The 56,599-nt window shown below is 72.7% G+C and carries 53 protein-coding genes and 1 pseudogene (2 of these 54 cut by a window edge); 29 read left to right on the forward strand and 25 right to left on the reverse strand.

The features are described from left to right. Both ligA and EIY87_RS23805 read left to right on the forward strand, forming a co-directional pair. Positions 1-1,556, forward strand: the 3' portion of a protein-coding gene (ligA, locus tag EIY87_RS23800) for an NAD-dependent DNA ligase LigA (protein ID WP_125311921.1). The gene continues 436 nt to the left of window position 1, outside the view; 1,556 of the gene's 1,992 nt are visible here — the last part of the coding sequence; its start codon lies off the left edge, out of view; its stop codon occupies positions 1,554-1,556. An 83-nt stretch (positions 1,557-1,639) separates the two neighbouring features. After that, positions 1,640-2,077 (forward strand): hypothetical protein, encoded by a 438-nt coding sequence (locus tag EIY87_RS23805; protein ID WP_125311923.1) that lies wholly within the window; start codon positions 1,640-1,642, stop codon positions 2,075-2,077. Between the two features lie 4 nt (positions 2,078-2,081). On the opposite strand, the gene EIY87_RS47720 is transcribed toward EIY87_RS23805, so the two are convergent. Next, positions 2,082-2,252, reverse strand: coding sequence for a hypothetical protein (locus tag EIY87_RS47720; RefSeq protein WP_158641345.1), 171 nt, complete (start codon positions 2,250-2,252; stop codon positions 2,082-2,084). A gap of 146 nt (positions 2,253-2,398) precedes the next feature. Here EIY87_RS47720 and EIY87_RS23810 point away from each other — a divergent pair, with 146 nt between their 5' ends. Both EIY87_RS23810 and EIY87_RS48425 read left to right on the forward strand, forming a co-directional pair. Next, positions 2,399-2,815 (forward strand): helix-turn-helix domain-containing protein, encoded by a 417-nt coding sequence (locus EIY87_RS23810; protein ID WP_125311925.1) that lies wholly within the window; start codon positions 2,399-2,401, stop codon positions 2,813-2,815. Next, positions 2,808-4,388, forward strand: a complete 1,581-nt coding sequence (locus EIY87_RS48425; RefSeq protein WP_225440006.1) for a response regulator transcription factor — start codon at positions 2,808-2,810, stop codon at positions 4,386-4,388. Before EIY87_RS23810 ends, EIY87_RS48425 begins: the two co-directional genes overlap by 8 nt. Positions 4,389-4,796: 408 nt before the next feature. Here EIY87_RS48425 and EIY87_RS23820 read toward each other — a convergent pair whose 3' ends face one another. Next, on the reverse strand, positions 4,797-5,384 hold the full coding sequence (locus EIY87_RS23820) for a TetR/AcrR family transcriptional regulator (protein ID WP_125312242.1): 588 nt from the start codon (positions 5,382-5,384) through the stop codon (positions 4,797-4,799). Between the two features lie 90 nt (positions 5,385-5,474). Here EIY87_RS23820 and EIY87_RS23825 point away from each other — a divergent pair, with 90 nt between their 5' ends. From EIY87_RS23825 to EIY87_RS23860, 8 genes are all read left to right on the forward strand, one after another. Next, positions 5,475-6,437 carry an NADP-dependent oxidoreductase gene (locus tag EIY87_RS23825; protein ID WP_125311927.1) on the forward strand — a complete coding sequence of 321 codons (963 nt, stop codon included), beginning with the start codon at positions 5,475-5,477 and terminating at the stop codon, positions 6,435-6,437. Between the two features lie 112 nt (positions 6,438-6,549). Then, positions 6,550-7,311 (forward strand): 3-oxoacyl-ACP reductase FabG, encoded by a 762-nt coding sequence (gene fabG / locus EIY87_RS23830; protein ID WP_125311930.1) that lies wholly within the window; start codon positions 6,550-6,552, stop codon positions 7,309-7,311. 5 nt (positions 7,312-7,316) lie between these two features. Continuing rightward, positions 7,317-7,769, forward strand: a complete 453-nt coding sequence (locus EIY87_RS23835) for a MaoC family dehydratase (RefSeq protein ID WP_125311933.1) — start codon at positions 7,317-7,319, stop codon at positions 7,767-7,769. A 132-nt stretch (positions 7,770-7,901) separates the two neighbouring features. Further along, positions 7,902-8,927: a phosphotransferase family protein gene (locus EIY87_RS23840; RefSeq protein WP_125311935.1), complete on the forward strand. Its 1,026-nt coding sequence runs from the start codon at positions 7,902-7,904 to the stop codon at positions 8,925-8,927. After that, complete coding sequence (locus tag EIY87_RS23845; protein WP_125311937.1) at positions 8,928-10,151, forward strand: acyl-CoA dehydrogenase family protein; 1,224 nt, start codon at positions 8,928-8,930, stop codon at positions 10,149-10,151. Further along, positions 10,148-11,332 carry an acyl-CoA dehydrogenase family protein gene (locus EIY87_RS23850; RefSeq protein ID WP_125311939.1) on the forward strand — a complete coding sequence of 395 codons (1,185 nt, stop codon included), beginning with the start codon at positions 10,148-10,150 and terminating at the stop codon, positions 11,330-11,332. The genes EIY87_RS23845 and EIY87_RS23850 overlap by 4 nt, the downstream gene beginning before the upstream one ends. Then, positions 11,329-12,423, forward strand: a complete 1,095-nt coding sequence (locus EIY87_RS23855) for an acyl-CoA dehydrogenase family protein (protein ID WP_125311941.1) — start codon at positions 11,329-11,331, stop codon at positions 12,421-12,423. The genes EIY87_RS23850 and EIY87_RS23855 overlap by 4 nt, the downstream gene beginning before the upstream one ends. Before the next feature lie 108 nt (positions 12,424-12,531). Continuing rightward, positions 12,532-13,638, forward strand: a complete 1,107-nt coding sequence (locus EIY87_RS23860; protein ID WP_125311943.1) for a sensor histidine kinase — start codon at positions 12,532-12,534, stop codon at positions 13,636-13,638. Between the two features lie 51 nt (positions 13,639-13,689). Here EIY87_RS23860 and EIY87_RS47725 read toward each other — a convergent pair whose 3' ends face one another. Continuing rightward, positions 13,690-13,827: a hypothetical protein gene (locus tag EIY87_RS47725; protein ID WP_158641346.1), complete on the reverse strand. Its 138-nt coding sequence runs from the start codon at positions 13,825-13,827 to the stop codon at positions 13,690-13,692. Positions 13,828-14,164: 337 nt separating this feature from the next. Here EIY87_RS47725 and EIY87_RS23870 point away from each other — a divergent pair, with 337 nt between their 5' ends. From EIY87_RS23870 to EIY87_RS23885, 4 genes are all read left to right on the forward strand, one after another. Beyond that, a complete protein-coding gene (locus EIY87_RS23870) occupies positions 14,165-15,205 on the forward strand; it encodes a hypothetical protein (RefSeq protein ID WP_125311948.1) in 1,041 nt (346 codons plus the stop codon). Continuing rightward, positions 15,190-15,840 carry a response regulator transcription factor gene (locus tag EIY87_RS23875; RefSeq protein ID WP_191984243.1) on the forward strand — a complete coding sequence of 217 codons (651 nt, stop codon included), beginning with the start codon at positions 15,190-15,192 and terminating at the stop codon, positions 15,838-15,840. Before EIY87_RS23870 ends, EIY87_RS23875 begins: the two co-directional genes overlap by 16 nt. A 173-nt stretch (positions 15,841-16,013) precedes the next feature. Continuing rightward, the gene (locus EIY87_RS23880; protein WP_125311951.1) at positions 16,014-16,634 is read left to right on the forward strand and encodes a hypothetical protein; all 621 of its coding nucleotides are present in this window, start codon (positions 16,014-16,016) and stop codon (positions 16,632-16,634) included. A gap of 136 nt (positions 16,635-16,770) precedes the next feature. Continuing rightward, positions 16,771-17,658, forward strand: coding sequence for an alpha/beta fold hydrolase (locus EIY87_RS23885; RefSeq protein WP_125311953.1), 888 nt, complete (start codon positions 16,771-16,773; stop codon positions 17,656-17,658). On the opposite strand, the gene EIY87_RS23890 is transcribed toward EIY87_RS23885, so the two are convergent. Further along, complete coding sequence (locus EIY87_RS23890; protein WP_125311956.1) at positions 17,621-18,100, reverse strand: SRPBCC family protein; 480 nt, start codon at positions 18,098-18,100, stop codon at positions 17,621-17,623. The two genes, EIY87_RS23885 and EIY87_RS23890, sit on opposite strands and share 38 nt — an antisense overlap. A gap of 73 nt (positions 18,101-18,173) precedes the next feature. Between EIY87_RS23890 and EIY87_RS23895 the strand changes: the two genes are divergently transcribed. Beyond that, positions 18,174-18,830: a TetR family transcriptional regulator gene (locus EIY87_RS23895; protein ID WP_318531898.1), complete on the forward strand. Its 657-nt coding sequence runs from the start codon at positions 18,174-18,176 to the stop codon at positions 18,828-18,830. Between the two features lie 277 nt (positions 18,831-19,107). Here the strand turns inward: EIY87_RS23895 and EIY87_RS23900 are convergent, their stop codons facing one another. From EIY87_RS23900 to EIY87_RS23915, 4 genes are read right to left on the reverse strand one after another with little or no spacing between them, the layout of a single operon-like run. Further along, positions 19,108-21,570, reverse strand: a complete 2,463-nt coding sequence (locus EIY87_RS23900; RefSeq protein ID WP_125311958.1) for a translocation/assembly module TamB domain-containing protein — start codon at positions 21,568-21,570, stop codon at positions 19,108-19,110. After that, on the reverse strand, positions 21,567-22,190 hold the full coding sequence (locus EIY87_RS23905; protein WP_125311960.1) for a TetR/AcrR family transcriptional regulator: 624 nt from the start codon (positions 22,188-22,190) through the stop codon (positions 21,567-21,569). The genes EIY87_RS23900 and EIY87_RS23905 overlap by 4 nt, the downstream gene beginning before the upstream one ends. Before the next feature lie 42 nt (positions 22,191-22,232). Beyond that, positions 22,233-23,201 carry a phosphotriesterase family protein gene (locus EIY87_RS23910; protein WP_125311962.1) on the reverse strand — a complete coding sequence of 323 codons (969 nt, stop codon included), beginning with the start codon at positions 23,199-23,201 and terminating at the stop codon, positions 22,233-22,235. Then, the gene (locus tag EIY87_RS23915) at positions 23,201-24,853 is read right to left on the reverse strand and encodes an AMP-binding protein (RefSeq protein ID WP_125311964.1); all 1,653 of its coding nucleotides are present in this window, start codon (positions 24,851-24,853) and stop codon (positions 23,201-23,203) included. Before EIY87_RS23915 ends, EIY87_RS23910 begins: the two co-directional genes overlap by 1 nt. 287 nt (positions 24,854-25,140) lie before the next feature. On the opposite strand from EIY87_RS23915, the gene EIY87_RS23920 reads away from it, so the two are divergent. Further along, positions 25,141-25,929 (forward strand): hypothetical protein, encoded by a 789-nt coding sequence (locus EIY87_RS23920; protein ID WP_125311966.1) that lies wholly within the window; start codon positions 25,141-25,143, stop codon positions 25,927-25,929. Here the strand turns inward: EIY87_RS23920 and EIY87_RS23925 are convergent. From EIY87_RS23925 to EIY87_RS23935, 3 genes are all read right to left on the reverse strand, one after another. Next, positions 25,926-28,964, reverse strand: coding sequence for a glycoside hydrolase family 2 TIM barrel-domain containing protein (locus EIY87_RS23925; RefSeq protein WP_225440007.1), 3,039 nt, complete (start codon positions 28,962-28,964; stop codon positions 25,926-25,928). The two genes, EIY87_RS23920 and EIY87_RS23925, sit on opposite strands and share 4 nt — an antisense overlap. Positions 28,965-29,087: 123 nt before the next feature. Then, positions 29,088-29,861 carry an endo alpha-1,4 polygalactosaminidase gene (locus EIY87_RS23930; RefSeq protein ID WP_225440008.1) on the reverse strand — a complete coding sequence of 258 codons (774 nt, stop codon included), beginning with the start codon at positions 29,859-29,861 and terminating at the stop codon, positions 29,088-29,090. 44 nt (positions 29,862-29,905) lie between these two features. Continuing rightward, positions 29,906-30,346: a MarR family winged helix-turn-helix transcriptional regulator gene (locus EIY87_RS23935; RefSeq protein ID WP_125311968.1), complete on the reverse strand. Its 441-nt coding sequence runs from the start codon at positions 30,344-30,346 to the stop codon at positions 29,906-29,908. Positions 30,347-30,436: 90 nt separating this feature from the next. Here EIY87_RS23935 and EIY87_RS23940 point away from each other — a divergent pair, with 90 nt between their 5' ends. Beyond that, complete coding sequence (locus tag EIY87_RS23940; RefSeq protein WP_125311970.1) at positions 30,437-31,651, forward strand: amidohydrolase family protein; 1,215 nt, start codon at positions 30,437-30,439, stop codon at positions 31,649-31,651. Here EIY87_RS23940 and EIY87_RS23945 read toward each other — a convergent pair. Continuing rightward, entirely contained in the window at positions 31,641-32,204 is a 564-nt protein-coding gene (locus EIY87_RS23945; RefSeq protein WP_125311972.1) for a CGNR zinc finger domain-containing protein, read from the reverse strand. The genes EIY87_RS23940 and EIY87_RS23945 overlap by 11 nt on opposite strands. 83 nt (positions 32,205-32,287) lie before the next feature. On the opposite strand from EIY87_RS23945, the pseudogene EIY87_RS23950 reads away from it, so the two are divergent. Beyond that, positions 32,288-33,471: pseudogene (locus EIY87_RS23950) on the forward strand (epoxide hydrolase family protein). Here the strand turns inward: EIY87_RS23950 and EIY87_RS23955 are convergent. Together EIY87_RS23955 and EIY87_RS23960 are read right to left on the reverse strand one after the other, a co-directional pair. Continuing rightward, positions 33,416-34,342, reverse strand: coding sequence for a hypothetical protein (locus tag EIY87_RS23955; protein ID WP_125311974.1), 927 nt, complete (start codon positions 34,340-34,342; stop codon positions 33,416-33,418). The pseudogene EIY87_RS23950 and the gene EIY87_RS23955 sit on opposite strands and share 56 nt — an antisense overlap. Before the next feature lie 104 nt (positions 34,343-34,446). Beyond that, complete coding sequence (locus EIY87_RS23960; RefSeq protein ID WP_125312247.1) at positions 34,447-35,610, reverse strand: TetR/AcrR family transcriptional regulator; 1,164 nt, start codon at positions 35,608-35,610, stop codon at positions 34,447-34,449. 224 nt (positions 35,611-35,834) lie between these two features. On the opposite strand from EIY87_RS23960, the gene EIY87_RS23965 reads away from it, so the two are divergent. The 3 genes from EIY87_RS23965 to EIY87_RS23975 all read left to right on the forward strand — a co-directional run bounded on the left by EIY87_RS23965 (position 35,835) and on the right by EIY87_RS23975 (position 38,734). Continuing rightward, positions 35,835-37,028, forward strand: a complete 1,194-nt coding sequence (locus EIY87_RS23965) for an oxygenase MpaB family protein (RefSeq protein WP_125311977.1) — start codon at positions 35,835-35,837, stop codon at positions 37,026-37,028. A 319-nt stretch (positions 37,029-37,347) separates the two neighbouring features. After that, positions 37,348-38,163 carry an enoyl-CoA hydratase-related protein gene (locus tag EIY87_RS23970; protein WP_191984244.1) on the forward strand — a complete coding sequence of 272 codons (816 nt, stop codon included), beginning with the start codon at positions 37,348-37,350 and terminating at the stop codon, positions 38,161-38,163. Positions 38,164-38,221: 58 nt separating this feature from the next. Further along, positions 38,222-38,734, forward strand: coding sequence for a dihydrofolate reductase family protein (locus tag EIY87_RS23975; protein ID WP_125311982.1), 513 nt, complete (start codon positions 38,222-38,224; stop codon positions 38,732-38,734). Here the strand turns inward: EIY87_RS23975 and EIY87_RS23980 are convergent. The 3 genes from EIY87_RS23980 to EIY87_RS23990 are packed head-to-tail and all read right to left on the reverse strand — an operon-like array spanning position 38,731 to position 41,794. After that, positions 38,731-40,278: an acyl-CoA carboxylase subunit beta gene (locus tag EIY87_RS23980; protein WP_125311985.1), complete on the reverse strand. Its 1,548-nt coding sequence runs from the start codon at positions 40,276-40,278 to the stop codon at positions 38,731-38,733. The genes EIY87_RS23975 and EIY87_RS23980 overlap by 4 nt on opposite strands. Further along, a complete protein-coding gene (locus tag EIY87_RS23985) occupies positions 40,275-41,045 on the reverse strand; it encodes an SDR family oxidoreductase (RefSeq protein WP_125311987.1) in 771 nt (256 codons plus the stop codon). The genes EIY87_RS23980 and EIY87_RS23985 overlap by 4 nt, the downstream gene beginning before the upstream one ends. Next, complete coding sequence (locus EIY87_RS23990) at positions 41,042-41,794, reverse strand: SDR family oxidoreductase (RefSeq protein ID WP_125311989.1); 753 nt, start codon at positions 41,792-41,794, stop codon at positions 41,042-41,044. The genes EIY87_RS23985 and EIY87_RS23990 overlap by 4 nt, the downstream gene beginning before the upstream one ends. 150 nt (positions 41,795-41,944) lie before the next feature. Between EIY87_RS23990 and EIY87_RS23995 the strand changes: the two genes are divergently transcribed. After that, the gene (locus tag EIY87_RS23995) at positions 41,945-42,715 is read left to right on the forward strand and encodes a hypothetical protein (RefSeq protein ID WP_225440009.1); all 771 of its coding nucleotides are present in this window, start codon (positions 41,945-41,947) and stop codon (positions 42,713-42,715) included. Between the two features lie 4 nt (positions 42,716-42,719). Here EIY87_RS23995 and EIY87_RS24000 read toward each other — a convergent pair whose 3' ends face one another. Continuing rightward, positions 42,720-43,676, reverse strand: coding sequence for a quinone oxidoreductase family protein (locus tag EIY87_RS24000; RefSeq protein WP_125311992.1), 957 nt, complete (start codon positions 43,674-43,676; stop codon positions 42,720-42,722). Positions 43,677-43,743: 67 nt separating this feature from the next. Then, on the reverse strand, positions 43,744-44,547 hold the full coding sequence (locus EIY87_RS24005; protein WP_225440010.1) for an alpha/beta hydrolase: 804 nt from the start codon (positions 44,545-44,547) through the stop codon (positions 43,744-43,746). A 70-nt stretch (positions 44,548-44,617) separates the two neighbouring features. On the opposite strand from EIY87_RS24005, the gene EIY87_RS24010 reads away from it, so the two are divergent. Beyond that, positions 44,618-45,646, forward strand: coding sequence for a GNAT family N-acetyltransferase (locus EIY87_RS24010; protein ID WP_125311997.1), 1,029 nt, complete (start codon positions 44,618-44,620; stop codon positions 45,644-45,646). Here EIY87_RS24010 and EIY87_RS24015 read toward each other — a convergent pair. Genes EIY87_RS24015 through EIY87_RS24025 form a run of 3 tightly spaced genes read right to left on the reverse strand, consistent with a single transcriptional unit; the run spans position 45,543 to position 47,479 of the window. Beyond that, positions 45,543-46,274: a metallophosphoesterase family protein gene (locus EIY87_RS24015; protein WP_125312000.1), complete on the reverse strand. Its 732-nt coding sequence runs from the start codon at positions 46,272-46,274 to the stop codon at positions 45,543-45,545. The two genes, EIY87_RS24010 and EIY87_RS24015, sit on opposite strands and share 104 nt — an antisense overlap. Next, on the reverse strand, positions 46,271-47,080 hold the full coding sequence (locus EIY87_RS24020) for a nucleotidyltransferase (protein WP_125312002.1): 810 nt from the start codon (positions 47,078-47,080) through the stop codon (positions 46,271-46,273). Before EIY87_RS24020 ends, EIY87_RS24015 begins: the two co-directional genes overlap by 4 nt. Before the next feature lie 30 nt (positions 47,081-47,110). Then, positions 47,111-47,479: an STAS domain-containing protein gene (locus EIY87_RS24025; protein ID WP_125312005.1), complete on the reverse strand. Its 369-nt coding sequence runs from the start codon at positions 47,477-47,479 to the stop codon at positions 47,111-47,113. Between the two features lie 39 nt (positions 47,480-47,518). Here EIY87_RS24025 and EIY87_RS24030 point away from each other — a divergent pair, with 39 nt between their 5' ends. Next, positions 47,519-47,716 (forward strand): hypothetical protein, encoded by a 198-nt coding sequence (locus EIY87_RS24030; protein ID WP_125312008.1) that lies wholly within the window; start codon positions 47,519-47,521, stop codon positions 47,714-47,716. Between the two features lie 57 nt (positions 47,717-47,773). Here EIY87_RS24030 and EIY87_RS24035 read toward each other — a convergent pair whose 3' ends face one another. Next, positions 47,774-48,499, reverse strand: a complete 726-nt coding sequence (locus EIY87_RS24035; RefSeq protein WP_125312010.1) for a hypothetical protein — start codon at positions 48,497-48,499, stop codon at positions 47,774-47,776. Positions 48,500-48,736: 237 nt separating this feature from the next. On the opposite strand from EIY87_RS24035, the gene EIY87_RS24040 reads away from it, so the two are divergent. After that, positions 48,737-50,668 (forward strand): hypothetical protein, encoded by a 1,932-nt coding sequence (locus tag EIY87_RS24040; protein ID WP_225440011.1) that lies wholly within the window; start codon positions 48,737-48,739, stop codon positions 50,666-50,668. A 31-nt stretch (positions 50,669-50,699) separates the two neighbouring features. Here the strand turns inward: EIY87_RS24040 and EIY87_RS24045 are convergent, their stop codons facing one another. Beyond that, on the reverse strand, positions 50,700-51,803 hold the full coding sequence (locus EIY87_RS24045; protein WP_191984245.1) for a serine hydrolase domain-containing protein: 1,104 nt from the start codon (positions 51,801-51,803) through the stop codon (positions 50,700-50,702). 92 nt (positions 51,804-51,895) lie between these two features. Between EIY87_RS24045 and EIY87_RS24050 the strand changes: the two genes are divergently transcribed. After that, complete coding sequence (locus EIY87_RS24050) at positions 51,896-52,549, forward strand: TetR/AcrR family transcriptional regulator (RefSeq protein ID WP_125312014.1); 654 nt, start codon at positions 51,896-51,898, stop codon at positions 52,547-52,549. 56 nt (positions 52,550-52,605) lie between these two features. Continuing rightward, positions 52,606-54,447, forward strand: a complete 1,842-nt coding sequence (locus EIY87_RS24055) for a glycoside hydrolase family 5 protein (RefSeq protein WP_125312017.1) — start codon at positions 52,606-52,608, stop codon at positions 54,445-54,447. Here the strand turns inward: EIY87_RS24055 and EIY87_RS24060 are convergent. After that, positions 54,444-56,599, reverse strand: partial view of a glycoside hydrolase family 3 N-terminal domain-containing protein gene (locus EIY87_RS24060; protein WP_191984246.1) — the 3' portion only. It continues 100 nt past the right edge of the window; only the last 2,156 of its 2,256 coding nucleotides appear in the window; its start codon lies beyond the right edge, outside the window — the gene reads right to left on this strand; its stop codon occupies positions 54,444-54,446. The two genes, EIY87_RS24055 and EIY87_RS24060, sit on opposite strands and share 4 nt — an antisense overlap.

Consider the following 56,599-nt stretch of genomic DNA (forward strand, 5'->3'; position numbering starts at 1 on the left):
TCCCCGATCGGGTGGATGCGCCCGGCCGGGTCGAGGTCCGCGGCGAGGCCGTCATGCTGCGGTCGACGTTCGCCGCGTACAACACCGCGCACCCGGACAAGCCGCTGATCAACCCGCGCAACGCGGCCGCCGGCACGCTGCGCGCCAAGGATCCCGCGACGGTCGCCGAGCGGCGGCTGCGGTTCTTCGCCTTCGACCTGCACACCGACCCCGACAGCGCGGCCACCGACCTCGAGCGCGCGCTGGTGGCGCTCGGGTTCACCGCGGCCGACATGCGCCACTGCGCGGACGCGGAAGCCGCGCAGGCCGCCATCACCACCATCGAGCAGCAGCGCAACGAGCTGGACTACGACCTCGACGGCGCCGTGCTGCGGCTGGCGGATCGGGACGCGTACGCCGCGGCCGGCACCCGGTCGAGCTCGCCGCGCGGCGCCCTGGCGTTCAAGTTCGCCGCCGAGGAGAAGACCACCGTGCTGGCCGATGTGGTCTGGGACGTCGGCAAGACCGGCAAGATCGCGCCGGTGGCCTGGCTGGAGCCGGTGTTCGTGGGCGGCACCACGGTCACCCGCGCGACACTGGCCAACCAGGAGGTGATCCGCGCCCGCGGCATCAAAATCGGCGACACCGTGCTGGTGCGCCGCGCCGGGGACGTCATCCCGTTCGTCGCCGGCGTGCTCGACGCGTCGAAGCGCACGGGCGCCGAGCGGGAGATCGTCCCGCCGGACGCCTGCCCGTCGTGCGGGCAGCCGCTGACCGAGCAGGGCAACAGCCGCGAACTGTTCTGCACCAACGTTTCCTGCCCCGCGCAGACCGTGCGCCGGCTGATCCACTGGGCGTCGCGGGCGGCGGCGGACATCGACGCCATCGGCGGGGTGTGGATCGAACGCCTGGCGGAGGCGGGAATCCTGGAGCACCCGTCGGACTTCTACGCGCTGACCAAGGAAAAGCTGCTGGAGTTCGACCGCGTCGGCGAGGTCTCGGCCACGCGGATGATCGAGTCGATCGACCGGAGCCGCGCGGTCGGCCTCCGCCGCGCGCTGATCGGGCTGGCGATCCCGATGGCGTCCGAAGGCACCGCGGCCCGCCTGTGCCGCGCGGGTTTCGGCTCGCTGGAAGACGTCGCGGACGCGGGCGAGGAAGGGCTCGTGGCGGTCGAGGACATCGGCCCGAAGGTGGCGGCGTCCCTGATCGAGCACCTCACCCGGCTGCGTCCCGAACTCGAACGGCTGAGGAAAGCGGGCGTCTCGCTGGACGTCCGCGAAGAGGACCTGCCGCCGGTGGTCGCGGCCGGCGCGCCCTTGGCGGGCAAGACGGTCGTGGTGACGGGCGCGATCAGCGACCCGCGTTCGGGCGAGAAGGTGCCCCGGCCGACGTTCCAGCGGCACTGCGAAAAGGCGGGCGCCACAACGGCTTCGTCGGTTTCGGCGAGCACGGACTTCCTCATCACCGGCGCCGACGTCGGGGCCAGCAAGCTGACGAAGGCGGAGAAACTCGGCGTCGAGGTCGTCGACCAGAGCGTCATCTGGGAGCAGCTGATCGGGGCGGGGATCGTGTAGCCGGGGGGTGGTCACCCGTCCGTGGCGGGCCGGGTGGGACGACACTGGGTGGGTCCATCGCCGCGTTCGGGAGGGAACCACCGATGACGACCGACCCGCTGTTCGCCCGCCAGCTCGCCGTGCACGAGTTCCTCCTCGCGCGCGGCTGGCACCTCGCGGGCGGGCGCGACCCGGGCCGCGACCGCTTCGCCGACGACCCCACCGCCGGCTGGCACTACCCCGCCAGCTTCGGCGGGCAGCACATCAACGAGGTCGCGACGACGACCCCGGTCCGCCTCCAGAGCTACTTCACGTTCGACGACAGCGGCACCGAGGTTTTCGCCGTGGTCGCGGCGGGCAACCTGCACGCCAACGGCTGCCCCGTCCACGACACGGCCGAGCGGTTCGTCCCCTTGACGCCGGACGGCGAGGCCGACCTCGACCGCATCGCGAGCCAGCTCGACGAACTCGAACCCGAGGCGGCCGCCCTCGACCCCCGCGCGGTGATCGAGTGCCTGTACTTCGGCCCCTGCCCGCGCTGACCGGTCATCGCCGCCACCTGCGCCGCTCGGCGCCGGTGTACGCGCGCAGCAAGGCCGGCCGCTCCCGCGGTTCGCTGCCGCGCAGCGTCAGCGCCAGGCCGATGAGCCACGTCAGTGCCGAAACCGCGGGCACGGCGGCCGCGGCCAGCCCGACGTAGAGCACGTTGTGCGGCATGGGCGTTCTCCCCTCGTCCGGTGATCCACCCCGACCATGGCCCGGGCCGCCGTCGCCCGGGAAGGGGACTTGCCACAAGAGGGACACGTCCTGACGAACCCGGTACAGTGCGTGCCAGGATTTGCCGGAGACGGGGAGGAAACCGGGTGCCGGACCCGTCGGCCGGGCCGCTCGAGCGGCTGTGCACCGAGCTGCGGGTGCTGCGCCGGAGCTCCGGCGATCCGAGCCTGCGGACCATCGCGAAAGCGACCGGCGCGTCCCACACCACGATCGGGAACCTGCTGAACGGCACGAGCTGCCCGTCGTGGGAGGTGGTGTCCCGGATCGTCGGGCACCTCGGCGGCGACCCGGTCCGGTTCAAGAAGCTCTGGGTGGCGGTCCGCGACCTGAGCGACCCCCTGCCCGAGGCGGACGGCACCGGCGAAGAGCCCGTGCCGCGGCCGCTGATGAAACTGGACCGCTCGGTCGGCCCGCGCTCGGAGGTGCTGTGGATCTACGACCCGAACCTCGCCCGGCAGGTGCTCGAATCCTTCTTCCCCGCCTCGGAGGGCACCGATGACTGAGCCGGCCGACGCGGCCGCCCTGGTGGACGCGGCCCTGCGCCGGGCCGGGGCGGGCGAGCGCGACGAGGCGCTGCGGCTGGCCGCCGAAGGCGCGCGCGCCTGCCTCGACGCGGCCGAACGGCTCGGCGGCGCGGGCCGCGTCGAGCCCGGCCTGCTGGTCACCCTGGGCATCGCGCTGCGGCTCGAACACGCCTACGGCGGCGAGCTCGCGAACCTCGAAGACGCCGTCGAGGCGCTCCGGGCGGGCGCCGCGGTCGTCACCGACCGGCCGCGGCGCGCGGCACTGCGGTCCGAACTCGGCGGCGCCCTGCTCATGTGGTTCCGCCTGCACGACGACCCGGCAGCGCTCGCCGAGGCGGTCGAGACCCTGCGCGACGCCCTCGGCGACCTGCCCGCGGAGTCCCCGCAGCGCCCGCAGGTGCTGTCCCAGCTCGCCGCCGCCCTGGTGGCGACGTACGAGCGTTCGGCCGAGCCGGCCGGTCTCGAAGAGGCGCTGGCCGTCCTGCGCCAGGCGATCGACGCCGCGCCCCCGGCCGCCCCGAACGACGAGGCGCTGGCCAACCTGGGCGCGCTCCTGCTGACCTGGGCGGGCTACCGCGACGACGTCACCAGCGCCACCGAAGCGATCGACGTCCTCCGCCGGGCCGCGGCCCGCATCCCCGCCGACCGGCCGCAGCGCGCCCGGGTCCTGGCGAACCTCTCGGCCGCCCACCGGCTGCGCCACGAACGGGGCGGCGACCCGGCCGACCTCGACCAGGCGGTGTCCTTCGCCGGGGAAGCCCTCGCGGGAACACCGGAAGGCACACCGGAACACGCGGCCGTCGCCGCCGGCTACGACGCGGTCCTGCGCGCCCGGCACGAACTGTCCGGCGAGGCACCCGGCCGCCCGGCACCGCGGGCCCGCCCGGAGATCGTCGACGTCCTGCTCGCGACGGCCGACGACGACCTCGCCACCGCGATGACCGCCGCCCTCACCCGCTCCGGTTTCACAGTCCGGCGAGCGTCGTCCGGCGAAGACCTGTGCAACTCGCTCGACGACGCACGCGTGGTGGTGCTCGACAACCCGTACCTCTCCCCCGACGAGGCCGTCACGCTGCGGCAGCGCCGGACCGCCACCCCCCTCATCTTCCTCGTCGCCGACACAGTCGACGACCGCGTCCGCGCGCTGGCGCAAGGCGCGGACGACTACCTTGTCAAGCCCTTCGACGTGGCGGAACTACTGGCCCGCGTCCACGCCGTCGGCCGCCGAGCGGACCGAACAGCGACCCGGGGGACAATCGGCGTCCTGCGATTCGGCGAGGTCGAACTCGACCTCGACCGCCACGAGGCCCGCGTCGCCGGCCAGCCGGTTCCCCTGTCCCGCAAGGAGTTCGCCATCCTCGCCCTCCTGGCCCGCAAGCCGGGCCAGACGCTGTCCCGCGCGGAAATCCTCGCCGACGTCTGGGGCACCGCCGAGATGGCCACATCCCGCTCGCTCGACGTCCGCATGGCGACGCTGCGCGCGAAGCTGGGACGCCCCCAGCTCATCCAGTCGGTCCGCGGGATCGGATACCGGCTGTCACCCGACTACTGATGGCTAGCCAACAACCGCAATCCCGGCAGCCGGCAACGCAAGCCGACCACGACGTCACCAGACCTCCCCCGCCCTCCTCCCCAGCCTTCCTTTCAGCCGACGGCCGGGTTTGTCAAGGCACGCTTTCCCGCCTTGACAAACCCGGGCGGCGGCTGAAAATCCAACCGGAGGGCGGGGGAGGTCGGACCCGCTTCCTTGCGCGGGGCAGAAAAGAATGTCCTCACCGGACGGGCAGGCTCCGGGATGACCACGGGTTTCGCGGCCATCTCCCGTCTGAGACGTGGGCCGCTGGGTGGTCATCCCGCCGCCTGATCGAGGCCTATCACTTTGAGCCGGGCCCGCAAGCTTGCGTAGTTCTCTCACGTTGGTATGCCGGTTGCGGGCCCGGCTCAAAGTGATTTGACGGCCTCAGGCGACGGGATGACCACCCGGCTCCTTGGTGTTCGACCGGTGCGCGTTGCGTAGGCCGTCCATCAAGAGGTTCAGCAGGCGGGCCGCTTTGGCTTCGTGCTCGGGGCGGGGGGCTACCGTGAAGATTCCGATCAGGGACGCTGCGATGTCCTCCGCGCTGACGTCGGCGCGGAGGTCGCCTGCCTCGTTTCCGGCTTCCAGGAGTTCGGTGATGGCCGCCAGTAGCTCCGTGCGGGTTTGGGCGTGGGCGATCTCGCCGGACTCGATCATGGCCAGCAGCGTGTCGAGCATGCCGTTCTTGGTCGCGATCCAGTCGCCGAACAGGTCCATCCAGCGGCGCATCGCCGCAGCCGGCGGCAGCCGGCCGAGGAGCTCGCGGGCGCCTGTTGTCAGCCGCTCGACCTGGTCGCGGTAGACCGCGTCGACCAGGGACTCGCGGGTCGGGAAGTGGCGGTAGAGCGTGGCGATGCCGACGCCGGCCTCGCGGGCGATCGCTCGCATCGAGGGCTCGGTGTCCGCTGCCGCGAACATGCGGGTGGCCACTGCGAGCAGCTGGTCGCGGTTGCGGGTCGCGTCCGCGCGCATCGGCGCCTCGGTCAAAACGGATCACGCTCCGGTTGTGTTAGGGTCAGATAAACGGAGCATAGTCCGTTTCGAGTCCGGAGGAGACAGGTGATGCAGGAGCACAGGAGCAGGGCCGTCCGGCTCGACGCGTTCGGCGGGCCCGAAGTCCTGGACGTCCGGGAAGTGCCCGCGCCGCAAGCCGGCCCGGGGCAGGTTCGGGTGCGGGTGACCGCGGCCGGGCTCAACCCGATGGACTGGATCATGACCGCCGACGCCGACACTGCCGCCCGGTTCGGGCTGAGCCTGCCGGCGGGGTTCGGGACCGACTACGCGGGCGTCGTCGACCAGGTCGGTGCCGGGGTGACCGGGTTCGCGGCCGGGGACCGGGTGTTCGGGAGCGCGCTGTCCCGCGCGGCCGCCGACTTCGTGGTGGCCGACGCGGCTGGGGAGGTCGCGGCCAACGAGGCCTACCGCACGCCCGACGGCGTCGACGATCGCACCGCCGCCACCCTCGCGATCGCGGGGCGCACGGCGTCCGCCGCCCTCGCCGCGGTCGGGCCGGGCCCGGACGACACGGTGCTGATCGGCGGGGCGGCCGGTGGGGTCGGGGTGTTCGCCGTGCAGCTGGCGCGGATCGCCGGGGCGCGGGTGATCGGGACCGGGTCGGCGGGGTCGGCCGGTTACCTCCGCGAACTGGGAGCCGAGCCGGTCGTGTACGGCGACGGCCTGGCCGACCGGGTCCGAGCCCTCGGCGGTGTCACCGCTGCCGTCGACCTGCACGGGGTGGAAACCGTGCACGTCGCGAGGGAACTCGGCGTTCCGGACGGTCGCATCTGCACCATCGCCACGCAGGTCGACGGCGTGACGGCGGCCAACGGGGCCAACGCTCCTTCCGGTGCGCTGCCGGAGATCGCCCGGCTGGTCGCGGCCGGCCGGCTGCGGGTGCCCATCGCGGCGGGGTTCCCGATCGAGCAGATCCGGCGCGCGGTCGAGCTCCAGGCCGGCCGGCACGTGCGGGGCAAGGTCGTCATCGATCTCCAGCTCGACCCGGCCGGCGCGGGCCCGTCGCTATGATCTGCGCGTGGCTGCACCCCACCGGGGATTCCTCCCGCGTATCGCCAAAAAAGCAACCGCTTAGTAGGCTCGCGGGCAACGAGCCCGTTTCTCAACGACGAGGAGGTCCCCCGTGACCGATTCCCCTTCCCGTGTCGCCGTGGTCACCGGTGCCGGCCGCGGCATCGGCGCCGCCGTGGCCGCGCGGCTGGCCGACGACGGTTTCGCCGTCGCGCTGCTGGACCTGGACGAGGCCGGTGTCAAGCAGGGCGCCGAGGCGATCGTCGCGAAGGGTGGCAAGGCCGTCGGTGTCGCGCTGGACGTCAGTGACGCCGAGCAGGTCGAGGCGGCCGTCAGCCGGGTGGCCGACGAGCTCGGCCCGCCCGTCGTGCTGATCAACAACGCCGGGATCACCCGCGACAACCTGATCTTCAAGATGACCGAGCAGGACTGGGATTCCGTGCTCGGCGTGCACCTCAAGGGCTCCTTCCTGATGACCCGCGCGGTGCAGAAGTACATGACGCAGGAGAAGTACGGCCGGATCGTCAACCTGTCGAGCACGTCGGCGCTGGGCAACCGCGGCCAGGTCAACTACTCCGCGGCGAAGGCCGGCATGCAGGGCTTCACCAAGACGCTCGCCATCGAGCTGGGCAAGTTCAACGTCACCGCGAACGCGATCGCGCCGGGCTTCATCGCCACCGACATGACCGCGGCGACCGCCGAACGGCTCGGCATGAGCTTCGAGGACTTCAAGGCCGCGGCCGCGTCGCAGATCCCGGTGCAGCGCGTCGGCACGCCGGACGACATCGCCAACCTGGCGTCGTTCCTGGTCAGCGAGGGGGCCGGGTTCGTGTCCGGCCAGGTCATCTACGTCGCCGGCGGACCGAAGGACTGAGCAGCGTGCGCGAATTCGACAACCTCGACGCCTTCGCCGCCGCGGTCGGCGAGCACCTCGGGTACAGCGAGTGGCTGACGGTCACCCAGGAGCGGGTCAACCAGTTCGCCGACGCCACCGACGACCACCAGTGGATCCACGTCGACGAGCCGATGGCGGCCGCGGGCCCATTCGGCGGCACCATCGCCCACGGCTTCCTGACGCTGTCGCTGCTCTCGGCGTTCGGCCCGAAGATCTACAAGGTCAACGGCATCAAGATGGGCATCAACTACGGCCTCAACAAGGTCCGCTTCCCGCAGCCGGTGAAGGTCGGCTCGAAGGTGCGCGCCGGGGCCGAGCTGGTGGAGGTCACCGACATCCCGGGCGGCAAGCAGGCGGTGTCGAAGTGGACGGTCGAGATCGACGGCGAAGCGAAGCCCGCGTGCGTCGCCGAATGGGTGACGCGGTTCCTCGCCTGACCCGCCGCTTTCACGTGAAAGCTACGCTTTGCGCCACAAAGCGGCGCTTTCACGTGAAAGTGACGCTTCCCGCTGGTCTCTGTACGTCATACCGACTAGTCGGTATGCTCCCTTCGACGAAGAGGAGACTGCATGAACCCGACCGATCCGCCGGGCCTCGACCTGGGCCGCCTGCGCGCCCACCTGGACGAGCACCGGCCCGGCCTGGTCACCGGGGAGCTGACCGCGGACGTCGTGGAGGGCGGCCGGTCGAACCTCACCTACGTGGTCGGCGACGGCCGGTCGCGCTGGGTGGTGCGCCGCCCGCCGCTCGGGCACGTGCTGCCCACCGCGCACGACATGACCCGCGAGTTCCGGGTCATCTCCGGCCTGCGCGACACCGCCGTGCCGGTGCCCGAAGCGATCCTGCTCTGCGAGGACGCGGACGTCATCGGGGCGCAGTTCTACGTCATGAGCTTCGTCGAGGGCACGCCCTACCGGACCGCGGACGAGCTGGCGCGGCTCGGCGAAGACCGCACCCGGGTGATCGCCGACGCGCTGGTCGACACGCTCGTCGACCTGCACGCCGTCGACCCGGCCGCGGCCGGGCTCGGCGACTTCGGCCGCCCGGAAGGCTTCCTCGAGCGGCAGCTGCGGCGGTGGAAGAAGCAGCTCGACGCCTCGCGCAGCCGCGACCTCGAGGGCATCGAGGAACTGCACGACCGGCTCGCCGCGGCGGTGCCGGTGTCCGGGAAGCCGTCGATCATCCACGGCGACTACCGCCTGGACAACGTCCTGGTCGACAAGCATGACAGGATCTCCGCGGTGCTCGACTGGGAGATGTCGACGCTGGGCGACCCGCTGACCGACCTCGCGCTGCTGGTGGCCTACGCCGAGCGCGACAAGGTGTCGCTGCAGTTCGTCTCCAACGCCAGCTCCGCGCCCGGCTACCCGTCGACCGACGAGGTCGTTCAGCGCTACGCCGAACGTTCGGGGCGGGACGTCTCGCAGCTGAACTGGTACGTCAGCTTCGCGTTCTTCAAGCTGGCCGTGATCCTGGAAGGCATCCACTACCGCTACACGCAGGGCAAGACGGTCGGCGCGGGCTTCGAAGGCGTCGGGGCCGGTGTCCCGCTGCTCATCTCGCACGGCAACGAGATTCTCAAAGAGGAGAAGTAAATGGACTTCGCGTTCGACGAGAAGACCGAGGAGCTGCGCGGGAAGCTCCTCGAGTTCATGGACTCGCACATCTACCCCGCCGAGCCGGTGTTCGAGCGGCAGCTCGCCGAACGCGACGACCCGTGGGCCATCCCGCCGGTCGTCGAGGAGCTGAAGGCCGAGGCCCGCAAGCGCGGCCTGTGGAACTTCTTCCTCCCCGGCGACCACGGCGCGGGCCTGACGAACCTCCAGTACGCGCCGCTGGCGGAGATCACCGGCCGCAGCATCCGGCTCGCCCCGACCGCGCTCAACTGCGCGGCGCCGGACACCGGGAACATGGAAGTGCTGGCCATGTTCGGCAACGACGACCAGAAGAAGCAGTGGCTGGAACCGTTGCTGAACGGCGAAATCCGCTCCGCGTTCGCGATGACCGAGCCGGACGTCGCCTCCTCCGACGCCCGCAACATCGAGACCGCGATCCGGCGCGACGGCGACGAATACGTCATCAACGGCCGCAAGTGGTACATCTCCGGCGCGATGAACCCCGCGTGCCAGATCTTCATCGTGATGGGCAAGACCGACCCGGACGCCGCGCCGCACAAGCAGCAGAGCATGATCCTGGTCCCCCGCGACACCCCGGGCCTGACGGTCAAGCGCGGCATGCACGTCTTCGGCTACGACGACAGCGACCACGGCGGCCACGCCGAGGTGCTGTTCGAAGACGTCCGCGTGCCGGTCGAGAACCTCATCGCCGGTGAGGGCGACGGGTTCGCCATCGCCCAGGCCCGGCTCGGGCCGGGCCGGATCCACCACTGCATGCGCGCCATCGGCATGGCCGAGCGGGCGCTGGAACTGATGTGCCGGCGCGCCATCTCGCGCGAGGCGTTCGGCAAGCCGATCGCGCAGCAGGGCGTCGTGCAGGACTGGATCGCCGAGTCGCGCGTGAAGATCGAGCAGCAGCGGCTGCTGGTGCTCAAGACCGCGTGGCTGATGGACACCGTCGGCAACCAGGGCGCGCACACCGAGATCCAGGCGATCAAGATCTCGACGCCGATCACCGTCGAATGGATCCTCGACAAGGCCGTGCAGGTGCACGGCGCGGGCGGCGTCAGCCAGGACTTCCCGCTGGCCGCCATGTGGGCCGGGAACCGCACCCTGCGCCTGGCCGACGGGCCGGACGAGGTCCACAAGCGGTCCCTGGCCCGGCGTGAGCTGAAGAAGTACCTCTCGGAGGGCGCGAAGTGACTGTCACCGCCGAAGACCTGACCCGCCAGGCGACCGAGTTCCTCGCCGCGCACGACCCCGCGTCGACCGACCGCCTGGAGTTCCTGCGGGCCCGGTTCGACGCCGGGCTCGCGTGGATCCACTTCCCCGCCGGCCTGGGCGGGCAGAACGCGCCGCGCGCCCTGCAGTCCGTTGTGGACGGTGTGTTCGCGGACGCCGGCGCCCCGGACAACAACCCGCGCCGGATCGGCATCGGCCTCGGCATGGCCGCGCCGACCATCCTCGCCTTCGGCACGCCGGAGCAGCGCGAGCGCTACCTGCGTCCACTGTGGACCGGCGAGGAGGTGTGGTGCCAGCTGTTCTCCGAGCCCGGCGCCGGCTCCGACCTGGCCGCGCTGGGCACCCGCGCCGTCCGCGACGGCGACGACTGGATCGTCACCGGCCAGAAGGTGTGGACGTCGGGCGCGCACGAGTCGCAGTGGGCGATCCTGGTGACGCGCACCGACCCGGACGTGCCGAAGCACCAGGGCATGACGTACTTCCTGTGCGACATGACCGCGCCCGGCGTCGAGGTCCGGCCGCTGCGCCAGATCACCGGTGAGGCCGAGTTCAACGAGGTCTTCCTGACCGAGGTCCGGATCCCGGACAGCCGGCGCCTCGGCGCGGTCGGCGAGGGCTGGAAGGTCGCGCAGACGACGCTGATGAACGAGCGCGTCGCGATCGGCGGGCACGTCCAGCCGCGCGAGGGCGGGCTGATCGGGATCGTCGCGAAGACGTGGCGCGAGCGGCCGGAGCTGCGCACGCCGGAGCTGCGCGACCGGCTGGTGCAGCGCTGGGTCGAGGCGGAAACGCTGCGGCTGGCCGGAACCCGGCTCCGCCAGCAGCTGACGGCGGGCGCGCCCGGGCCCGAGGGTTCGGCCATGAAGGTCGCGTTCTCCGAGCTGAACCAGGCGCTCACCGGCCTCGAGGTCGAGCTGCTCGGTGAAGAAGGCCTGACCTACGACGACTGGTCGTTCCGCCGCCCGGCGATCGTGGACTTCACCGGCCGCGAAGCCGGTTACCGCTACCTGCGCGCGAAGGGCAACTCCATCGAGGGCGGCACCTCGGAGGTCCTGCGCAACATCATCGCCGAGCGCGTGCTGGGGCTGCCCTCGGAGCCGCGTGTCGACAAGGACGTCGCCTGGAAGGACCTCCCCCGATGACTGACCTGCTGTATTCGGACGTCGAGGAAGACCTGCGCGCTTCGGTCCGGGACCTGCTGAAGGACAAGGCTTCGGCCGAGGCCCTGCTCGCGCGCGTCGAGACGGCCGAGGGCTACGACCTCAAGCTGTGGCGCACGCTGGCCGAGGAGGTCGGCGTGGCCGGGCTCGCGGTACCCGAGGAGCTGGGCGGCCACGGCGCGTCGGCCCGGGAGGTCGCCGTCGTGGCCGAGGAGCTGGGCCGCAGCGTGGCGCCGGTGCCGTTCCTGGGCAGCGTCGTGCTGGCGACGACGGCGCTGGTGGCCGTCGGTGCCCGCGACTTCGTCGGCAAGCTGGCGGCGGGGCAGGCGATCGGCGCGCTGGCCGTCCCGCTGACGACGGCGCCGGGCGCGGGCTTCCCGTCGTCGGTGACCGCGTCGCCCGAAGGCAAGTTGAGCGGGCGGGTGGGGACCGTCGCCGACGCGTCGGTGGCGGACCTGCTGGTCGTCCCGGCCGCGGGGCCGGACGGACCCGCGCTGTACGTCGTCTCCGCGGCGGACGCGACGGTGTCGGAGCTGATCTCGTTCGACCTGACCCGGCGCGTGGCCGACGTGTCGCTTTCGGACGCGCCGGCCGAGCTGGTCGCGTCCGGTCCCGAAGCGGCCGCGGCGCTGGAGCAGGCCCTGCTGTTCGGCGCGGGCATCCTCGCCTCGGAGCAGACGGGGGTCGCCGAGTGGGCCCTCACCGAAACGGTGGCGTACCTCAAGGGCCGCTACCAGTTCGGCCGCCCGGTCGGCGGGTTCCAGTCGCTGAAGCACCGGCTGGCGAACCTGTACACGGACCTGGTCCTCGCCCGCGCGGCGGCCCGCAACGCGGCGGACGCACTGGCCACGGCCACCGACGTGCCGATCTCGGTCGCCGTCGCCCAGGCCCGCAACGCGCCGATCGCGGTGCGCGCCGTCGAGGAGGCGATCCAGCTGCACGGCGGCATCGGGATGACGTGGGAGCACCCGGCGCACCTGTACCTGAAGCGCGCCAAGGCCGACGAACTCGCGCTGGGCACGCCCGGCAAGCACCGCGCCCGCCTGGCGGACCTGGTGAACCTTCCCGCCTGACCCCAGAATGCCGTTAAGGCCACCTTACGGGCGTCTGACGCCCGTAAGGTGGCCTTAACGGCGTGGTAGAAACGGGCTGACCGATTTCCGCCGTTCCCCGGGAGCGCGATGACCACCAGCCCGGCCGGCTCGGTGGAATCCCAGCTCCACGCTTCGGTCACCCAGTTCGCCGGCCCGGCCCGCGCCGTCGCGACCGGGATCATCGGCGTCTTCGGCGTCGTCGCCACCCCCGGCGGCGCGCTCCCGCTGGCGTTCGCGCTGCTCGCGGTGACGTTCGGCGCGGGTGTCGCCGACGTCCTGGCGGGGCCGCGCACGTCGTTCGCGCTGTCGGTGCTGCGGGCGGGGGCGGTGTGCGCCGCTCAGCCGTGGCTCACGCCGGTGCCCGGCGAGGCGAGCCAGTGGGCACTCAACGTCCTGACGATCACCGCGATCACGTGGCAGTGGGAGCACCCGCCGCGGCTCACCGCGCCGGCGCTGGTGGCGCTTCTCGTCACCATCGCGGGGGTCGGTCCGTGGCTGCCGGTGGTGGCGCGGGTGGTCGTGGAGACGGTGCTCGCGCGCCTGGCGTACGTGCTCCTGGCCCGCGCGGCCGCCCGGACGGACGCCGCCCGCGCCGAACAGGCGGCGGTCGAGCAGGCGGCGGCCCTCAGCCGCGACCGCCGTCGCCGCGAGCGGGAGTACCTGGCGCTGCTGCACGACACGGCATCGGCCACGTTCCTGGCGGTCGCCTCGGGCGCCACGACCGACCCGGCGGCGGTCGCCGGTTACGCGGCCCACGACCTGGCCATCCTCACCGGCGCCGAAGGCCCGGTCGACCTCGAAGCCGGGCTGCGGATGGTGTCGACGGGGCGGACGCTGCCGGTCGTCGCGGAGTGGGAGCCGGTCCCGCAAGTCCCGGCTTCGGCAGCACTCGCGCTGGTGCGGGCGGCGGAGGAGGCTTTGCGCAACGCCGAACGCCACTCGGGCGCGGAGTCGGTGACGCTGCGGCTGGCCCCGGTGCCGGGTGGGGTCTCGGTGACGGTGGCGGACGGGGGCGTCGGCTTCGAGCCGGCGGAGGTGCCGTTGTCCCGCCGAGGCGTGCGGGGCTCGGTGGTGGAGCGGATGCGCGCGGCGGGCGGTACGGCGGAAGTGGCGTCACGGCCTGGGGCGGGGACGACGGTGACGCTGCGGTGGTCGGCCGAGGAACCGGCGGCGCCGAGGCGGGCGCATGCCTGACACACCAGCCGAACCGCTCCAGCCGACGGCCGCCGCCCCACCGCAACGGCCTCACGCCGCACCGCCGGCCGAGCCGGCCGCCGCCGGTCCACAGCGGCACTCCGCCGAACCAGCGGCCGAGCCGGCGACCACCGCCGCGCCGAGACTGCTCCCCGCCGAACCGGCGGACCAGCCCGCGGCCACCGCCACGCCACCACGGCAGCCTGCCGAACCGCCGGCCGAGCCAGCTACCCGGCCCGCTTCACTACGGCAGCCCCACGCCAAACCACTCCCGCCGACCACCGCCCCACCGCAACAGCCCCACGCCAAACCACTGCCGCCAACCGCCGCCGCCCCACCACGGCAACCCCACGCCAAACCACTCCCGCCAACCGCCGCCGCCCCACCACGGCAACCCCACGCCAAACCACTCCCGCCAACCGCCGCCGCCCCACCGCAGCAACCCCACGCCGCGCCGGCCACCCCCGCAGCACCGCAGCCACTCCCCGCCGAACCCGCTGTCCGGCTCGCCGCGGCCGTCCGGGTCGTGCTGCTCGGTGTCACCGCCGTCATCCAGCCCGTGCTCAGCCTCGCTCCCCTCCTCCACCACCAAGCCGCCTACCGCCCGGCCCTCGCCGAGAACCTCGCCTTCGTCGTTCTCGCCGCCGTCACCGCCACCTGTGGCTGGTGGGTGCTGCGCCGCAAGCCGCTCCCGCTCGCCGTCTCCGTCGTCGGCACCCTGGTCGTGATCAGCGCCTCCGTCGTGGCGACCGCCGCCCTTCCGCCCGGTTCCTTCTTCCGCGAGCCGCACTGGTCGTTCGGGCTCGTCGGCTGGCACCTGCTGGTGCTGCTCGCCGGCCGGATGCCCGCGTTGCTGGGCGCGCTCGCCGTGCACACCGCCGCCGGTGTTGCCCAGTTCCTGCTCGCCGGGCCCGTCGCGCGGACCGAACTCGGGGACGCCGCCATCGTGGTGTTCGGGGTGACCGTCTTCCAGCTCGCCGTCGCCGGGCTGATCGAGCTGCTCGACCGGCGGGCGGGGGAAGCCGCCGCCGCGGGGGCCGAGCGGGAGCGGCTCGCCACCCGGGCCGCCGTCGCCGCGCAGGCCGGGTACGCGCTGCGGACCGGGTTCGCCGAGCAGCTCGGGGCCACCCTGCCGCTGCTGGCCGGGCTCGCCGACGGGACTGTCGATCCCCGCACCGCCGAAGCCCGCGCCCGGTGCGCGCTCGCCGCCGCGCAGTTGCGGCGGCTCTTCGCGGAGAACGACGACGTGCCCGATCCGCTCGTGCACGAAGTCACGGCCTGCCTCGACGTCGCCGAGCGGCGCGGGGTGGCGGTCGCGCTCGCCGTCAGCGGCGATCCCGTGGACGTGCCTGCTCCGGTGCGCCGCGAACTGACCGGGCCCGTGCTCGCCGCGCTGACCGCCGCCCGGACGCGGGCGCGGGTGAGCGTCCTGCGCACGCCCGAGCTCGTCCGCGTCGCGGTCGTCGCGGACGGTTCCGCCGAAATCGAGGGATCGGCAGCGGTCCCCGTCGCGTCCCACTCCCGGGACGGACAGACCTGGATGGAGGCGCGGTGGCGACCCGAGTGACGGCCGTCGTGGTCGACGACCACCCGGCGGTGCGCGCCGGCGTGGCGTACTGGCTGGCCGCCGGCGACCCGCCGATCGACGTCGTCGCGGACGGCGAGGACGTCAAGGCCGCCTGGCTGGGCGCGGGCGCGACCGCCGACGTGGTCATCTTCGACCTGCACCTCGGCGGCCCCGCGCCGGCGTTCGGCGACCTGCGGCGGCTCGCCGAGGCCGGGCGCCGGGTCGTCGTCTACTCGATGCGCGCGGACGACGACGTCGCGCTGCAGTGCCTCGAACTCGGCGCGCTCTGCTACCTGACCAAGGCCGAAGGCGCCGATCACCTGGTGGAGGCGACGCGGGCCGCGGCGCAGGACCGGTCCTACACACCGCCGTCGCTGGCCGGGGCGCTCGCCGGGGACCGGTCGGAGACGCGGCCCGCGCTCTCGGCGCGCGAGGCCGAGGTGCTCGTCGAGTGGTTCCAGTCCGAGTCGAAGGAGTTCGTCGCGCTCCGCCTCGGGATATCACCCAGCACGGTGAATTCGCACCTCGAACGGATCCGCGTCAAGTACGCACGCATCGGCAGGGAGGCGCCGACAAAGGCCGCGCTCGTCGCGCGTGCCATCCAGGACGGCCTCATCGGAGTCGATGATCTCTGAACCCCTCGTGTGGTACGAACAGCCCATACCGCCGCTGCGGCATCCGGGTTAGCGTCCCGCTGACGGAGCCGCGAGGGCGCCCCGCCGGGTTGCCGCGACTGTCCTGGGGGCCGGCCGCGGCGCTCCGGCTCCGCCCCGCCGGAACCCGTCCGGCGGGCTGTACGAGGAGATCCATGAAGCACGTCCGCACCACCGCCCTGCTCGCCGCCATCGGCGCCGCCTTCCTGCTTTCCGCGTGCGGTGGCGAGTCCGGCCAGGCGACTCCCGCCACGCCGTCCGGGACCTCGGCCGCCCCGTCGCCGGCCGCCACCGAGTCGTCGACGGCCGCGGCCGCCCCGGCGGGCGACGTCACCAAGCCCGGCACCGAACTGAAGGTCGGCGAGCGCGCGGTGGTCCCGTTCAAGTACGGCACGAACAAGTCCGGCACCATCGCGATCACCGTCACGGCGATCGACAAGGGCGCGAACGCGGACCTGGCGAAGTACGGCGACAAGGCCAAGGGCATCACGCCGTACTACCTGCGCGCGACGGTCGAGAACGTCGACGGCGCCGACCTGTCGTACGCCTCGGTGAACCTGCGCGCCCTCGGCGCCGACGGCCGCTCGACCGGCGTGATCATCACCGGCAGCACCGACAGCTGCAAGTCCGAAACCGCGGGGAAGGACTTCAAGACGGCGGGCGCCAAGTTCGAGACCTGCACGCTGCAGGGCGCCCGCGAGGGTTCGACGGTGGAAGCGGCGACCTTCGACAAGGGCGACGGCTACGACAAGTCCCCGGTGGTCTGGAAGAACTGAGCCACCCCCTGGCTCACGGAATTTTCGCTCAGCTGAGCGAAAATTCTGTGAGCCAGGCCACGTGGGAGGCAAAAGGGTGGCAAAACTGCCCTTCTCCCCGTAGCTCTCCAGGCGGCCCCGTTCTAGCCTTGGCGCCATGGAATTCGCCGTCGCACCGACGGATACCGGGGCGCCCGGCGCGCTGGAAGAATTGACGATCGCCGTCGGCGATCGGCGGCACAGCGCGCTCGCGGCGGGGCCGCCGGACGGCGAGTTCGCGCTCTTCCTGCACGGCTGGCCCGAGTTCGCCGACGCCTGGACCGAGCAGCTGCACGCGCTCGGCGAGGCCGGCTACCGCGCGGTGGCGGTCGACCAGCGCGGGTACGCGGCGGGCGCGCGGCCGGACGGCGTCGAGCACTACACCATCGACCAGCTGGTCGGCGACGCCCTCGCCTTCGCCGGCAGCCAGGGCGCGGAGCGGTTCCACCTGGTCGCCCGCGACTGGGGCGGCATGATCGCGTGGGCGCTCGCCACCGCGCACCCGGAGCGGCTGCGGTCGCTGACGGTGCTCTCCACCCCGCACCCGGCGGCGCTGCGGCGCGCGGCCGCGACCGACGACGGGCAGTTCCACGACCTCGGCTACATCCGGTTCTTCCGGCGCGGCGTCGGCAAAGCCGAGAAATACCTCTTACGCGACGAAGCCGCGCAATTACGCGCTGTTTACAGCGGGCGGATTCCGGTCGAAATCGTCGAACGTTCCGTCGCGCGCCTTTCGGAACCGGGCGCGCTGACCGCGACGTTGAATTGGTACCGCGGCGCCACCGACGACGATTTCGACATCCCGGCGGGCCGGATCACGGTGCCGACGCTCTACGTCTGGGGGCGCGAGGACCCGTACCTCGGCCAGAGTGCCGCGGAGCTGACCGTGCACCACATCGACGCCGAGTACCGGTTCCAGATCCTCGACGGTGCCAGCCAGTGGATGGCGATGGAGGCCCCCGACGAGGTCATCGCCCTGCTGCTGGACCACCTCGGGCGGCACTGACCCCGTTCTCGTCGAGCTCGGCGAGCAGGGCGGGCAGCCCGGTGGTGAGCATCTTGCGCCGGACCGCGCCGAGCACCTTGGCCATGAAGAAGCCGCCGACGCCGGCGAACCCGGTGTGGTGGTAGGTGAACCGGGTCCCCGTCGCGACGGGCTCCAGCAGGTAGCGGACCTCGCTGGGCTCCTCCCCCTCCGCGCCGACCCAGGTGTAGCGCAGCAGTTCCCGCTCGCGGACTTCCAGCACCTCGCAGTCGACGATCCCCCGCCAGCCGGGCATCGGCTTCGCCACGAACTGGAACCGGGTGCCGGCCACCGGCCGGAAACCGACGGCGCGAGCCCCCTTTCCGGTCGAGGTCCAGCGGGGGATCAGGGCGGGGTCGGTCAGTGCCCGCCAGACCTTCAGGGGTGAGTGCGGGTAGTCCCGGACGATGCGGATTTCGGACACGGCGGCCTCCTGCTTCAGTGACTGTAATTTTACAGTAGCAGAACTTTTCTGGCGGCTGAAGTAAGCTGGGCCGGTGACCACCACGGAAGCCGGGCTGCGCGAGCGCAAGAAGCAGGCGATGCGCCGGCAGCTCGCCGAAACCGCCACGCGGATGTTCCTCGAACGCGGCTTCGACGCCGTCCGGGTGGCCGACGTGGGCGCCGCGTGCGGGGTTTCCGAGAAGACCGTCTTCAACTACTTCCCGAGCAAGGAGGCACTGCTCCTGGACCGGTTGGCGGCGATGGCCGACGCGGTGCGCGCGCACCTGGCGGACCCGGCGCTGCCCCCGGTCAGCGGCATGCTGGCGGTCCTCGACGACGAACTGGACGGCCTGGTCGAACAGCTTGCCGCCGACACCGACACCGACCGCGCGCTGGCGCGGTACCGGCAGTTCGGCGACCTGATCCGGAGCACGCCCTCGCTGCGCGCGTACCGGAGCGACGTCGCCGACCGGTTCGCCGACGTCGCGGCCGAGGTGCTCGCCACCCGCACCGGGCAGCACCCCGACGACCCCGAGCCGCAGCTCGCCGCGGCCACGCTCGTCGGTTTGTGGCGGGTGCAGTTCCGCGCCCTGCGGACCCATTTGCGTCCTGGCAGGCCTCTGGCGGAGGCGATCGACGCCGTGACGGAGGAGGTCCGCCGCGCGGCCCGGCTCGCCGAGACGGGCCTGGCGGGCTTCGGAGAGCGCTGACCGGCGGAGCCCACCGGCCGCACCGGCCTGTTCGGCCTAGCGCACCAGGCCGGTGCGGCCGACCGACCCCGCGAGCGCCCGGCTCGCCAGGACCAGCCTGACCGGCCACGGACCGCCCCGACCGGCGGAGCCCATCGGCCCACCCGCCCGCACCGCCCTAGCCGGTCTTCCGCACCGCCTCCGCGCAGCCGACCAGCTCAGCCCCCCATCCCGCGAGCCGCCGCCACGGACCGCCCCAACCAGCAGAGCCCACCGGCCCACCGGATCGCACCGCCCCCTAGCCGGTCTTGCGCACCAGGCCCGTGTACCCGACCAGCGCGAGCGTCGCCAACGCCCAGATCGCCGCCTGGACCGCCCAGATCGCCACCGTGAACACCTGGCCCGCGTCCAGACCGGTGTTGAGATCGCACCGCCCCCGCACCCCCGGCGACAGCGGCAGCCCGCGGTCCAGCCCGACCCCGATCAGCTCCACCGTCGTGCACCGCGTGCCGGTCGTGGCCGTGAAATCCGCGACGCGCTCGGCAGCGTGGTGGCCGCCCTCGGTCACCTGGCCCGCCCAGAGGCCGAGGCCGCCGGCGGCGATCACCGCCAGGAGCAACGCCGCCGCCGTGCGGCGGGCTCGGTAGCCGTAGCCCGCCAGGGCGCCCCACAGCCAGTGGAACCGGCGAGCAGGCCAGCCGCCGATGCCTTCGGGGGCCCAGCGCTGGAGGTCGCGCTGCTGGGCGATCAGGACGTGCCGGGCGGAGCCGTCGTGGCCCGACGCGCGTTCGGCCGCGGCCAGCCGCTGGTACGGCCCGGGCCGGTAGTCCGCCGTGTGCCAGCGGATCAGGTGCAGCCACTCCTGCCAGGTCGCCGCGCCGAGCGCGCCGAAGCGGAAGCCGTCGAGGTCGATCGTGCCCGGGTGCGGGCCGCGCACCGGTTTCGCGCACACGGTGGCCGCGGCGAGGAACACCGCTCCCTCGACGACGGCGCCCTCCAGGCTCAGCACGGTTCCGCCGTCGGACTGCCGCAGCTCGGCGTCGAGGAGGAGCAGCTGGCCGGTCACGTGCGCGTCGAGCAGCCGGAGCGTGGCCTCCTCACCGGCGCCGGTCGCCCGGATCCCCTTCAGCGACAGGCTTTCCGCGACGTGGCACCGGTCAGCCTGCAGTGCCGGTCCCTCGTCGTTCGTGAGCACGGCCTCGTCGAAGCTGACGTGACCGTCGGCCCGCACGCCGGACACGCTCACCGCGGCCCACGTCGTCGAAGCAGTCGCCTTCAGGCCGGTGAAGTCGAGGTAATTCCCCACGCGAGAAGTGTCCGCGACCAACGCCGGCCCGGACGCGTTCGCCAGTTCGGCGCCGTCGGCCTGCAGCTGGCCGGTGACCACGGCGCCGTGCAGCCGGACCGCGCCCTCCTCGCCCGCGCCGGTGACCTTCGCGCCCGGCAGCGCGAGGTTGCCGCCGACGTGCAGGCCGTCGGCGTACAGCGCCGGGCTCGCGTCGTTGGTCAGGCGCGCGCCGCCGAGGTCCAGCCGGCCGCCGATCCGGGCGCCGAGCAGGCGGACCGTGCCCGGTTCCCCGGACCCGTCCGCGGTCAGCTCGTCGGCGCTGAAGTTGCCGCCGACGTCGAGCCGGTCGCCGCTCAACGCCGCGCCGGTGTCGTTGGCCAGCTCGGCGCCGTCGAGGTAGAGGTTGCCGGTGATGTGCGCGCTGAGCAGGCAGAGCGCGCCGTACTCCCCCGACGCCCGCGCCTTCAGGCCGTCGGCGTGGAAGCTGTCGAGGACGTGCATGCCGTCGGCGCTGAGTCCCCGGCCGCGGCGGTTGACCACCACCGCGGCGCCGGCGTTGAACTGACCCTCGATCCGTGCCCCGAGCAGGCTGATCGCCGCGTCTTCGGCGGCCGCGACGGCCGTGGCGCCGTCGAGCCGCAGATCGCCGGCGTGGAGGCGATCGGCCTCGAGCGCGGGTCCGGTTTCGTTGGTCAGGACGGCGTCGGTGAGGTTCGCTTCGCCACCGATCCGGGCGCCGATCAGGCGCAGCGCCCCGTCTTCGCCGGCACCGGTGATCTTCGCCGACGTCAGCCGGACGTCGCCGGCCGCGACGAGGCCGTCGGCGTGCAGCGCGGGGCCGTCCCAGTTGGTGAGCACGGCGTCGTCGAAGCTGACCTGGCCGGTGACCTGCGCGTTGAGCAGGCGGACCGCGCCCAGCCCGCCGTCGCCGGCCGCGCGCAGTCCCGCGCACCGCAGTGCGGCGCCCGAAAGCCCGTCGAGGTACACCGCGGGCCCGTCTTCGCTGGTCACCTCCGCGTCGCCGAGGTCGGCGCGGCCGCCGATCCGGGCGTCCCGCAGGCAGATCGCGCCGTACTCGCCGGAGCCGGTCGCGCGCACGCCGGTGAGGTGCAGGTCGTGCTCGAGCCGGACGCCGTCGCCGTCGAACCCGGCGATCCGGCTGCCGGACAGGTCGAGCCACGGCAGCCGGGCGCGCCGCACGCTGACCGGGTTGACGACCACGCACCCGGTCAGGGCGAGGCCGACCTCGGCTTCGACGAGGTCGAGGTTCAGCGTCCCGGCGATCCGGGCGCCTTCGACGCGGACGCCCAGCGGGTCGAGCGGACCGCGGCGGCCGAGCAGCAGCTCCCGCAGCACCTCGGCCCGGACGGGCGCGTCCGGCGTCACCACGTCGCCGCGCCGCGCGGCCTCGATCAGTTCACGCTCGGCCGGCGTCAGCTTGCCGAGCACCGGGAGCGGCGGAAAATCGGTCACCCGGGCGGGCGCAGCGCGTCGAGCAGCAGGTCCGAGTAGTGGTCGCCGATCTGGCGGGCGGTCAGCGGACCGCCGCGCCGGTACCACGAACCCAGGTGGTGCACCGAGCCGAAGAAGAAGTCGACGACGACGTCGGCCGGCTTGTCCGTGCGGAACTCCCCTGACGCCTGGCCCTCTTCGACCAGGGCGCGGAAGCGCTCGTGGTACTTGCGGCGCTCGGCGCGCACCGCCTTGCGCTTGTCCGGGGACAGCTGGTGCATGGACTGCAGGAAGATCGTGTTGTCGTCGAGGTTGTCGATGCTGGACACGACGACGTCGGACGCGGCGGCGGCGAGCCGTTCCCGCAGCGGCGCGCCGGAGTCGGCGACGCTCTCCAGCTGGCGGGTCTGCTCGCGCAGGACACGGGCGTAGATCTCGTAGAGCAGGTCGTCCTTGGAGTCGAAGTAGTGGTACATCGCGCCCTTGGTGACGCCCGCGGCCTCGACGATCTCCTGGACCGACGTGCGGTCGAAACCCTTCTTCGCGAAGAGTTTCGTGGCGTGCTCCAGCAGCCGCCGGGGCACGGCGGCCTGGTCGTCCCCGGTCGCCTCGCCCGGTTTCCGGGTGCTCGCTCGGGTCACGGCAAGACCCCCTCTCCGCAGTCGAACGCACAGGATAACGGCTCAGGACTCCCCGGCCAGGAACCGCCGGGGGTTGTCCACGAGCATCGTCGTGATGTCCGTTTCGGACACCCCGCGCTCCCGCAGCGCGGGCAGCACGTCCCGGGTGATGTGCAGGTAGTGCCAGTTCGGCGTGAGCACGGGCAGCTGCTCGGCGGGCAGCCAGTCGATGTAGCAGGACGCGTCGTGCGAGAGCACCATGCTGCCCGCGTACCCGCGCTCGCACATCGCCGCGACGGTGGCCACCCGCTCCTCGAACGGCAGCAGCAGGTCCAGCCCGAACCGGTCCATCCCGAGCAGCGACCCGCGGTCGGCGAGCTCGGTGAGGTACCCGAGGTCCGTCGAGTCGCCGGAGTGCCCGATCAGCACCCGGCTCAGGTCGACGCCCTCGTCCTCGAAGACGTTCTGCTGCTCCAGCCCGCGCCGCGTGTCGGCGTGCGTGTGCGTCATGATCGGCGTGCCGGTCTCGGCGTGCGCCTTGGCCACCGCGCGCAGCACGCGTTCGACGCCGGGCGTGACGCCGGGTTCGTCGGTGGCGCACTTGAGCAGCCCGGCCTTGACGCCGGTGCCCGCGATCCCGTCCCGGATGTCCCCGACGAACATCCCGACGAGCGGGTCCTCGCCCTGCAGCAGCGTGCCGGGCCCGCGGAAGTGCAGGTAGTGCGGCACGTCGTTGTAGGTGTAGAGCCCGGTCGCGACGACGATGTTGACCTCGGCCTCGGCGGCGACCCGCTGCACGCGCGGGATGTACCGGCCGAGCCCGATCACCGTCGGGTCGACGATCGTGTCGATCCCGGCTTCCTTCAGCTCCTTGAGCCGCCGGATCGCCTCGGGGACGTGCTCGTCCTCGCGGAACCCTTCGTGCTCCGGGTAGTTCTCGGCGAATTCGGGGCTGAGCACGAAGAGGTGTTCGTGCATCAGCACCCGGCCCAGCGCTTCCGGCGCGATCGCGCCGCGGACGGTCTCGACCATCAGCCCCTCGCTCGCAGTTCGCGGCGGAGGATCTTGCCGCTGGTGGTCTTCGGCAGTTCGTCGAGCACCACGACGGTGCGCGGGTACTTGTAGGCGGCGAGCCGTTCCTTGCACCACGCCACGAGTTCCGCCGGATCGGCGTCGGCACCCGGCGCGGGGCTGACGTAGGCCTTGACGGTCTCGCCGCGGTACTCGTCGGCGATCCCGACGACGGCGGCTTCGCGGACGGCCGGGTGCGTGTAGAGGACGTCTTCGACCTCGCGCGGCCAGACCTTGAAGCCGGACGCGTTGATCATGTCCTTCTTGCGGTCGACGACGTAGACCCAGCCGCGCTCGTCCATGAACCCGATGTCGCCGGTGAGCAGCCGCCCGCCGGGCAGGGCTTCGGCGGTGGCGTCCGGCCGGTTCCAGTAGCCGGGGACGACCATCGGGCCCTCGACGGCGATCTCCCCCGGCTGCCCGAACGGCAGCTCGTCGCCGTCCTCGCCGAGGATCCGCACGATCGTCTCCGGCACCGGCAGGCCGATCGAGATGGTGCCCGACGCCGGGTCGATCGGCGCTTCGAGCGTCCCGGGGACGACGACGCAGCCAGCACTGGTCTCGGTGAGGCCGTAGCCGTTGTGGATGTAGTGCCCGGTCTTCGCGCGGAACGCTTCGACGACCGCGGGCGGCAGCGCGGCGCCGCCGGAGTACAGCAGCTCGAACGACGCGAAGTGGTCGCGGCTGAAGGACGGGTGGGCCATCAGCGCCATGTACGCCGTGGACGGCCCGACCGTGTAGGACGGCTGGTGTTCCAGGAACGCGTCGAGCACGACCCCGGGGTCGAAGCGGTAGGCCAGTGCGAGGGTGCCCTCGATGTCGATCGCGGAGCCGAGTTCGCAGACCATGCCGGTGATGTGGAACAGCGGGGCGAGCCCGAACAGCGTCGAGCCGGCGGGCAGGCCGCTGAACGAGCCGAGCCCGGCGGCGTTGGTGCCGATGTTGCCGTGGGTGTTGGTGGCGCCCTTCGGCGTGCCGCTGGTGCCGGAGGTGTAGCTGATCAGGGCGGTGTCGCCGAGCGCGAACGCGGGCTCCGGTGGCTTCTCCCCCGGCGTGTTCGCGGCTTCGAGGAGTTCGACGGCGCCGGGCGTCTCTTCCTTTTCGACCTTGGCCAGCACGCGCTCGTCGTCGCGGGTCTGGAACTCGAGTTCGCTGGTGGTGAGCGAGATTTCGACGCCGCTGCCCTCGACGGTCTTCGCGATGTAGGCGTTCCAGCCGCGCTGCGAGCAGACGATCGCCTTGACGCCGGCGTCGGAGAGGACGTGGGTCAGTTCGCGCTCGCGGTACATCGGGTTGACCGGGACGACGATTCCGCCGGCCTTCCACGCGCCGAGCAGCGCGATGACGAACTGCGGGATGTTCTGCAGCACCAGGGCGAGCCGGTCGCCGCGGGCGAAGCCGTTGCTGGTCAGGTAACGCGCGACGCCGTCGGAAAGCCGGTCGACGTCCCGGTAGCTCAGCCGCGCGTCGAAGTACGCGACGGCCGTCCGGTCGGGGACGTGGTCCACGGCGCGGCGGAACGCTTCAGGCAGCGTCGTCGGCTCCGCCGGTCCCGCGTCCCGCACCCGTTCGTCGTAGCTCGCGAGCCAGGGCTTCGCGTCGTACCAGCTCATCCAGTGACCTCCCTTGGACACCGACCGGTCGGTATGTCGACGCTAGGAGGCGACCGTGGTCCGCGTCAAGCCCCGGACGCGAGCGGGAAATGCAGAACTCGCCTTTCACCGCTGAATACGTACGCCGGTTCGGAATGGTTCAGAATCTCTCCGTTTACCGCTTCGCACTGGACAACTGCCTGGTGGAGCCGCCACGATGGCTTTCGCGGCCACTCGGCCGCACCATTCGGAAAAACCGCGCGCTGCCCGTGTGGCCCCCTTGTGTTCACGCTAACTTGGAGTGATTCATGCCTGCTACCGGTGGACGGCACCGCCTCTCGCGGCGGACGAAGATCGCGACGGCGGCCCTCGGCCTCGCGATCGCGGCGGGGGCGCTGGTGATCGCGACGACGGTCGGCGACCCCGGCGCCGCCAACGCGGCGTCGGGCGGGCAGATCACCTGCCCGGACGTGGCGAGCCGGCTCCCCGCGGTCCCGGCCCAGGCGCAAGCCGAGGTCCAGCGCAACCTGCAGCTGCTCGACACCCAGATCTCCGAAGCCAACAACCGGCTCGTCACGAGCGCCGGGCAGGGCGGGCCCAACTTCGTGCGGAACGCGATCCTCGGCCCGCTGCAGGACAAGCGCACGTCGACGATCGACCGGATCGCCATCGCCATCGGCCGCCAGGGCGAGAAACCCCAGAACCTGGGCGGCTTGGCGGCGTGCTCGCTGGGCGGCCAGTCCGGCTCCGGAGCAGCGTCGTCGCAAGTACCGGCCCCGGCACCCGCGCCCGCGCAGAGCACCGCGGCCGCCGGTCAGATCAGCTGCCCCGACGTGGAAAGCCGGCTCCCGGCGATCCCCGCCCAGGCGCAAGCCGAGGTCCAGCGCAACCTGGACCTGCTGGACACCCAGATCGCCGAAGCCAACAACCGCCTCGTCACGAGCGCCGGGCAAGGCGGCCCGAACTTCGTCCAGAACGCGATCCTCGGCCCCCTGGAAGACAAGCGCGTCGCGACGATCAACCGCATCGCCACGGCGATCGGCCGCAACGCCGAGAAGCCGCAGGGCCTGGACGCGCTGGCGCCGTGTAGCCGCTAGATCGCGGACAGGGCGCTGATCCGCAGGAATCCCTTCGCGGTCATCGTCAGCCGCACTTCCGTGCCCACCACGGGATCGAACTCGAGCGTCGTCGGGTCGTTCGAGCCGCTCCCCCAGGTGATCCGGAGGTTCCGCACCGGCTCCCACCCCCGCGCGGTGCGGACGGCGACCTCGGCCGCCGACGGCAGCCCGTGCTTCGCGTCGACGACGAACCGGGCCGTGAGCCCGCCGATCCGTCGCGCCGAAGGCCACGTCAGCGACACCCAGTCCTCAGCTCGTGGCACGCTCACCGCGGCCAGTGTCGCGGTCGCCTGCTTGACGTAGAAGTTCGACCAGCCGGTCGCCGGGTCGCCGTCCAGCATCGCCGACGGCAGCGTGTCCGGCGCGCCGGAGTAGCTCGCGTCCGCGGCCACCGCGACCACCGGCGCGGGGACCTCCACCGCCCGCGCCCCGGGCCCGTTGCGCTGCCCGAGTTTCGTGCCCGGCAAGGTGATCCGGCCCGGCGCCAGTCCCGGCGCGGTCGCCGTCACCGTGATCGGGCCGCGGCCGCCGGTCGCCGCGATCACCGCCACCGCCTGCCCGCGGAACGCCGGGATCGTCGGCTGCTGGTAGCTCTGGGCCAGTTCCTGACAGCCGTTGTCCACCCCGGCCACCCGCCCCGGCCCAGCGACGGCGAACCGCAGCACCGGCTCGCCGCCGGGCACGACCACGCCACGAGCGTCCACAACGGACGCCGTCACGAACGCCATCGCCCCGCTTCCGGCCCGGTCCGGCGCGGTCAGCGTGATCGCGTGCGCGGGCCCGGCCGTGACGACCCGGTCGCGGGCCACCTCGCGGCCGCCGTCCCGGGCGATCGCGGTCAGCGTGCCGGGTTCGAACGGGACCGTCCACGTCAGGTGCAGCTTGCCGGAGCTGCCGTTCGGGCTGGTGTAGCTGCCGGAGGGGTCGTTCTTGTCGTCGCCGGACGGCTCGGTCGTCTCCAGGTACGCTCGTCCGTCCACAGTGGTCTTGCGGTCGAACTTCTTCGTCCCCAGCGAACGGCCGTTGAGCACCAGCTCGACGGTGTCCACAGTGGAGTACACCCACACCGCGACCGGTTCGCCCGGCCGGTGCCCGGTCCAGTCCACCGGCGTCAGGTGCACCATCGGCGCGGCCGTCCACTGGCTGCGGAAGAGGTGGAAGGCGTCCTTCGGCAGGCCCGCGCTGTCGATCGCGCCGAAGAACGACGTCTTGACCGGGAAGACGTCGTACGGCGTCGGCTCGCCGAGGTAGTCCTGCCCGGCCCAGAGGAACTGGCCCTGGCAGAACTTGCGGTCCCGGTCCTTCTTCAGCGAGTACTCGCCGCTGAAGGTCCACGAGGCCAGGTTGTTGTCGTAGGACGACGTCGCCCGCTTGCCGGGCGTGTGGTTCTCCCCGGTGTTGGGCAGGTCCGGGTCCTGGTACACGCCGCGCGTCGAGGTCGCCGACGACGACTCCGACTCGAAGAAGAACTTGTCCGGGTACTTCGCGTGCAGCCCGTCGAGCGACTGGGCGGTGTTGTAGTTGACGCCGAGGCCGTCGAGCTGCCGCAGGATCAGGTCCTGCGGCGAGCCCGCCGCCGGGACGCTCCGGTAGCGGTCGGACCCCATCACCACCGGCCGGGTCGGGTCGATCGCCCGGACCGCCGCGATCAGGTCCGCCGCGATGGCCGGGCCGCCCGCCATCGACGCGTCCGGCACCTCGTTGCCGATCGACCACAGCACGACCGACGGCGAGTTCTTGGCCGCGTGCACCATTTCCGCGATGTCGCGCCCGCTCCACGCGTCGAAGTCGCGGTGGTAGTCGAACTCGACCTTGCCGGTGCGCCAGCAGTCGAACGCCTCGACCATCAGGAGGATCCCGAGCCGGTCGCAGACCGCCACCAGCCGCGGGTCGGGCGGGTTGTGCGCGGTCCGCAGCGCGTTGGCGCCCATCGCGAGCATCAGCCGCATCTGGTGCTCCAGCGCGGCCTCGTCGACGACCGCGCCGAGCGCGCCCTGCGTCGAGTGCAGGTTGACCCCGCGCAGCTTCACCGGCACGCCGTTGAGCGAGAACCCGTCGTCCGGGTGGAACGCGAAGTGGCGGAACCCGAAGTCCGTGGTGGTCGTGTCGAGCACGCGCCCGGCCACGACGACGTCGGTGCGCACCGCGTACAGCCGCGGCCGTTCGGTCGACCACAGCTGCGGCGCCGCGACCTCCGGCGTGGTGACCGCCGTCGCCGTCCGGCCGGCGGGTACGGCCACGGTCGCCGAGCCGCTCGCCACCACCCGGCCCGCCGGGTCGGTGACCGTGGTGCGCACCTCGACCACCACCGCCGCGGCGGAGTCGTTCGTGACGTCCGTGGCCACCCGCACTGTCCCCCGGCCGGCGGCGATGTCGGGCGTGGTGACGAACGTGCCGTGCCGGGCCACGCGCACCGGCTCGGTGACGACCAGCCGGACGCGGCGGAAGATGCCGCTGCCGGAGTACCAGCGGCTGCTGGGCAGCGGGTTGACCGCCCGCACGGCGAGGACGTTCGGCGTCCGGCCGTCGGTGTGCGCCCGGCCGGTGAGGTCGAAGGCGAACCCGGTGTAGGCGTACGGGTGGTTGCCGAGCAGCTCGCCGTTCAGGTACACGTGCGCGTCCGAATAGACGCCGTCGAATTCGACCGAGACGCGCATGCCGGCGAGCGACGGCGGCAGCGTGAACGTCTTGCGGTACCAGCCGAGGCCGCCGCGGAAGAAACCGGACGCGCTGCTCGTGCCGCCCTGCGGGGTCGGCGGCAGCTCGATGCTCCAGTCGTGCGGGACGTCGACGGCCTGCCACGCCGAGTCGTCGAAGCCGGGCTCCGCGGCGTCGGCGAACCGGCCGCCGGGGTCCGTGGTGCCGTCGGGGTTGGCGAGGGCGAACCGCCAGCCGGCGCCGAGATCGGTGCTCCGCCCGGTGATCGCGAGCTCCGGCCGGGTGAGCGCTTCGGCGGCCCTGGCCACCGGCGCGAACGCGGAGGCGACGGCGGCGGCGCCGGCTCCCCCCAGCACCAGACGTCGGCTCGGTCGCGGCGAGTGCGGCATCGGGGTGTCCCTTCCGGCGGCGGCGCGGGCAGCGGAAAGCACTATCGCACAAGGGTTTCCGATCGATCAAAGGCTTCGATCATTTCGACCTCAGCAGGTTTTCCGGACGTACCCGGCGGCCCCTTCGGGAACGACGCCGCGGTCGCGGCGGACGATGCTGAGCGAGCCGCCCCAGCGGGTGCAGGCGGTCGCCAGGCCCTCGTCGGTGTATTCGATCACGACGACGTGGTCGCCGAAGGCCGCCGTGTATTCGTCGCAGTTCTCCTGCTCGCCGCATTCTTCGGCGACAGCGAAGTCGAGCCCGTTTTCCTGGCGCCGCCCGGCGAGTTCGGACGTGTTCTTCTGCCCGATGGCCAGACCCTTTTCGTGCGCGTGCGCGGACAGCAGGCGCACGAAGGCCTGGGCGTCGCCGTCGGAAAGGAGGCCGTGCGAGCGCGTGTAGCTGTCGTAGTTGTCAGGCTCGATTGCCTGGAAACCCTTGGCCGCGCAGTCGTCGATCCACGCGCCGACCTTCGCCGCGACGCGCTCGCGCTGGTCCGGCGTGCGCAGGTCGAGCAGTGCCTCGTGCCAGTCTTCGTCGATCACCGGATCGCCGTTCGCGTCCCGGAGCACCAGATCGGCCCACTCCGCCTCGGCACCCGGCTGGGCCTGGAAAGCGTTTACGTAGCAGATGTTGTAGCGCCCGGCGGCCGGTGCGGCCGCGTGGTCGCGGCTGACGACCTCGACGCCGTCCGGCGGGCCGTAGGCACCGCCGAGCTGGTAGTCGAAGCCCGCCTTCACCGGAGGAAGACGCACGGCGGCGGGCTGCTCGGCGGGCGAACAAGCGGCGACGGTCAAGCCCAGTACGACGAGAAGGGTTCTCACCACCGCGACTCTACGACGCCCGGCATCCACAGTGGACAAAGCCGTCAACGCTCACGGGACCAGGCGCCGGCGTCCTCGGTGTACCGGACCAGCAGCCGCGCGAACTGGACGCGGTCCTCCGGTGCCCAGTCCGCCGTGATGGCCTCGAACGCCTCGCGCTGCTCGGCCGCGAACCGGTCCCGCTCCGCTTCGCCGCTCTCCGTCAGCTCCAGCACCGTCCGGCGGCCGTCGGCCTGGGACGCCGCGCGGCGCAGCAGGCCGTCGGCGATGCAGGCCGCCACCGTGCGGCTGGCCACCGGCTGCGCGACGCCCATCTCGGTGGCGAGGCCGCCGACGGTCATCTCGCCCGGGGCGTCCGCGACGACGTTCAGCACCAGGTTGCGGGAGAGGTCGCGGCCGGTGGCCGGGGTGCGGCGGCGCAGGCGGGACAGCGCCGGGCCGATCCGGTCCAGCAGCAGGTCCTCGGCGGAACGCGCGGTGCTCACCCCCGGATCGTAGTACCCCCGGCATTTGCATACCAACCCCTAACTGCATAGCATTGGGTATGTACCTGCGAACGAGGAAGCGAGGCCACCATGGCCACCACCGCCATCACCGGCGCCCAGGTCTTCGACGGCGAGAAGGCACTGGGAGTGCGGACCGTCGTCCTCGACGGCCGGAAGATCCGCCAGGTCGGCGGCGAAGTGCCCGACGGCGCCGAGGTCGTCGACGGCCGCGGCGCGACCCTGCTGCCCGGGCTGATCGACGCGCACGTCCACTCCGCGCCCGGCTCCCAGGCGCTGGCCCTGCGGTTCGGCGTCACCACCGAGCTGGAGATGCAGGGCCTGCACACCCGCGAAAACCGGGCGCACATCACCGAAGACGACACGGTCGCCGACATCCGGTCGTCCGGGTTCGCCATCACCCCGCCCGGCGGGCACCCCAGCGAGCTGATGCCCGAAGGCTTCCGGCCGGCCGGCGACCTGCCGCCGGTCCTGCCGCTGATGCCGTTCTCCACCACGCCGGAAGAGGCCGTCGCCTTCGTCCCGCAGCTGCTCGCCCGCGGGTCCGACTACATCAAGTTCATGATCGACGACGGCAGCGTCGAGGGGCACCCCGGGCTGCCGATGCTCGACCAGGCCACGCTGAACGCCGGGGTCGCCGAGGCCAAGAAGCACGGCGCCCTCACCGTGGCCCACACGCTGACCCTCGACGCCACCCGGATGGCCGCCGAGGCGGGCGTCGACGGGCTCGTCCACGTGTTCATGGACCGGCCGCACACCGCGGAGATCGTGGACCTGGTCGCCGGAGCGGGGATGTTCGTCGTGCCGTGCGTCTGCCTGAACGCGTCGATGATGGGCATCACCGGCGGCGACCTCGCCGCCGACCCGCGGGTCGCCCGCCGCCTCGACGGCAAGTGGGCGGAAACCCTGCGGTCCAGCTACGGCCGCTACCCGCAGGGCAAGCTCGAGGACGTGCTGGCGACCGTCCGGGCGCTGGCCGACGCCGACGTCGACATCCTGGCCGGCACCGACGCCTCCATGGCCGAGACGTTCTTCGGCGGCCTGGCCCACGGCGCCAGCCTGCACCAGGAACTCGGCTACCTGGTGGCCGCCGGCCTGACCCCGGCCCAGGCCCTGCGCGCCGCGACCGCGACCACCGCCCGCCGCTTCGGTCTCGGGGACCGCGGCCGCGTCGCCGAAGGGCTCCGCGCCGACCTCCTGCTCGTCGACGGCGACCCGACGGCGGACATCGGCGCCACGCTCGACACCCGGGCGATCTGGCGGCGGGGCAGCCGGCTCAAGGACTGACGGCGTTCTTGCGATGGAACCGCGCTTTCTTGTGCCGGTTCCCGCAGGTGCCCATGTCGCACCACCGGCGGGTGCGGCTCTGGCTGGTGTCGAAGAACGCGGCCCGGCAGGTCGGCGACGCGCACAGGGCCAGCTTCCCGTCGCGTTCGCCCGAGAGGATGTCGATCGCGTCGGCCGCGATCACGCCGAGGGCGTCTTCCAGGGCCGAGTCCGGGCCGAGCCGCCACCGCCGCTCGCCTTCGGGTGTCAGGACGGCGGCGGCCCGGCCCCGGGCACTGCGGTCGTTGATGACGCGGACCGCCGCGACGGGGAGCGCTTCGCCGGTCGCGGCCGCCGTCGCGGCGGCGTGGATCGACTCCCGCAGCTCCCGGGCGAGGGCGAGCTGGTCATCGGTGCACGAGCCGACGTCGAGGCCGCTCACGACCAGCCAGTCGACGAGCCGCTGCGGCACGGGAATGCGCTCCAGTGCGTCGCCACGGCGCTCGGTCAACGTCGCCGTGAAGCTGGTCGCGAGCACGCTCCCGAGGCGGAAGTCGGGGAATCCGGCAGGCATGGAACCACCTTAGCCGGTTGCTCGCGTGGGTGCCGCCGTGTTAGAACCGTCTAAGCCGGTTCTTCGAGGGGCAGGAGGTTCCCATGTCCGTGCACGCGTTCGAAGCCGACGCACCCGACGCCGACCTCGACGAGCTGCGCGCGCGGCTCGCCGCCGCCCGGCTGCCGGAAGCCGAGACGGTCGAGCACCGCTGGGGACAGGGCGTTCCGCTCGCCGACCTCGTCGACGTCGTGGACTACTGGCGCACCGGGTACGACTGGCGGTCGTTCGAGCGCAGGCTCGACGAGATCGGCCAGTTCCGCACGACCATCGACGGCCTGGGCATCCACTTCCTGCACCGCCGGTCCGCGCGGCCGGACGCCACTCCCCTGCTCCTGACGCACGGCTGGCCGGGCAGCGTCGCCGAATTCGTCGACGTGATCGACGAGCTGGCGGACCCGGGCAGCGCCGAGGCACCCGCGTTCCACGTCGTCGCCCCGTCGCGCCGGGCTTCGGCTACAGCGACAAGCCGGCCAAAACCGGCTGGGGCACCGAAAAGATCGCGGCCGCCTGGGTCGAGCTGATGGGCAGGCTCGGCTACGAGGAGTTCGCCGCCCACGGCGGCGACTGGGGCGGCAACATCACCACGGTCCTCGGCGGCCGGTTCCCGGAGCACGTGCTCGGCATCCACACGACGTTCGCGGAAGGCCCGCCCGGGCTGTCCACCGACGGGCTGACCGCGACCGAGCGCGCGTGGGCCGAGGAAACCCGCCACTTCTGGCGCCACCGCGCGGCGTACGCGAAGCAGCAGGCGACCCGGCCGCAGACCATCGGCTACTCGCTCGTCGACTCCCCGGTCGGGCTGCTCGCCTGGATCCTCGACAAGTTCGCCGAATGGTCCGACACCGAAGACAGCCCGTTCGAAACCATTTCCCGGGACCGGATCCTCGACGACGTCACCCTGTACTGGCTGACGCGGACCGGCGCGTCGGCGGCCCGCATCTACTACGAAAGCCACAATTCCCTGGACCCCGGGCTGCGGGTCGACGTCCCGGCGGCGATCACCGTCTACCCGCGCGACATCGAGAAGTACCCGCGGCCCTGGGCGCAGGAGCGCTACCGGCGGATCGTGCGGTGGAACGCGCCCGAGAAGGGCGGGCACTTCCCGTCGCTGGAGGTGCCCGGGTACTTCGTCGACGACCTCCGGGAAGGCCTCGCGGCCGTGCTGGCCGTCAGCAGCCCCGGTGGTACGCCACGGCCCGCGGGAGACCGGTGCCCGGCCACTTGATCGTCGCCGCGAGCGTGCCGTCGTCGGTGAGGCCGGCGGGCCGGGGTGCCGCGTTGAAGTCCGGGTCGCCTGCCAGGTCGGCGGTGGGTTCTCCGTTCTCCCAGACCCGCAGTTCGTAGTTCTCGGGGTCGAACGTGTGGGCCACGCCGGCCATCGTCGTGCCGCTGTCGAGGAACAGGCTGTCGGCGGCTTCGGTGGTCGTGTCCACGACGTGGCCGTCCAGATCGGCTTCGATGGCGACCATCGTCAGCTCGGGCGTGACGACCGACGCGGCGATCCGGCCGCCGTGGAAGGCTTCCAGCAGCACGGATCCGCCGGGGTACAGCGGCGGGAGCTGCCGGTACCCACCGTCGGCGGCGCGGACGAACGCCTCACCCGAGCGCTCTCCGACGTCGGTGTAGAGCAGGACGCGGCCCTGCTCGTCGACGTCGACCGGGTAGGTGTCGTAGAGGTGCTGGGGATCCAGGTTCAGGACCTCGGCCGTGCCCGGCCGCGCGGCGGCCCACAGCACCGGGTGGACGTCGCTGAACTCACCATAGGCGACGCCGATGATGTCCCCGGCGTTGTTGACGTGCATGGCCTTGGCGGACCGGAACCCTTGCGGTATCGGCAGGTTCACGTACTGGCCGCCGCGGTACACGACGGGTTTCGCCGCCCACCACTCCCCGCTTCCGCCGTCCCCCACGACGTCGCCGGCGGAGTTGATGTCGCGCACCTCGGCCAGGTGGAACGACGAAACGATCTGACCGTCGTGCCACCGCACCTGCGAATACGCGTTGTCGCCTCGCACGGCCCCGACGAACCAGCCGCCTTCCGCCGCCGCGTAGACCTCGCTGCCGGTGTACGGCGCCGGCAGCGCCAGCGACGTCATCGCCCAGGTGCAGCCCGCCGCGGCCGCGGGTGACAGGCCGGGCAGGCAGGCGGCGAGACACCGGCACCACGCCCGGCGGCCCCGGGAGGTTTAGCCGGTGCCGTTCACAGCCCCAGCGCGCTCATGAACAACGCGGCGACGGCGGCCCGGTGCTCGGGGGAATCCGCCCACCGCAGGCGGCGCCCGGCCTCGACCACCACGCCGAAGCCGGCGTGCACCAGCACGCGCGCCTGACGCGCGTCGAGGTCGGGGCGGGCCTGGCGCAGGTGCTGCTCCCAGACCGCGATGTGCTCGCGTTGCGCGGCCACCAGGGGACGGCGAAGGGCGTCGGGCAGGCCGACGATCTCGGCGTCGGCCACGCTGGTGAGCGAGTGGTGCTCGAAGCTGTACGCCACGTAGGTCGCCGTCAGCGCGGTCAGGGCGTCGTGCGCGCCGGTCACCCCGCGCAGGTTGTGCTCGACCGCCTGGGCCAGCAGGCCGGCCGCCTGCAGGCAGGCCGCGGCCAGGATGTCGGCCTTGCCGGGGAAGTAGCGGTAGAGCCCGGACGGCACCAGCCCCACGGCCTCGGCGATCATCCCGTTGGTGACGGCGGCGAACCCGGCCCGTTCGAAGAGCGGGATGGCGGCCGCGAGGATCTCCGAACGCCGCGTGCGGGGCTGGGGCACGGCGGGCAGTTCGACGAGCGGCCCGCCCCCGGGCGCCTGCCGGGTATCCGTCGCGGCGACGCGCAACGCCGCGGCCAGCAAGAGGTCTTCGACGCGCCGCCGGGCGAACGCGTTGTGGTGCATGGTGATGGAGCCGATCGCGCCCAGCGCCGCCACCGCGCGCAGGTGCTCGTCGGACGCCGGGTGCTCGCGCCGGACCGCGGCCGCCACCCGGCCGACGACGTGCGCGAACTTGCCCTTGAGCACACGGCGGTCGTCGCGGTCGAGGTAGCGGGCCTCCCACCGGTACACCCCGCCTGCCGCGCGGTGGGCGACCGTGACGCGGGTGGCGGCGGCCAGGACGTCCGCCAAGGCGCCGTCTTCCGGCACCTCCTCGAGCGCCGCGACGAGCCGGTCCGCCATGACGTTCGCGCACTCGGCGAACAGCGCGTACTTGTTCGGGAAGTGCCGGTACAGGGCCGCGGCGGTGATGCCGACGGCGGCCGCGATCTCCTCCATCGACGCCGAGTGGTAGCCGCGCTCGCTGAACACCGCGCCCGCCGCCTCGACGATGAGCTGCTTGCGGTTGCGCGGCCGGGCCGCCGCGGCGGGCCCGGCGGTCACCGCGGCCACCGGGCGGGGGTGCGCGGGAGCGGGGCCATGCCTGCCAGTCAACCACGAACCGGGCGCGGCGCCCGGCGACGGACCGATTCAGGCCGGTACCGCTCTTGCCGACCGCGGCACCGGGTGTCTATGTTAATGGAGAATCTCGTACCAACAGCTCGCGATCCAGCGCGTTTATGGAAGCTCTACGCAGGTACTGCCTATCAAGGAAGCTAGGTAAGTAAATGAGCAATCTCAGCCGGAGGAACGTTCTTTCGCTCGGCGTCGCACTGGGGCTGGTGAGCGCGGCGAGCGCCATCCCGGCGTGGGCGTCGACCGGCGGCGCCGCGGCGGGCACGGACCCGTGGTGGACGTGGGACGACGAGGTGGACCGCCTGATGGCGGACATCCTCGGCACCGGCCAGGTCCCCGCGGTCAACACGGCACTGCGGCCGTGGGTGAACAACAGCGACCCGCTGCCCACCGGGCTGCCCGCCGACCTCGCCGGCCACCTCCGGCAGGCCAACCGGCTGCCGTCCTGGGCCGACGCCACCAAGCTGCGCCGCGCCGCCGACTTCAACCGCCGCAAGGACACCTACCTGTTCATGCTCTACGGCCTGGGCAGCGGCATCATGAGCACGGTCATCCCGCGCGAGGCCAAGTCGGTCTACTGGTCCGCGGGCGGGGCGGACATGCAGGACCGCGCGGCGAAGACGTTCACCTTCGGCTACGACCTGAGCGACCTGAACGCGTTCGAGCCGAGCGGCCAGTTCGTGGTCACGGCCAACAAGACGCGCCTGGTGCACGCGGCGGTGCGCCACCTGCTGCCCCAGTCGTCGCACTGGCGGGCGGTCGCCGACGAGCAGATCCCGATCAGCAACGGCGACATCCTGGTGACCTTCCACAGCCTCGGCACCTACGTGCACCGCAAGCTGCTGGAGTGGCGCGTCCCGATGTCGGCCGCGGACGAGGAGGCCTTCCTGCACCAGTGGCAGGTCGCCATCCACCTGCTCGGCGTCCGCGACGAGTTCATCCCCAAGACCTGGGCCGAGGCCGACGCGCAGTCGACCCGCGTGCTCACCCCATTGCTGTCCCCGACGACGGAGGGCAAGGAGCTGGCGGAGGACCTGCTCGGCCTGACCGCGCAGATCGACCTGGGCGTCACCCGCGGCTTCCTGAACGAGTTCGTCCGCTACGTCCTCAGCGACGCGGTCGGCGACTGGCTCGGCCTCCGGCGCGACTACGCGGCGGCCGCACTGGTCCGCACCGGCTGGCCGGCCTACATCGCGTTCCGGGAAGGCCTGCTGCCGGTCGCACCCGCCGGGTTCTACCTGTTCGACCAGTTCATCCGCGCGATCGCGATGCTGTTCCTGAACAAGGTCAGCTCGCCGACGACCACCCCGATCACCATCCCGACCGGCAACCGGCCGGGTGCTTGACCGGCCACGCTCGTCCCTGGCGGCGGCTCGTCATGTCATGAAAGGGTCGTTCACCTCACCAGACGACATGAACGACCCTTTCACGACATCCCCGCGACGCCGGGCAGACCGCACAGCCAGGTGACTCTGCCCCCGGTCACCCGCTCGCCGCTCGCCGGCGCAACTTTGCCGGCCGCGCCACCGGTGTCGATCAGGTGGCGCCGGATCGGCCAACTCAACGCCCGGAACGGCCAGTTCGGCGACCACTCCGGTCGGCGCGAACCCCGTGCTCGGCGCCCAGCACGCCGAAGCCTGGCCACCACCGAAGCGACCGCTTAGTATGACCTCCGACCCCGAGGAGGCGGCCTTGGCCACGGTGGATGGCGTGCGGTACACGGCGGACGGCGCGGTCGCGACCCTGACGTTCGACAAACCCGGCCGCAGCAACGCGATGGACGTCCCGATGCAGGCCCGCTACGGCGCCCTGCTGCGGCAGGCCGACGCGGACGCCGGGGTCCGCGCGGTCGTCGTCACCGGGGCGGGCAAGGCGTTCTGCCCCGGTGCCGACCTGGGGCTGCTCGACGGCATCGCCGCCGCTCCGCCTGCCGGGGGCGGTGGGCACGAGAACTTCCGCGACGTCCTGGCGGCGGCGTCGGTCGGGGTGCCGGTGGTCGCCGCGGTCAACGGTGGCTGCGCCGGGCTCGGGTTCGTCATCGCCTGCTCGGCCGACGTCCGCTTCGCCGCCGCGGGCGCGAAGTTCACCACGGCGTTCGCGCGGCGCGGGCTGATCGCCGAGTACGGCGTCGCGAAGCTGCTGCCAGGGCTCGTCGGGCAGGGGCGCGCCCGTGACCTGCTGCTGTCCGGCCGCACGTTCACCGCCGAGCAGGCCTTCGACTACGGCCTGGTCCAGGAGGTCGTGCCGGCCGAGGAGCTGCCGTCGCGCGCGCACGCCTACGCGACGGAGCTGGCGACCTACAGCGCGCCCCGCTCGATGGCCGTGATGAAGCGGCAGTTCGAGCGGGAAGCGTCCCTCAGCCTCGAAGACGCGGCACGCGAAGCGACGGCGCTGATGATCGAGTCGTTCGGCCGCCCCGAGCTGGCCGAGGGACTGGCCAGCTGGAACGAGCGACGTATCCCCCAGTTCCCGGACCGATGAGTTTTCGTGGCCCGGCCGGTCGGTACTCCCGACCGACACCACCACGAAAGCAGGTCCCATGGCCAAGCTGCTCTACGCCTTCAGCACCTCCCTCGACGGGTTCATCGCCGGCCCGGGCGGGGACATGTCCTGGCTGACGCCCCACCTCGGGCCCGACCCGGTCGTCGACGAGCTCATCCCCCGCATCGGCGCCCTGCTCGTCGGGCGCCGGACCTACGGCGGCGACGACCCCCACCGCGGCACCGAAGGCGAGGGCAAGGCGTTCGGCGGCGGCTGGGCAGGGCCGCAGTTCGTGCTCACCCACCGGCCCGCTGCCCCAGCGCCCGATGTCACCTTCGTCAGCGATCTGCGGGAAGCCGTCGGCAAGGCGAAGGAGGCCGCCGGGGACAAGTACGTCAACGTCCTCGGCGCCGACATCGCCCGCCAATGCCTCGAAGCGGGCCTGCTGGACGAGATCCTCGCCCTGCCCGTCCCGGTGCTCCTCGGCGACGGCGTCCGGATGTTCGACCGGCCCGGCGGTGAACCGGTCGAACTCGAACTGCTCCGGCCGCACTGGTACCGGGTCCGCTAGGGCCGCATCCCGAACGACGGCGGCCCGGCCAGCCTCGGCAGCACCGCGTAGGCGTCCCCGATCCAGTCGCACAGCCGGGCCCGGGTCTCGCGCGGGTCGATGACGTCCTCGACCGAGAAGCGCTCCGCCGTCCGGAACGGCGAGCGCACCGCGTCCAGGCGCGCGCGGATCTCCTCGATCCGCGCCGCCCGGTCGTCGGCCGCGTCCAGTTCCGCGCGGTAGGCCGCTTCGATGCCGCCTTCGACCGGCAGGGAGCCCCAGTCGCCCGAGGGCCAGGCCCAGCGGCGGACCAGGCGGTGGCGGTTGACCTGGCCCGCGCCGCCGACGCCGAACACGCGGCGGACGATCACCTCGGCCATCGGCACCCGCGCCTGGTAGACCGCGGTCACCGCGCGGGCGCCGTGGCGGATCGCGCCCGCGCGCTCGGCCGCCGCGCCGATCACCATGCCCGCCTGGTCGGTCAGCGACACCAGGGGCAGGTGGAACGTCTCGCAGAGGTCGGCCAGCCGGGTCAGGACGTCGGCGCCCTCGGGGGTCAGCGTCGCGCCGCGGTAGGGGTCGGTCGCCAGCACGCCGACCGGGTGCCCGTTCAGCCGCGCCAGTCCCGCGTACGCCGAGCCGCCCGACACGGCGTAGTCGAACACCGAGCCTTCGTCGAAGACGCCGTCCAGCAACGGACGCAAGCGGTAGGGCCGACGCCGGTTGCGCGGCACCAGCGAGAGCAGCCCCTCGTCGGCCCGGTCCACCGGGTCCGATGTGGACGTCACCGGCGGTATCGAGTCCACAGAGGACGGGAGGTACGACAGGAACTGTTTCGCCACCGAGAAAGCCTCGGCCTCGGAAGCCACGATCCGGTCGATCGCGCCGCTGCGCCGGTGGACCTCGGCGCCGCCGAGCTCTTCCTTGGTGAGGTCCTCCCCCGTCGCGTGCTTCACCACCGGCGGCCCGGCGACGAACAGCTGCCCGGCGCCTTCGACCAGGACGTTGAGGTGCGACATCACCGCCCGCGCGGCCCCGAGCCCGGCCACCGGGCCGAGGCAGAGCGCGACCACCGGGACCGTCGAGAGGTTGTCCACCACGAGGTCCCAGCCCGGGTTGACCGGGACGTAGGTGAACCCGTGCTGCTCCAGCATCTTGACGCTGCCGCCGCCCCCGGTGCCCTCGATCAGCCGCACCAGCGGCAGCCGCAGCTCGTTGGCCAGGCGCTCGGCGTAGACCTGCTTCTCCATGATGGCGGCGTCGGCGGCGCCGCCGCGGACGGTGAAGTCGTCGCCGCCGAGCGCCACCCGCCTGCCGTCGAGCCGGGCGGTGCCGATGACGAAGTTGGCCGGGGTGAACGACTCCAGCGAGCCGTCCACATAGGACGCCGTACCGGCCAGCGCGCCGATCTCGTCGAAGCTGCCGGGGTCGGCGAGCGCGGCGATCCGCTCGCGGACCGTCGAGCGCCCGGCGGCGTGCTGGCGGGCCACCTTCTCGGGCCCGCCCATGCGCTCGGCCAGCTCGCGCCGCCGGGCCAGCTCGTCGACCTCCGGCTGCCAGCTCATTCCGCCTCGAGCGCCGCTTCGACCTTGCGCTGCAGCTTGTTCATCCCGCCGAGCCAGCGGTCGGTCTGCGTCGCGCGCGCCGCGTAGTAGTCAGCGACCTCGGGGTGCGGCAGGACCAGGAACTGCTTCGACTCCATCGCCGCGAACAGCGCGTCCGCGACCTGCTCGGGTTCGATCGCCGACGCGCCCATCAGCAGCTGCCCCGCGGTGCCGGTGCTCTCCAGCATCGCCGTCCGGACGCCCTGCGGGCAGATCGCCTGCACGGTGATCCCGCGGTGCCGGTAGGTCGCCGACAGGTATTCGGCGAACGCGAGCGCGCCGTGCTTGGTCACCGAGTACGGCGCCGAGCCGAGGCTGGTCAGCAGCCCCGCGGCGGACACGGTCGCGATGAAGTGGCCCTCGCCGCGTTCGAGCCACGCCGGTAGCAGCTGGTTGGCCGCACGGACGTGGGACATGACGTTGACGTCCCAGGTCCGCGCCCAGACCTCCTCCGGGCTTTCCGCGCCGCCGAAGGGCGCGATCCCCGCGTTGGCGCAGAAGACGTCGATCTCACCCAGCGCCGCGCGGGCGCTCTCGATCAGCGCAGCCACGCCGTCGACGCTCGCGACGTCGCCGACGAACGCCGTCCCGCCGACCTCCTTCGCGACTTCGGCAGCCTTGTCCCCGTCGAGGTCCGCCACGACGACCTGGGCGCCGCCCGCGGCGAACCGGCGGGCCAGCGCGGCGCCGATGCCGCCGCCACCGCCGGTGACGACGACGCCGGTCACAGGCCACCCCCGAGGGTCACGCCGCCGTCGAGCACCACGGTCTGGCCGGTGATCCAGCCCGCGTCGTCGGACAGCAGGAACGCCACCGCGCCCGCGATGTCGGCCGGCACGCCGAGCCGCTTCATCGGGTACGCCGAGGCGACCTCCTCCTCGCGGCCCTCGTAGAGCGCGGTCGCGAACTTCGTCTTGACCACGGCCGGCGCGACGGCGTTCACGCGGATCTTCGGCCCGAGCTCGGCGCCGAGCTCGACGGTCAGCCGGATCAGCGCGGCCTTGCTGACGCCGTACAGGCCGATGCCGGGCGAAGCGCCGAGGCCGGCGACGGAAGCGACGTTGACGACGGCGCCGCCGTGCTCGCCCATCCACGCGTCGCGGGCGCGCTTGGTCCAGCCCAGCGGCGCGAGCACGTTGACGCCGAGGATCTTGGCCGCGGCCGCCGGGTCGATGTCCAGCGTGGGTCCGTAGACCGGGTTGATGCCGGTGTTGTTGACCAGGTAGTCGAGCCGGCCGAAGTTCTCGATCGTCTTGGCGACGGCCTCGTCCTGGTGGTCGGTGTCGTCGGCCTTCCCCGGCACGAACATGGCGACGTCCGGCCCGCCGAGGGAGTTCACGGCCTCTTCGAGGGCCTCCGGCTTGCGCGCGGTGATGCACACCTTGGCGCCGCGTTCGACGAGCGTCTTCGCGATCCCGAGGCCGATGCCCCGGCTGGCCCCGGTGACGATCGCGACGCGATCCTTGAACGAGTTCACGGCAGTGTGTCTCCTTCGTGTGGTGCCCGGCACATACCAAGCAGTCGGTCAGTGGCCCATTATGCGCGATGGGACCACCGCGCACACCCTGCCCGGAATGTGACCTTGCCCCGCTACCTTCCCCCGGAACACGTCATCGAGGGGGCCCGGGTGCGCAAGTCCGTCCTGACCGTCGCCGCTGCGGCACTGCTGCTGACCGCCTGCGACCCGGCACCGGCACCACCGCCGGCCCCGCCCGCGCTCGCGCCGCCGGCCACCGACGTCGCCGGCCTGGTGGGAACCGCACGGACCGGCATCGGCCACGCGCCGTCGGCGGCGTTCACGACGACCGCCGTCTTCGGGCCGGCCACCCAGAAGTACACCGGCTCGCTCCGGTTCGACGGCGGCGAGACGTCGTTGTCGATGGTGTTCGACAGCGGTGAGACGCGCGTGATCGGCAAGCGGACCTTCACGCGGACGCCGCAGGAAGCGATCCCCGGCAAGCCGTGGATCGGCACCGACGCGGGCAGCGCCGACCCGGTCGCGCAGGCACTGGGCGCCGGGGTCCCGCTGGCCGTCAAGCTCCCGGACCTCGGCCGCGCCCTGGCGGAAATCGAGCGCACCGGCCGGCTCGTCTCGGCCGGCCAGACCAAGCTCGGCGACGTCCCCGTCAACCACTACCGGCTCGAACTCGACCCGGCGAAGGCACCCGAGCTGTTCCCCGAGTTCGGGCCGCAGCCGGGTGCCGCCAAGGTGCCCGCCCAGCTGTGGCTCGACGCGGCGGCCCGGCCCGTCCGGTACGCCGTCGACTTCTCCGCCGGGCCCGCGGCGGCCAAGGGCACCACCGACTACCGCGACTGGGGCAAGCCGGTCGACATCCAGGCCCCGCCCGCCGACCAGGTCGTCGACGAGGTGGAACTGCTGAAGAAGCTGGGCCGGTGACGGGTCACCGCACCGCGAGCACCAGCTTGCCGGTGGTCGCCCCCGATTCGATGCGGCGGTGCGCCTCCGCGGCCCGCGCCAGCGGCAGGGCTTCGACGTCGACGCGCAGCTCACCCGCCGCGACGGCCGCGACCGCGCGGCGCAGGGCCGCGCCCACGGTCTCCGGGGCGATCGCCGCGAAGGCCGCGAGGTTGAAGCCGGACACGGTCTTGTTCGTGAACCACAGTTCGTTCGCCGGGATGCCGACGTCCTCGGCGCCCGAGGCGTTGCCCATCACGACCAGCCGCCCCATCGGCGCGAGCGCGGCGAGCCCGGCCCGCCGGGCGGCCCCGCCGACCATGTCGACCACGACGTCGAACTCGCCGCTGATCCGGTCGCGCAGCACGACTTCGTCGTAGCCGAACGCCTTCGCGGCGGCGATCTTGGCTTCGCTGCCGACCGCACCGACCACCCGGCCGGCCCCGAGCAGCCGGGCCACCTGCCCGAGCTGGCTCCCGACCCCGCCGGCGGCGGCGTGCACGAGGACGCGCTCGCCGGGCTGGAGCCGCGCCACGCGTTCCAGCACGAGGAACGCGGTGGTGCTGTTGGACGGCACGGCGGCCGCACGCTCGAACCCGCTGTCCGGCAGCGGCGCGACGAGCGCGGCGGCGGTGGTGACGACCTCGGCGTACCCGCCGCCGGCCACGATCGTCAGCGCGGCGACCGGCTGACCGGGGATCAGGCCCTCGACGCCTTCGCCCAGCGCGCGGATCCGGCCGGCCACCTCGATGCCGGGGACGAAGGGCAGCGGGACGTCCACGAGACCCCGCCGGTAGAGGACTTCGGCGAAGTTCGCGCCGGCGTGGGTGACGTCGATGGAGACTTCGCCGGGCCCGGGTTCGGGGACGGGGACGGCGGCGAGGCGCAGCACCCCGGCGTCGCCGAACTCCGGGATGGTGACCGCGTTCATGGTGTTCGTCATGCGTCGATCGTGCGACGCCGTCGGCGCGCGGGACAGGCCCGGCGCAACCTGGGTCCGGCAGGACCAGTCAGCGCGGGACCAGGGCCCGGACCGCCTCGATCAGCTCCGGGCCGTCGAGCAGGACCGGGTCGTTGTGGCCGGCGCCGGGGATCTCCACGAGCCGCGCCGACGCCGCTGCCGCCACCGCGCGGCTCTGCGACGGCGGCACGATCGAGTCGGCGCCGCCCAGCACCACGGCCGTCGGCACCCGCACCCGCGCGACCTGTTCCTCGACCGGGAAGCGGTCGCGCAGCAGCAGGCGCACCGGCAGGTACGGGTAGACCTCGGCGCCGACCGCCGCGAGGTCGGTGAACGGCGAGCGCAGGAGCAGCCCGGCCGGCGGGTACGCCGTGGCCAGCTCGGTCACGACGGCGCACCCGAGGCTCTCGCCGAAGTACAGGAGCCGCTCGGGCCGAACCTGCCGCTCTCCGACCAGGAACCGGTGGGCCGCGCGGACGTCGAGGGCCAGGCCGGCTTCGCTGGGATCGCCCGGATTGCCGCCGTAGCCGCGGTAATCGAGCAGGAGCACGGCCAGCCCCGCCTCCGCCAGCTTCGCCGCCAGCGGAGCGCGCCCGGCCCGGTTGCCGCCGTTGCCGCCGGCGACCAGCACCGTGGCCGACGGCTCGCGGTCGCGGGGCCGGACGTACCAGGCACCCAGCTCCAGGCCGTCGGCCGTGCGGAGGCGGACGTCTTCGCCGCCAGGCAGCACGCTCGCGGCGGCCGGCACCGGGCCGGCATCGGGCAGGTAGATCAGCCGGCGCTGGAACACCCAGACGAGCCCCAGCACCAGCACCACGACCAGCGCGACCCCCAGCAGCACCCGCACGACCACGCGCCACCTCCCTGCGGCCCGGCCGAAAACGCGTCGACGACGCGACCCGCGCCTGACACAGTGCTGTTCCATGGTCACCCCGTTGACGGTCGACGACCTGCGGCTGATGCAAGGCCTCGCGCAGCGGGTCACCGCCGTCCGCCCCGAGCTGGTGAACGGCGACGCATCCTACGGCGAGCTGGCGTGGAACTGGGGCAAGGACCACGCCGCCGCCGGGGCGAGCTGGCGCCGGGAGCTGTGGTTCGCCGGCGGTGACCTGGTGGCGTGGGCGTGGGCCCGTCTCCCCCACCGGGTGCGGCGGAGCGACGGCACGGTCAAGGACGTCGCCGGCGCGTCCCTCGCGCACCAGGTCCACCCGGACCACGCCCCGCTGATCGACGAGGTGATCGCCTGGTACGAAGCCACGGCGGGCGACGTCGAGCGCGCGGTGCTGGCGGGCGCCGCCGACGAGTTCGCCCTGGCGCGCTGGGCGGCGCACGGCTACGAGACCGACCCGGACGCGCTCGGCGACACCGGCTCCTGGACCCAGCTCAACGAACGCGACCTCGCCGACGTCGCCGCACCGGTCCTGCCCGCCGGGTTCCGGTTCCGCACCGCGGGCGAGGCCGGGCCCGAGGCCGCGGTGCAGTCCCATGTGGACGCTTGGGCACCCACGACGTACACGGCCGAGAGCTACGAAGGCGTCCGGCAGGCCCCGGCGTACCGCGACGACCTGCACGTCCTCGTCGAAGCACCGGACGGGACGATGGCGTGCTCGGCGATCCTGTGGCTCGACGACGCCAACGAGACGGTCGAGTTCGAGCCGGTCGGGACGCACCCGGGCTTCCGGCGCCGCGGCCTGGCCCGGGCGCTGCTGCTGCACGGCATGCGCCTGGCCCGCGCGGCCGGTGCGCGACACGCGACGGTCGCCTGCCTGGGCGCACCGGGTCATCCCCGAGCGCGCGAGCTGTACTACTCCGTCGGCTTCCGCGAGCTGTCCCGGGACGCGCCGCTCCTCAAGGCATGGCGGCTACCTCGGCCGGGTGGAGTTCGTAGAGCGCGTACGCCTTCCGGATCACCGGCTGCGCCACGTTCCGCACCCGCACGCCGCCCGGCGTGACGCCCTGCTCGCAGCCGAAGTGCGCATGGCCGTGCAGCGCGAGGTCGGCGCCCACCTCGTCGATCGGCTCGCACAGCAGGTACGAGCCGAGGAACGGGTGGATCTCGGGCGGCTCGCCGTGCAGCGTGCCGGGGATCGGCGCGTAGTGGGTCAGCGCGACGACGACGTCGGTGCCGAGGCTCCGCAACGCACCGCGCAACGATTCGGCCGACGCCATCGTGTGCTCGACGAAGTCCTTCATCTCCCGCTCGCCGAAGCGGCTGGCGCACTTGCCGGCGAACCCGCCGCCGAACCCCTTGACCCCCGCGACGCCGAGCGAGCCGTCGGGCAGGTCGAACCGGGCCGCGTCGCCTTCGAGGACCGTGACGCCCGCGTCCCGCAGCACGCCGGCGATCGCGTCCGCGGCGTCGCTGTGGTGGTCGTGGTTGCCGAGCACGGCGGCGACCGGCACGGCCAGCCCGGCGACCTCTTCGGCCACCACGCGGGCTTCCTCGAGCGTCCCGTGCCGGGTGAGGTCCCCGGCCAGCAGGAGGACGTCGGCGGTGCCGTCCAGGTGCTCCAGCGCCGGCCGGAGCAGGCCGCGGGAGTCCTCGCCCAGGTGCACGTCCCCGACCGCGGCGATCCTCATCGGCCGATCTCCTCCGCGCTCGCCGGTTCGCGGACGTCGGCGACCCGGACGTCGTTGTGCACCAGCTCCCCGGTCAGGTACTCGCCCACGACGGCGTCCAGCTCCGCCTTCCGCGCGGGGCAGGTCACTTCGCCGGTCAGGTGGACGTGCTCGCCCCGCACGGTCACGTGCACGCCGAGCTCGGCGGTGCGGGGGTCTTCGGCGAGGGCCCGGCTCAGCCGGGCGACGAGGTACTGCGGTGCTTCGGGCACGAGAGCCTCCTTCGGATCGATCACGGCCAAGTCGCCGAGCAGCGCAAGGAAGGCGCGGGCGTACGGCGACGCCGACACCTGCACGGCGACCTCCGTCCACTCGACCTGCTCGCGCAGGTCCCGGGCGATCTGCAGCAGCGGCGCGAAGTCGCAGCGGTGCGCTTCGAGCACGAGCAGCTTGTCGACGAGCAGGTCGGTACCGGACACGACGGGCGCGGCGGTCGACCCGACGCGCATGAACGCCGCGCGGTCCAGCAGCTCGTCGGTCACCGGCCGGTGGTTGGGCCGGTGGATCAGGTCGACGAGGATCTCGCCGTCGTAGACCTTGGTCAGCCAGTCCTCGGGCGGGTGCACGCGGCGCAGCCCGGCGGTGGTGAGCACCTCGGCCGCGCGGTCCGCATCGCCGGGCTTGAGGAACAGGTCGACGTCGTGGTCCGACGGCGGCCCACCGCGGGCGTACACCGCCAGCCCACCCGCCACGGCGAACCGGATCCCGGTGCCGTTCAGCGCGGTCACCACCCGGGTCAGGCTCTGCAGCAGCGCCTCCGCTTCCATGCACGGAGGACTACCCGGCCGCTCCCCCGTTCATGCCCGCTCGCGCAGCCACGCGCGGGCACCGGTCAGCGTCGGGTGCAGGGCGAGGGTGGTGTCCAGCCGCGTGAGCCGCAGCGCGCGCAGCACCGCCCGCCGGTCGGTGACCAGCGCGAACGGCACGCCGGCCGCCTCGGTCGCCGCGACCAGCTCGGCGACGACCTGCAGGCCGGCCGAACCGCAGAACCCGACTCCGCCGAGGTCGAGGACGAGCGCCGCCGGCCTGCTTTCGAGCGCGGCTTCGGCCCGGGCTCGCAGCACCGGCGCACTGCCGAGGTCGAGGTCACCTTCCGCGGCGACGACGACGGCTTCGGGCACGGCGCGCACGTGCACCGTCAGCACGGGCAGGCTGCTCTCCGGCACCGGGGTCTCCTTCCCGTCGAGCGGCCGAGCCTAGAGCGCTTGCATCGATTTGTCAGCGGTTTGCCTCGGCGTTTTCAGCCCGGCGATCTGGCGCAGATCGGCGAAGTGGACCTGGTCCTCGACGTCCTCGGCGGCGAGGTCCTCGACCGCTCGGCCGCGCTGGTCCGGGCAGTGCCGGCGGAATTCGCCCGACGCACCCGAGGGAAGACCGTGCTCCGGGTGACTGAAGGCGATTGACGAGCACGCCGCTGCCCGCACCCGTGATCACTCGGGTGCGGGCAGCGGCAACCTGGGTCAGCGAGCCTTGTGCTGACCCCGCCCCGCCGGCTCCCGGCCGTTCTTCGCGCTGTCCCCCGGCGCCGCGACCGGCTTTTCGGCCGACGCCGGAGCCGGCTTCGGCGCCACCGGCTTGTCGGCCGGCACCGCCGCGGGCTTGTCCCCGGCCAGCGTGGCCGCCGTGTCGGCAACCGGCTCCGTGGCGGGGTTTTCCTGCTCCGCCAACGGGTTCGGCCGCCGGACCTGGACGACGGCCACGATCGCCGCCGCCACCGCGCCGAGCGCCACCAGCCACGGCCAGCGTGCCCGCTTGGTGCGCTCGCCCCGGGCCACGCCCTTCGCTTCCTGCAGCGCCGCGGCCAAATCGCGCTTCGCCGCCGACACCGCCTTGCGCCGGCGGCGGCCCGACTCGTTCGCCGAGCCCACCACCGCCGCGACCGCGAGCGCGGCCTTGCGGCCCGGATCGCGCAGCTTCGCCGCACGGGCCAGCATTTCGTCACGGGCGGCCGTGGAGTTGGACAGCACGTCGCGCCGTGAAGCCCGCGTGCTCTTGTCCAGGTCCTTGGTCGCCGCGCGGCCGACCTTGGTCAGCTCTTCCTTGCTCTCGGCCAGTTTCCGGTCGGTGATCTCCACCGCCCGCGCGGCCGCGGCCGCACCCACCCGCGCGGCCTCCGCGGCGAGATCCCGAACGCCGGCCGCCGCCGTTTTCACCGATCGCCCGACCGGGGCGTCGCCCTGGCTCATGTGATCACCTCTCACTCGTCGCAACAGGCCCAGCCTGCTCAGCCTCACACCTGTGGGCTACCCAGTGCCGGGGCGTCCGGAACCTCGACCACCCATCAGCGTCACGGCCGCCGAATGTTCACATATCTGGACAACGTTCACATATGTTGACGAATGTCCGGAGGGTGACCTATAAAGGACCGGTCCGGGTGTCACGCCGCAACACCTCCGCCTTCCAGCAGTCTCCGGAGGATTCGGGTGACCGGTCCCTTGCTTCGCGCTGTCCTCACCGGCGCGGCCGCGTGCCTGACCGCGGCCGCACTCGTCCACGCCGTCCCGTCCCGCGCGGCTGCCGCGCCGGGGCCGGGCGCGCGCACCGATCTCGACCTCGGGTCCGCCAACCGGCGGGCGCCGGTCGCCGGGCTCTACGACTGGAGCAAGGCCGGGTACCGGGGCGGCGCCGCCCTGCCCGGCGACGCCGACATCAACCCCGATGCGGCCTGCCGGATCACCCCGGCAGAGCTCGCGAGCCAGTTCAAGGTCAAACCCGGCGACAACGCCGACGACACCGCCGGGATCCAGGCCGCCATCGACTCGATCAAGACGGCCTGCTCCCCCACGGCGAACTACACGAAGCTCAGCCTGATCACCTTCCCCGCCGGGCAGTTCGACGTCACGCGCGAGCTGCACGTCGACGCCGACTACCTGATCCTGCGCGGCGCCGGCCAGGACGCGACGAAGTTCGCCTACCGCCCCGACGCGAACACCCGCTACGACACTCTGACGCCCGACGGCTCCGACTGGGACGAAGACGGCATGACGTCGGGGGCGGGCAAGGGCGGCTGGCTGTGGCCGGGACGCGGGCTGTTCCGCGTGCAGTCCCGCGGCGTCGATCCCGCCTACAGCAGCGACTACGCGGCCGCGCCCGCCAACCGCAAGGACATCTTCGAAGGCACCGTCAACGTGCACTGGAAGTCCGGGGTGAAGCTGCGCGCCAAGCCCGGCGGCACCGGGTTCGCCGCGCGCACCGGCGACCGCGTCGTGTACCTCGCCTCCAGCGGCTCGCTCGCGAAGCTGGCCGTCGGCGGCTACGTCAACGTCCGCGCGGCCAACACCACGAAGTTCTACCAGCAGCAGCACGCCACCGGCACCGGGTTCCCGCTGCTGAACATGCACATGCGCCAGCAGATCTTCCAGGTCAGCGCGCTCGACCCGGTGAACCGGACGATCACGCTCGACAAGCCACTCGAGTACGACGTCCCGGTGACGTCCACTTCGGACGGTTCGGCGCCGATCGACGGCACGACCTACGACTCGAAGGTCGCGCCGCTGGTGGATCCCGTGCTCGGCGTCGGGTTCGAGGACTTCGGCTTCACCCAGCCGATGCCCGGCCTGGACCCGGCGGCCGCCGACGACAACTACGGCAACATGGCCCCGGACGCGGAAATGCACGGCATCGTGTTCAAGTGGGCGGTCAACGCCTGGGTGCGGGGCGTGCGCGCGGACCTGACCGGCTCGCACCCGATCGTCACCGAAGAGGCCAAGAACCTCTCCATCGTGAACAACGAGCTGAACGGCGCCTGGAACAAGGGCAAGGGCGGCAACGGCTACTTCCGCGGCTCCCGCGTCTGGGACTCGGTCTACGCCGGCAACACCTCGACCCGGTTGCGGCACTTCACCTTCCAGTGGTCGGCGGCCGGCAACGTCGTCATCGGCAACTCCTTCGACTCCGACCTCAACCTCCACGGCGGCTGGGAGCGCAACAACCTGTTCGAGCTCAACACCGTCCGCGTGTCCTACGCCCACCGCTCCGGCAGCTGCACCGCCAACTGCGGCGAGGAAGGCGGCGGTGGCCCCGACGCGTCGACGTGGTTCCCGATCTGGTGGGGCGCCGGCCAGAAGGCGGTCAAGTGGTCCGGATCTTCCGGCTACCGCAACGTCTTCTTCGGCAACGAGATGACCAAGCAAGTCACCGCCGGCGCCCCCTACACCGCCTACTACCCGGACCGCCACCGCGTCTACCAGTTCGGCTGGGACGGTTCGGCGTTCCACCACCTCGACGTCGCCGGCACGCCGATCACCGACTGGGCGGCGAACGAGCAACGCGACTACACCGGCGGCCACGGCGTCGACGCGACCAAGACCGACGCGGCGGAGTCGTTGTTCCTCAAGTCGGCCGGCTCGCACTGAGGCGGGCGGCGGCCGCGCCGGCGGCCGCCGCTCACCCGCCGTACAGCGCGAGCCGCTGGAAGGCCGCGAGCGCGGCGTCGATCGGGTGCGGCTGCGGGCGGCCCGAGGCGTCGAGGGTGTTCCACCGCTGCAGGTTCACCGCGAGCGCCAGCTGCCGGCCGCCGTCGGCGCGGGTCATGGCGAGCGCGCCGCCACCCCAGACCGTGCCGCCGTGCCCCCAGAAGGCCTGCTGCCCCGGCGTTTCCGTCGGGTGCAGGCCGAGTCCGTACGGGATCACCTTGCCCTCCTGGGAAATCACCGGCACCGTGCGCTGCATCTCCGCCAGCGAAGCCCGGCTGACGATCTCGCCGGCCAGCAGCCGCGCGTAGAAGCGGTTGAGGTCCGAGACCGTCGAGATCAGCGACGCCGACGGCCCGACCCACGACATGTCGTAGACGCTGTAGTCGCGCGGCGGGTCGATCATGCCGAACCAGCACTCGTAGAGCCGCGAGTGCGGACCGTCGACCTCCGTGCCGCACGGGAGTTCGGTGTCCCGGAGCCCGGCGCGCTCGATGACGTCCCGCGTGATCACCTTCTCCGCCGCGATGCCGGTCACGCGTTCCAGAAGCTCGCACAGCAGCAGGTAGTTGGTGTTCGAGTACAGCCCGGGAGTGCTGCCCGGCGCGCTGGCGGGCGGCGCGGCGACACCCAGCTTGATCAGCTCGACGGGGTCGAACCGCGTGAACCGGTGGTCGTCGATGCTCTGCGGCGAGGTGTTCGCCAGGTCGGGGAACGCGCGCAGCGACGGGTAGGCGTAGGGCAGGTATTCGGCGAGCCCGCTGGTGTGGTTCACCAGCATCCGGACGGTGATCGCGTCCCCGGGCACGAGGTCCGGCAGGTACTCGCGCACCGGGCGGTCGAGGTCGAGGCGGCCGCTTTCGACCTGGAGCAGCACGGCGGCGGCGGTGAAGGTCTTGGTGATGCTGCCGACGCGGTGGCGCATGCCGGCGGTGACCGGCCGCCCGGTCTCGACGTCGGCGACCCCGGCGGCGCCGCGCCAGACGTGGCCGCCGTCGCGGACTTCGGCGAACAAGCCGGGCACGCCGGCGCGGTGGACGTCTTCGAGAGCCGCGTCGAGTGCGGCGGAGTTCTGCACGGTTCCTCCCAGGGTCGATGTGTCCTCATTATGCACGCGGTGCGTGCAACAGCAAGTGCATAGGTTATGCTGACGACGTCGAAAGGGGCGAAATGGCGGGCCGCAGGCGTTGGACGACCGAAGAAATCCTGGACACGGCGGCGGAGCTGCTGCGCACGAGCGACGCGGAGTCGTTCAGCGTGCGCAAGCTCGCCGCGGCGCTCGGGACCGACTCCTCGAGCCTCTACCGGCACTTCCGCACCAAGACGGAACTGCTGCGCGCGCTCGCCGACCGCATCCTGGTGTCCGCCGTGGACGGCTACCGGCCCGAAGGCGATTGGAAGCAGCGCCTCACCGCGCTGGCCCGGCGCCTGCGGGAGGCGTTCGGCACGCAACCGCAGATCGCGGCGATCTGGGGCCGCTACGCCTCGGGCGGCCACGGTTCCCGGCTCGTCATGGAGCAGGTCCTGGAGGCGTTGCGCGAGGCGGGCCTGCCCGACGAAGAGATCCCGGCGCGCTACCACCGGCTCGGGATCCTCATCGCCGCGCTGATCTCGGCCGAGGCCGGCGTCACCACGATCACGCCCGAGGAGCGCGAGCAGGGCCTGGAGCTGTTCCGCGTCGCGGTGCTGGGCGCCGACCCCGAACGCTTCCCCGCGCTGGCCCACTTCGCCCGCGACGTCCGCCCCCTCGGCGCCGACCGCGGCGCCGCGTTCGAAGAGCTCATCGCGGCCCAGCTCGCCGACATCGAGGCCGCGATCCCCTGATCACCGCACCCGCGTGGCCGTATACACGCGGTGCGGTGGTTGGCTAACCTCCGCCGGTGAGGTTCCTCAGTGCCGTGCTCACCGTGCTGTCGGCCGTCGGCTTCGTGGTCGTCCTTTCCCCGCCCGCGCCCGCTTCGACGGCGACGTGGACCGGACCACTGAGCACCCGCGGGCGCTACCTCGTCGACGCCAACGGCGACCGGTTCAAGCTGAAAGCCGCCAACTGGCACGGCGCGAGCGGGACGTGGACCGGGTCTGGCGACGCGAACGACCCCGCCAACCACCACGCGGGCGAAATCGCCTACCAGACCCCGCTCGGGCTCGACCGCGCGTCGATCGACACCGTCATCGACGGGCTGGCGCGGCTGGGCCTCAACAGCGTGCGGCTGCCGTTCTCCAACGCGATGATCCACGCGACCGCCGCGGTCCCCGACCTGCCCGCCAACCCCGATCTCCACGGCCTGACCCCGCTGCAGGTGTACGACCGCGTCGTCGAGCGGCTCACCGCGCGCGGGTTCGCCGTCATCCTCAACAACCACACCACGACGTCGCGCTGGTGCTGCGGGCTCGACGGCAACGAGCGCTGGAACACCGCGCAGAGCGAGCAGCAGTGGCAGGACGACTGGCTGTTCATGGCCCGCCGCTACGCCGCGAACAAGCGCGTCGTCGGCGCGGACCTGTACAACGAGGTCCGCCGCAACGTCTTCGACGACCCGAACTGGGGCTGGGGCAACGGCACCGACTGGCAGCGGGCGAGCCAGCAGGTCGCCGACCGGATCCTCACCGAAGCCAACCGCGACCTGCTGATCATCGTCGAGGGCATCAACTGGACCGGCCTGCCCATCGACGGCTTCGCGCACGGCCGTCCCACGCTGGAGCCCGCGCGCACCCTGTCGCACACGCTCGTCGACTCGGGGAAGCTCGTCTATTCGGCGCACTTCTACGGCTACACCGGTCCGAACCACTCGGGCGCCACCGGCGTCGGCGAGACGCACGACCCGCGCTACCGCGACCTCACACCCCAGCAGCTGCGCGACACCCTGTACCGGCAGGCGTTCTTCGTCGAGGCGGAGACCGGCAAGCACTACACCGCGCCGCTGTGGATCAGCGAGTTCGGCGAGGGCCGCGGCACCACCGACGCCGCTTCCCGCGCCTGGTTCGAGAACTTCGTGGACTACCTCGCCGAAACCGACACCGACTTCGCCTACTGGCCGGCGGTCGGCTTCCACACGAACGGCTCCGGCGACGGCTGGTCCCTGCTGGCCTGGGACGCGGCGGGCCGGCGCATCGACGTCCTCGACGGCACCGACTGGCGCGGCCCGGCCTGGCAGCGGCTGGTGAACGCGCCGTCGCGCACCGGGCAGATCGCGCCCGCCGAGCACTGGTCGATGCTCAACCTCGACTACGCCGACTTCCAGGCCTCCCGCGCGATGCGGGCGAAGCCGGACTGGGACCCGGGCGCGCGCAAGGGCGCCTGCCCGGACGGCCAGCGCCTGACCGGCCTCGCGCACACCGGCAACCGCGGCCTCTGCACCGGCACGCTACCCACACCGACGGCGTACACCGTGGTCCGCGATGAGTCCTATGTGGACACCGAATGGGCGTCCGGCTACACCAAGGCCCAGTGCCCGGCCGACCACGCGGTCGTCGGCTACAGCGTCAAGGGCGCGGCGGTCTCCGCGGTCCTGTGCGGCCGTTCCCCCACCCCGCTCGGCCGCACGGGCCGGACAGTCTGGTTCGACCGCGGCGACAACCGGCCGCCGGGCGACCTGGGTGGTGACTTCGCTTCGGGCCACTACAAGGGGCAGTGCAACCCCGGCGAGTACGTCGCCGGGGTGGCGTACACCGGCCGGATCGGGTCGAGCCGGACGCCGGACGCGCTGCTCTGCCGCTCCTAGACCACCGTGAAGCTCGACGACAACGTCGCCGCGGAGCTGTTGCCCACGTACACCTCGATCTTCCCCGGCTCGACCCGGAACTGCGCCGCGTTGTCGTAGAACCCGACGTCCTCCGGCGTGAGCGTGAACGACACCGTCGTCGACGCACCCGCGGCCAGGGTCACCCGCTGGAAGCCGCGCAGCCGGCGCACCGGCTGGACGATGCTCGCGACCGGGTCGCGCAGGTACAGCTGCACGACCTCGTCGCCCGCGCGGGAACCGGTGTTGGCGACCCGGACGCTCACCTCGATCCGCCCGCCGCGGGCCGGCATCCGCGTTTCCGAGAGCCGGAGGGTGTCGATGCGGAACGTCGTGTACGACAGGCCGTGGCCGAACTCGTAGAGCGGGCCGGACTCCAGGTCGAGGTACTTCGACGTGTACTTGTTGGCGGGGTCGGCCGGGCGCCCGGTGTTCTCGTGGTTGTAGTAGATCGGGATCTGCCCGACCGCGCGCGGGAAGCTCACCGGCAGCTTGCCGCCCGGGTTGACCACGCCGAACAGGACGTCGGCGATCGCGTGACCGCCCTGCACGCCCGGCGCCCACGCCTCGAGCACGGCGGGCGCGTTGTCGTGCAGGTACGGGATGGTCAGCGGCCGCCCGTTCACGAGCACCACCACGAACGGCTTGCCCGTCTCCTTGATCGCCGCCACCAGCTGCTGCTGCACGCCCGGCAGGTCGATGGTGCTGCGCGCGGCCGCTTCGCCGCTCATCGCGGCGGTTTCGCCGACCACCACGACCGTCACGTCGGCCGCGCGCGCCGCCTGCTGTGCCGCGGCGAACCCGCTCGTGTCGGTGCCCTCGACGGTGCAGCCGGCGGTGTAGGTCACCGCGGCGCCCGGTGCCGCCGCCTTGATGCCGTCGACCACCGTCACCGGCGGGGTCGTCGAGGCGCCGGTGCCCAGGCCCGCCCAGGTGCCGTTGAGGTCGTAGGTCGCCGCGCCGAGCGGGCCGACGACGGCGACCGAGCCGACCGACTTCGCCAGCGGCAGCACCGCCCCGTCGTTCTTCAGCAGCACCATGCACCGCCCGGCGGCCTGCCGCGACGCGGCCAGCGCGGCCGGCGAAGGCGCCTTGACCTCGCCGGACTCGTCGACGTAGGGACGTTCGAACAGGCCGAGCCGGAACTTCACCAGCAGGATCCGGCGGACGGCGTCGTCGATCTGGTCGCGGGTGATCCGCCGCTGGTCCAGCAGCCGCTGCGCGAACTCGGCGTAGTTCGTGCTGACCATCTCCATGTCGACACCGGCGGGCAGCGCGGCCGCCGCGGCGTCGGCGCCGTCGCCGGCCAGGCCGTGCAGGATCAGCTCCTGGATGCCGGTGTAGTCGCTGACGACGAACCCGCTGAAGCCGTAGCGGCCCTTGAGGACGTCGTGCAGGACGTAGCCGTTGCCGTGCGCGGGCACACCGCTGATGGTGTTGAAGCTGGCCATCACCGTCGCGACGCCCGCTTCGACGCTGGCCTTGAACGGCGGCAGGTAGAGGTTGTGCAGCCGCTGCAGCGAGACGTCGACGGTGTTGTAGTCGCGCCCGCCCTCGGCCCCGCCGTAGGCGACGAAGTGCTTGGCGCAGGCGGCGACCCGGTCCGCCTTGCCGTAGTCGTCACCCTGGTAGCCGCGGACCTTCGCGACGGCCAGTTTCGCCGCCAGGTAGGGATCTTCGCCGGACCCTTCGGCGATCCGCCCCCACCGCGGCTCGTGGGTGACGTCCATCATCGGCGCGTACGTCCAGTGGATCCCGCTGCTTCGCGCTTCCTTCGCCGAGACCGTCGCGTCCGTGGCCGCCACCGCGGGGTCGAAGCTCGCGCCCTGGGCCAGCGGGATCGGGAAGTTGGTGGTGTAGCCGTGGATCACGTCGAGGCCGAAGATCAGCGGGATCTTCAGCCGCGTCCCCTCGACGGCGAGGCGCTGCAGGGCGTTGAGCTTCGCCGCGCCGACGACGGAGAAGACGCCGCCGAGCCGCCCGTCCGCGAGCGCCGCGCGGGCGGTGTTCTCGTCGCCGACGAGCTGGAGCTGGCCGATCTTCTCGGCCAGGGTCATCTTGTCGAGCAGCGCTTCGACGCGTTCGTCGCGTGGCGGCCGCCCGCCACTTTCGGCGGCGGTGGCGGAGGGGGCGA

The sequence above is a fragment of the Amycolatopsis eburnea genome, from assembly GCF_003937945.1.
Lineage (GTDB): Bacteria > Actinomycetota > Actinomycetes > Mycobacteriales > Pseudonocardiaceae > Amycolatopsis > Amycolatopsis eburnea.

Bases quoted from the DNA above. Each gene is read 5' to 3' on its own strand.
- EIY87_RS23805 (WP_125311923.1), top strand. From the start codon at position 1,640: ATGACGACCGACCCGCTGTTCGCCCGCCAGCTCGCCGTGCACGAGTTC.
- EIY87_RS47720 (WP_158641345.1), bottom strand. From the start codon at position 2,252: ATGCCGCACAACGTGCTCTACGTCGGGCTGGCCGCGGCCGCCGTGCCC.
- EIY87_RS48425 (WP_225440006.1), top strand. From the start codon at position 2,808: ATGACTGAGCCGGCCGACGCGGCCGCCCTGGTGGACGCGGCCCTGCGC.
- EIY87_RS23820 (WP_125312242.1), bottom strand. From the start codon at position 5,384: ATGCGCGCGGACGCGACCCGCAACCGCGACCAGCTGCTCGCAGTGGCC.
- EIY87_RS23825 (WP_125311927.1), top strand. From the start codon at position 5,475: ATGCAGGAGCACAGGAGCAGGGCCGTCCGGCTCGACGCGTTCGGCGGG.
- EIY87_RS23840 (WP_125311935.1), top strand. From the start codon at position 7,902: ATGAACCCGACCGATCCGCCGGGCCTCGACCTGGGCCGCCTGCGCGCC.
- EIY87_RS23845 (WP_125311937.1), top strand. From the start codon at position 8,928: ATGGACTTCGCGTTCGACGAGAAGACCGAGGAGCTGCGCGGGAAGCTC.
- EIY87_RS23855 (WP_125311941.1), top strand. From the start codon at position 11,329: ATGACTGACCTGCTGTATTCGGACGTCGAGGAAGACCTGCGCGCTTCG.
- EIY87_RS23860 (WP_125311943.1), top strand. From the start codon at position 12,532: ATGACCACCAGCCCGGCCGGCTCGGTGGAATCCCAGCTCCACGCTTCG.
- EIY87_RS23880 (WP_125311951.1), top strand. From the start codon at position 16,014: ATGAAGCACGTCCGCACCACCGCCCTGCTCGCCGCCATCGGCGCCGCC.
- EIY87_RS23885 (WP_125311953.1), top strand. From the start codon at position 16,771: ATGGAATTCGCCGTCGCACCGACGGATACCGGGGCGCCCGGCGCGCTG.
- EIY87_RS23910 (WP_125311962.1), bottom strand. From the start codon at position 23,201: ATGGTCGAGACCGTCCGCGGCGCGATCGCGCCGGAAGCGCTGGGCCGG.
- EIY87_RS23915 (WP_125311964.1), bottom strand. From the start codon at position 24,853: ATGAGCTGGTACGACGCGAAGCCCTGGCTCGCGAGCTACGACGAACGG.
- EIY87_RS23920 (WP_125311966.1), top strand. From the start codon at position 25,141: ATGCCTGCTACCGGTGGACGGCACCGCCTCTCGCGGCGGACGAAGATC.
- EIY87_RS23940 (WP_125311970.1), top strand. From the start codon at position 30,437: ATGGCCACCACCGCCATCACCGGCGCCCAGGTCTTCGACGGCGAGAAG.
- EIY87_RS23945 (WP_125311972.1), bottom strand. From the start codon at position 32,204: ATGCCTGCCGGATTCCCCGACTTCCGCCTCGGGAGCGTGCTCGCGACC.
- EIY87_RS23955 (WP_125311974.1), bottom strand. From the start codon at position 34,342: ATGACGTCGCTGGCGCTGCCGGCGCCGTACACCGGCAGCGAGGTCTAC.
- EIY87_RS23965 (WP_125311977.1), top strand. From the start codon at position 35,835: ATGAGCAATCTCAGCCGGAGGAACGTTCTTTCGCTCGGCGTCGCACTG.
- EIY87_RS23970 (WP_191984244.1), top strand. From the start codon at position 37,348: ATGACCTCCGACCCCGAGGAGGCGGCCTTGGCCACGGTGGATGGCGTG.
- EIY87_RS23975 (WP_125311982.1), top strand. From the start codon at position 38,222: ATGGCCAAGCTGCTCTACGCCTTCAGCACCTCCCTCGACGGGTTCATC.
- EIY87_RS23980 (WP_125311985.1), bottom strand. From the start codon at position 40,278: ATGAGCTGGCAGCCGGAGGTCGACGAGCTGGCCCGGCGGCGCGAGCTG.
- EIY87_RS24000 (WP_125311992.1), bottom strand. From the start codon at position 43,676: ATGACGAACACCATGAACGCGGTCACCATCCCGGAGTTCGGCGACGCC.
- EIY87_RS24010 (WP_125311997.1), top strand. From the start codon at position 44,618: ATGGTCACCCCGTTGACGGTCGACGACCTGCGGCTGATGCAAGGCCTC.
- EIY87_RS24015 (WP_125312000.1), bottom strand. From the start codon at position 46,274: ATGAGGATCGCCGCGGTCGGGGACGTGCACCTGGGCGAGGACTCCCGC.
- EIY87_RS24020 (WP_125312002.1), bottom strand. From the start codon at position 47,080: ATGGAAGCGGAGGCGCTGCTGCAGAGCCTGACCCGGGTGGTGACCGCG.
- EIY87_RS24035 (WP_125312010.1), bottom strand. From the start codon at position 48,499: ATGAGCCAGGGCGACGCCCCGGTCGGGCGATCGGTGAAAACGGCGGCG.
- EIY87_RS24050 (WP_125312014.1), top strand. From the start codon at position 51,896: ATGGCGGGCCGCAGGCGTTGGACGACCGAAGAAATCCTGGACACGGCG.